The sequence below is a fragment of the Caldibacillus thermoamylovorans genome, assembly GCF_000751775.1.
In the GTDB taxonomy this organism is placed as follows: domain Bacteria; phylum Bacillota; class Bacilli; order Bacillales; family Caldibacillaceae; genus Caldifermentibacillus; species Caldifermentibacillus hisashii.
Map to the genome: position 1 here is coordinate 1 of NZ_CCRF01000068.1, position 57,671 is coordinate 57,671.

At 37.4% G+C, this 57,671-nt stretch carries 48 protein-coding genes, 1 pseudogene and 1 other annotated feature; of the genes and pseudogenes, 6 read left to right on the forward strand and 43 right to left on the reverse strand.

What is annotated here, in order from left to right:
- Positions 1 to 128 precede the first annotated feature (128 nt).
- The 19 genes from thrS to citZ all read right to left on the reverse strand — a co-directional run bounded on the left by thrS (position 129) and on the right by citZ (position 24,025).
- Positions 129 to 2,063 carry a threonine--tRNA ligase gene (gene thrS, locus BT1A1_RS11955; protein ID WP_034771632.1) on the reverse strand — a complete coding sequence of 645 codons (1,935 nt, stop codon included), beginning with the start codon at positions 2,061 to 2,063 and terminating at the stop codon, positions 129 to 131.
- A gap of 173 nt (positions 2,064 to 2,236) precedes the next feature.
- Positions 2,237 to 2,467, reverse strand: a binding site (T-box leader).
- 270 nt (positions 2,468 to 2,737) lie between these two features.
- A complete protein-coding gene (gene ytxC / locus BT1A1_RS11960) occupies positions 2,738 to 3,574 on the reverse strand; it encodes a sporulation protein YtxC (protein WP_051989122.1) in 837 nt (278 codons plus the stop codon).
- Positions 3,575 to 3,748: 174 nt separating this feature from the next.
- Positions 3,749 to 4,681 carry a primosomal protein DnaI gene (dnaI, locus tag BT1A1_RS11965; protein ID WP_034771633.1) on the reverse strand — a complete coding sequence of 311 codons (933 nt, stop codon included), beginning with the start codon at positions 4,679 to 4,681 and terminating at the stop codon, positions 3,749 to 3,751.
- An 85-nt stretch (positions 4,682 to 4,766) separates the two neighbouring features.
- The gene (locus BT1A1_RS11970; RefSeq protein ID WP_034771634.1) at positions 4,767 to 6,131 is read right to left on the reverse strand and encodes a replication initiation and membrane attachment family protein; all 1,365 of its coding nucleotides are present in this window, start codon (positions 6,129 to 6,131) and stop codon (positions 4,767 to 4,769) included.
- Positions 6,132 to 6,214: 83 nt separating this feature from the next.
- Positions 6,215 to 6,679: a transcriptional regulator NrdR gene (gene nrdR, locus BT1A1_RS11975; RefSeq protein WP_034771635.1), complete on the reverse strand. Its 465-nt coding sequence runs from the start codon at positions 6,677 to 6,679 to the stop codon at positions 6,215 to 6,217.
- A 155-nt stretch (positions 6,680 to 6,834) separates the two neighbouring features.
- Positions 6,835 to 7,224: a hypothetical protein gene (locus tag BT1A1_RS11980; RefSeq protein WP_051989123.1), complete on the reverse strand. Its 390-nt coding sequence runs from the start codon at positions 7,222 to 7,224 to the stop codon at positions 6,835 to 6,837.
- Positions 7,225 to 7,376: 152 nt separating this feature from the next.
- Entirely contained in the window at positions 7,377 to 7,757 is a 381-nt protein-coding gene (speD, locus tag BT1A1_RS11985; RefSeq protein ID WP_034771636.1) for an adenosylmethionine decarboxylase, read from the reverse strand.
- Between the two features lie 539 nt (positions 7,758 to 8,296).
- Positions 8,297 to 9,325 (reverse strand): glyceraldehyde-3-phosphate dehydrogenase, encoded by a 1,029-nt coding sequence (locus tag BT1A1_RS11990; protein ID WP_034771637.1) that lies wholly within the window; start codon positions 9,323 to 9,325, stop codon positions 8,297 to 8,299.
- A gap of 369 nt (positions 9,326 to 9,694) precedes the next feature.
- Complete coding sequence (coaE, locus tag BT1A1_RS11995) at positions 9,695 to 10,294, reverse strand: dephospho-CoA kinase (RefSeq protein WP_034771638.1); 600 nt, start codon at positions 10,292 to 10,294, stop codon at positions 9,695 to 9,697.
- 215 nt (positions 10,295 to 10,509) lie between these two features.
- Positions 10,510 to 11,151 carry a sporulation membrane protein YtaF gene (ytaF, locus tag BT1A1_RS12000; protein WP_034771639.1) on the reverse strand — a complete coding sequence of 214 codons (642 nt, stop codon included), beginning with the start codon at positions 11,149 to 11,151 and terminating at the stop codon, positions 10,510 to 10,512.
- A 115-nt stretch (positions 11,152 to 11,266) separates the two neighbouring features.
- Entirely contained in the window at positions 11,267 to 12,100 is an 834-nt protein-coding gene (gene mutM, locus BT1A1_RS12005; protein ID WP_034771640.1) for a DNA-formamidopyrimidine glycosylase, read from the reverse strand.
- A gap of 156 nt (positions 12,101 to 12,256) precedes the next feature.
- A complete protein-coding gene (polA, locus tag BT1A1_RS12010) occupies positions 12,257 to 14,887 on the reverse strand; it encodes a DNA polymerase I (RefSeq protein ID WP_034771641.1) in 2,631 nt (876 codons plus the stop codon).
- 192 nt (positions 14,888 to 15,079) lie between these two features.
- Complete coding sequence (hflC, locus tag BT1A1_RS12015; protein WP_034771642.1) at positions 15,080 to 16,012, reverse strand: protease modulator HflC; 933 nt, start codon at positions 16,010 to 16,012, stop codon at positions 15,080 to 15,082.
- Positions 16,005 to 17,000, reverse strand: coding sequence for an FtsH protease activity modulator HflK (gene hflK / locus BT1A1_RS12020; RefSeq protein ID WP_034771643.1), 996 nt, complete (start codon positions 16,998 to 17,000; stop codon positions 16,005 to 16,007). Before hflK ends, hflC begins: the two co-directional genes overlap by 8 nt.
- A 452-nt stretch (positions 17,001 to 17,452) precedes the next feature.
- Positions 17,453 to 19,225: a two-component system histidine kinase PnpS gene (gene pnpS, locus BT1A1_RS12025; protein ID WP_034771645.1), complete on the reverse strand. Its 1,773-nt coding sequence runs from the start codon at positions 19,223 to 19,225 to the stop codon at positions 17,453 to 17,455.
- On the reverse strand, positions 19,222 to 19,932 hold the full coding sequence (locus tag BT1A1_RS12030; RefSeq protein ID WP_034771647.1) for a response regulator transcription factor: 711 nt from the start codon (positions 19,930 to 19,932) through the stop codon (positions 19,222 to 19,224). Before BT1A1_RS12030 ends, pnpS begins: the two co-directional genes overlap by 4 nt.
- Positions 19,933 to 20,182: 250 nt before the next feature.
- Positions 20,183 to 21,115, reverse strand: coding sequence for a malate dehydrogenase (gene mdh / locus BT1A1_RS12035; RefSeq protein ID WP_034771648.1), 933 nt, complete (start codon positions 21,113 to 21,115; stop codon positions 20,183 to 20,185).
- A 268-nt stretch (positions 21,116 to 21,383) separates the two neighbouring features.
- Positions 21,384 to 22,658: an NADP-dependent isocitrate dehydrogenase gene (icd, locus tag BT1A1_RS12040; protein ID WP_034771649.1), complete on the reverse strand. Its 1,275-nt coding sequence runs from the start codon at positions 22,656 to 22,658 to the stop codon at positions 21,384 to 21,386.
- Between the two features lie 251 nt (positions 22,659 to 22,909).
- Positions 22,910 to 24,025, reverse strand: a complete 1,116-nt coding sequence (gene citZ, locus BT1A1_RS12045) for a citrate synthase (protein WP_034771650.1) — start codon at positions 24,023 to 24,025, stop codon at positions 22,910 to 22,912.
- Positions 24,026 to 24,756: 731 nt separating this feature from the next.
- Between citZ and ytvI the strand changes: the two genes are divergently transcribed.
- A complete protein-coding gene (ytvI, locus tag BT1A1_RS12050) occupies positions 24,757 to 25,869 on the forward strand; it encodes a sporulation integral membrane protein YtvI (RefSeq protein WP_034771652.1) in 1,113 nt (370 codons plus the stop codon).
- Positions 25,870 to 26,020: 151 nt separating this feature from the next.
- Here the strand turns inward: ytvI and BT1A1_RS12055 are convergent, their stop codons facing one another.
- The 8 genes from BT1A1_RS12055 to dnaE all read right to left on the reverse strand — a co-directional run bounded on the left by BT1A1_RS12055 (position 26,021) and on the right by dnaE (position 37,173).
- Positions 26,021 to 26,404, reverse strand: coding sequence for an FxsA family protein (locus tag BT1A1_RS12055; protein WP_034771653.1), 384 nt, complete (start codon positions 26,402 to 26,404; stop codon positions 26,021 to 26,023).
- Between the two features lie 190 nt (positions 26,405 to 26,594).
- Positions 26,595 to 28,355 (reverse strand): pyruvate kinase, encoded by a 1,761-nt coding sequence (gene pyk / locus BT1A1_RS12060; protein WP_034771654.1) that lies wholly within the window; start codon positions 28,353 to 28,355, stop codon positions 26,595 to 26,597.
- 19 nt (positions 28,356 to 28,374) lie between these two features.
- A complete protein-coding gene (gene pfkA / locus BT1A1_RS12065; RefSeq protein ID WP_034771655.1) occupies positions 28,375 to 29,334 on the reverse strand; it encodes a 6-phosphofructokinase in 960 nt (319 codons plus the stop codon).
- A 350-nt stretch (positions 29,335 to 29,684) separates the two neighbouring features.
- Positions 29,685 to 30,641 carry an acetyl-CoA carboxylase carboxyl transferase subunit alpha gene (accA, locus tag BT1A1_RS12070; protein ID WP_034771657.1) on the reverse strand — a complete coding sequence of 319 codons (957 nt, stop codon included), beginning with the start codon at positions 30,639 to 30,641 and terminating at the stop codon, positions 29,685 to 29,687.
- Entirely contained in the window at positions 30,638 to 31,501 is an 864-nt protein-coding gene (gene accD, locus BT1A1_RS12075) for an acetyl-CoA carboxylase, carboxyltransferase subunit beta (protein WP_034771658.1), read from the reverse strand. Before accD ends, accA begins: the two co-directional genes overlap by 4 nt.
- Before the next feature lie 58 nt (positions 31,502 to 31,559).
- On the reverse strand, positions 31,560 to 32,174 hold the full coding sequence (locus BT1A1_RS12080; protein WP_034771660.1) for a FadR/GntR family transcriptional regulator: 615 nt from the start codon (positions 32,172 to 32,174) through the stop codon (positions 31,560 to 31,562).
- 70 nt (positions 32,175 to 32,244) lie between these two features.
- Positions 32,245 to 33,474 (reverse strand): NADP-dependent malic enzyme, encoded by a 1,230-nt coding sequence (locus BT1A1_RS12085; RefSeq protein WP_034771661.1) that lies wholly within the window; start codon positions 33,472 to 33,474, stop codon positions 32,245 to 32,247.
- Positions 33,475 to 33,831: 357 nt separating this feature from the next.
- Positions 33,832 to 37,173 (reverse strand): DNA polymerase III subunit alpha, encoded by a 3,342-nt coding sequence (gene dnaE / locus BT1A1_RS12090; RefSeq protein WP_034771663.1) that lies wholly within the window; start codon positions 37,171 to 37,173, stop codon positions 33,832 to 33,834.
- Positions 37,174 to 37,352: 179 nt separating this feature from the next.
- On the opposite strand from dnaE, the gene BT1A1_RS12095 reads away from it, so the two are divergent.
- Both BT1A1_RS12095 and ytrI read left to right on the forward strand, forming a co-directional pair.
- Positions 37,353 to 37,685: a sporulation membrane protein YtrH gene (locus BT1A1_RS12095; RefSeq protein WP_034771665.1), complete on the forward strand. Its 333-nt coding sequence runs from the start codon at positions 37,353 to 37,355 to the stop codon at positions 37,683 to 37,685.
- On the forward strand, positions 37,682 to 38,185 hold the full coding sequence (gene ytrI / locus BT1A1_RS12100; RefSeq protein ID WP_034771667.1) for a sporulation membrane protein YtrI: 504 nt from the start codon (positions 37,682 to 37,684) through the stop codon (positions 38,183 to 38,185). The genes BT1A1_RS12095 and ytrI overlap by 4 nt, the downstream gene beginning before the upstream one ends.
- A gap of 107 nt (positions 38,186 to 38,292) precedes the next feature.
- Here ytrI and BT1A1_RS12105 read toward each other — a convergent pair whose 3' ends face one another.
- On the reverse strand, positions 38,293 to 39,246 hold the full coding sequence (locus tag BT1A1_RS12105) for a DHH family phosphoesterase (RefSeq protein WP_034771669.1): 954 nt from the start codon (positions 39,244 to 39,246) through the stop codon (positions 38,293 to 38,295).
- A 124-nt stretch (positions 39,247 to 39,370) separates the two neighbouring features.
- On the opposite strand from BT1A1_RS12105, the gene BT1A1_RS12110 reads away from it, so the two are divergent.
- Complete coding sequence (locus BT1A1_RS12110; protein WP_051989124.1) at positions 39,371 to 39,712, forward strand: YtpI family protein; 342 nt, start codon at positions 39,371 to 39,373, stop codon at positions 39,710 to 39,712.
- Here the strand turns inward: BT1A1_RS12110 and BT1A1_RS12115 are convergent.
- The 4 genes and pseudogenes from BT1A1_RS12115 to BT1A1_RS12130 form a co-directional block, all read right to left on the reverse strand.
- A complete protein-coding gene (locus BT1A1_RS12115) occupies positions 39,709 to 41,025 on the reverse strand; it encodes a DRTGG domain-containing protein (protein WP_034771670.1) in 1,317 nt (438 codons plus the stop codon). The genes BT1A1_RS12110 and BT1A1_RS12115 overlap by 4 nt on opposite strands.
- A gap of 157 nt (positions 41,026 to 41,182) precedes the next feature.
- Positions 41,183 to 41,428 carry a hypothetical protein gene (locus tag BT1A1_RS12120; RefSeq protein WP_034771671.1) on the reverse strand — a complete coding sequence of 82 codons (246 nt, stop codon included), beginning with the start codon at positions 41,426 to 41,428 and terminating at the stop codon, positions 41,183 to 41,185.
- 531 nt (positions 41,429 to 41,959) lie between these two features.
- A pseudogene (locus tag BT1A1_RS12125) lies at positions 41,960 to 42,415 on the reverse strand (Rpn family recombination-promoting nuclease/putative transposase); the annotation flags it as partial.
- 398 nt (positions 42,416 to 42,813) lie between these two features.
- Positions 42,814 to 43,494, reverse strand: coding sequence for a metal-dependent hydrolase (locus BT1A1_RS12130; RefSeq protein ID WP_034771673.1), 681 nt, complete (start codon positions 43,492 to 43,494; stop codon positions 42,814 to 42,816).
- 233 nt (positions 43,495 to 43,727) lie between these two features.
- On the opposite strand from BT1A1_RS12130, the gene BT1A1_RS12135 reads away from it, so the two are divergent.
- Positions 43,728 to 44,825: a M24 family metallopeptidase gene (locus BT1A1_RS12135; RefSeq protein ID WP_034771674.1), complete on the forward strand. Its 1,098-nt coding sequence runs from the start codon at positions 43,728 to 43,730 to the stop codon at positions 44,823 to 44,825.
- A 188-nt stretch (positions 44,826 to 45,013) separates the two neighbouring features.
- The gene (locus tag BT1A1_RS12140) at positions 45,014 to 45,457 is read left to right on the forward strand and encodes a universal stress protein (RefSeq protein WP_034771675.1); all 444 of its coding nucleotides are present in this window, start codon (positions 45,014 to 45,016) and stop codon (positions 45,455 to 45,457) included.
- A gap of 438 nt (positions 45,458 to 45,895) precedes the next feature.
- On the opposite strand, the gene BT1A1_RS12145 is transcribed toward BT1A1_RS12140, so the two are convergent.
- The 11 genes from BT1A1_RS12145 to sppA all read right to left on the reverse strand — a co-directional run bounded on the left by BT1A1_RS12145 (position 45,896) and on the right by sppA (position 57,580).
- Positions 45,896 to 46,735 carry an EcsC family protein gene (locus tag BT1A1_RS12145; protein WP_034771677.1) on the reverse strand — a complete coding sequence of 280 codons (840 nt, stop codon included), beginning with the start codon at positions 46,733 to 46,735 and terminating at the stop codon, positions 45,896 to 45,898.
- Between the two features lie 191 nt (positions 46,736 to 46,926).
- Positions 46,927 to 48,258, reverse strand: coding sequence for a 6-phospho-beta-glucosidase (locus BT1A1_RS12150; protein ID WP_034771678.1), 1,332 nt, complete (start codon positions 48,256 to 48,258; stop codon positions 46,927 to 46,929).
- Entirely contained in the window at positions 48,255 to 48,950 is a 696-nt protein-coding gene (locus BT1A1_RS12155) for a PTS transporter subunit EIIC (protein ID WP_081912362.1), read from the reverse strand. The genes BT1A1_RS12150 and BT1A1_RS12155 overlap by 4 nt, the downstream gene beginning before the upstream one ends.
- A gap of 342 nt (positions 48,951 to 49,292) precedes the next feature.
- Complete coding sequence (locus BT1A1_RS12160; protein WP_034771679.1) at positions 49,293 to 50,456, reverse strand: ROK family transcriptional regulator; 1,164 nt, start codon at positions 50,454 to 50,456, stop codon at positions 49,293 to 49,295.
- Between the two features lie 310 nt (positions 50,457 to 50,766).
- Positions 50,767 to 51,975: an acetate kinase gene (locus BT1A1_RS12165; protein ID WP_034771680.1), complete on the reverse strand. Its 1,209-nt coding sequence runs from the start codon at positions 51,973 to 51,975 to the stop codon at positions 50,767 to 50,769.
- 331 nt (positions 51,976 to 52,306) lie between these two features.
- A complete protein-coding gene (locus BT1A1_RS12170) occupies positions 52,307 to 53,296 on the reverse strand; it encodes a class I SAM-dependent methyltransferase (protein ID WP_034771722.1) in 990 nt (329 codons plus the stop codon).
- A 392-nt stretch (positions 53,297 to 53,688) separates the two neighbouring features.
- Entirely contained in the window at positions 53,689 to 54,189 is a 501-nt protein-coding gene (gene tpx, locus BT1A1_RS12175) for a thiol peroxidase (protein WP_034771682.1), read from the reverse strand.
- Positions 54,190 to 54,558: 369 nt separating this feature from the next.
- On the reverse strand, positions 54,559 to 55,002 hold the full coding sequence (gene ytfJ, locus BT1A1_RS12180) for a GerW family sporulation protein (protein WP_034771683.1): 444 nt from the start codon (positions 55,000 to 55,002) through the stop codon (positions 54,559 to 54,561).
- A gap of 15 nt (positions 55,003 to 55,017) precedes the next feature.
- On the reverse strand, positions 55,018 to 55,701 hold the full coding sequence (locus BT1A1_RS12185; RefSeq protein ID WP_051989125.1) for a DUF2953 domain-containing protein: 684 nt from the start codon (positions 55,699 to 55,701) through the stop codon (positions 55,018 to 55,020).
- 233 nt (positions 55,702 to 55,934) lie between these two features.
- Entirely contained in the window at positions 55,935 to 56,432 is a 498-nt protein-coding gene (locus BT1A1_RS12190) for an RDD family protein (RefSeq protein ID WP_034771727.1), read from the reverse strand.
- A gap of 137 nt (positions 56,433 to 56,569) precedes the next feature.
- Positions 56,570 to 57,580, reverse strand: a complete 1,011-nt coding sequence (gene sppA, locus BT1A1_RS12195; RefSeq protein ID WP_034771686.1) for a signal peptide peptidase SppA — start codon at positions 57,578 to 57,580, stop codon at positions 56,570 to 56,572.
- Positions 57,581 to 57,671: the final 91 nt, after the last annotated feature.

Consider the following 57,671-nt stretch of genomic DNA (forward strand, 5'->3'; position numbering starts at 1 on the left):
AAAAAAGTAGGGAATAAGAGCGAAATGTGGGAAATTGTTAAATAATTCACCAGACAAAATATGCGTTCGTTTGATAAAAACACCAACTCTCAAGGAGCTGGTGTCCAACAGTGTCCAACAATATGCGTCTATTTCCTTGCCTCTTGCTTAATTTGCGCTAAGAACGTATCAAATGCCATTGTTTCCGATTTTTGTTCTCCGTATTTTCGGACGTTGACGGCTTTTTCTTCCATTTCTTTATCCCCGACAACAAGCATGTATGGGATTTTTTGAACTTGTGCTTCACGAATTTTATAACCCATTTTTTCATTGCGGGCATCCAATTCAACACGTATACCGGCCTTTTTCAACTCTTCTTGAACGGTTTTTGCATAGTCAAAATGGATTTCAGGGGATACCGGAATCACTTGGACTTGAACCGGTGCCAGCCATGTTGGAAATGCCCCTTTGTATTCTTCAAGTAAATAAGCGACAAACCGTTCCATCGTTGAAACAACACCGCGATGGATAACGACCGGACGATGCGGTTTCCCGTCTTCTCCGACATAAGTTAAATCAAAGCGTTCCGGTAATAAAAAGTCTAATTGGATGGTTGACAAAGTTTCTTCTTTCCCAATCGCCGTTTTCACTTGGACATCAAGTTTCGGACCATAGAATGCTGCTTCACCTTCTGCCTCGAAATAATCAAGACCTAGATCATCCATTGCTGATTTCAACATGCTCTGTGCTTTTTCCCACATTTCATCATCATCAAAATACTTTTTCGTATCTTCCGGATCACGGTAGGATAAACGGAAAGAGAAGTCGGTAATATTGAAGTCTTTATATACTTCCATAATCAACGTAACAACCCGTTTGAACTCGTCCTTAATTTGGTCCGGACGAACGAAAATATGGGCATCATTTAATGTCATACCGCGAACCCGTTGCAGTCCGGATAATGCCCCGCTCATTTCAAAACGATGCATCGTCCCAAGTTCGGCAATCCGAATTGGTAGTTCTCGATAGGAATGCTTGCTGTTTTTATAAATCATCATATGGTGCGGGCAGTTCATCGGCCGGAGTACTAATTCTTCACCGTCACCCATATCCATAGGCGGGTACATATCATCATGATAATGATCCCAGTGACCACTTGTTTTATATAAATCGACATTGGCAAGAACCGGTGTATACACATGGTCGTAGCCAAGACTGATTTCTTTATCAACAATATACCGTTCAATTGTACGGCGAACCGTTGCCCCTTTAGGTAACCATAATGGCAGCCCTTGGCCAACGAGTTGATTGATCGCAAAAATACCTAATTCTTTTCCAAGTTTCCGGTGATCGCGTTCTTTTGCTTCTTCCAACATTTTCAAGTGGGCATCCAATTCCGCTTTGGTAAAAAAGGCAGTTCCGTAAATCCGTTGCAACATTTTATTGTCGCTGTCCCCACGCCAATAGGCACCGGCAATGCTAAGCAACTTGAATTCCTTAATTTTTCCTGTCGACGGAACATGAACACCACGGCAAAGATCGAAAAATTCACCTTGTTCATAGATAGTTACTGTTTCATTTTCAGGAATGGCCTCAATCAGTTCCAACTTATATTCATCGCCAATTTCTTTATACATTTGAATCGCTTCTTCCCGGCTGACAACTTTCCGGACAATTTCAAGATTTTCATTGACGATTTTTTTCATTTCTTTTTCAATTTTAGGAAGGTCTTCCGGGGTGATGGATTCCTCTAAATCAATATCATAGTAAAAGCCGTTTTCAATGACCGGGCCAATACCAAGCTTGACGTTCTTATATAACCGTTTAATTGCTTGAGCCATCAAGTGTGCCGTACTATGGCGCAAAATTTCCAGACTTTCCGGATCCTTATCAGTTAAAATTTGGATTTCGCCGCTTTCCTCAATCGGTGTACGCAAATCGATTAATGATCCGTTTAATTTTCCCGCATAGGCTTTTTTCTTCAATCCCGGACTAATCGATGCAGCAATTTCCTCCATTGTTACACCTTTTGAAAACTCCTTCACTGCTCCATCCGGAAATGTAATTTGAATCCTTTCTGACATGATTACTGCCTCCTCAAGTATTTGAAATTTTACCTAGTTTAGATGAGGAACGACTCGGGACTCCTTTGTCGATCACTCACTTCTAAAGAAAGGTGTATTTCCAACTATGTCGAATGAGAATCCCAGCTGGAAATTATACTTTTTTAATGAAAAATAAAAAACCCGCCCCTAAAAGTAGGGACGAGTTTTAAATACCCGTGGTTCCACCCTGATTCTCGCAAAGTTTAAAAAACCATTGCGACTCAAGAAGCCGATAACGGTCGGTTCCGTCAACCATTACTTGAAAATCTTTCACAGTTGAAGTTTAAAGGGGGTAAGTCCATTATTCGTGTTAGGAAGTTTCCACCGTCCTTCCCTCTCTATAAACCGTAACAACAGACCCTTGTCCTTTGCATCACTTTTTTCTATCCATTTAATTATTGTTTAAAAAGAAACTGAGATGTGCTCCCAACGTCAATTTTTTCTCAGTAAAATTGCTTTATAACAAGTCGACTCAGTCAACGTTTTGAGAAAAATACCTCTTAACTAGTATGTAGGTATTATAAGTTTTTTAAACTAAAAATGCAAGTGATCATTTTTCTTTATAGTCCCCCAAATGGCGTCAGACTACCCCAGAGTGAATGGAAATGATTTTTTCGTGGTAAAGTATATATCCGCTGAATAAATGCACGTGATTATTTTTCTCTTTGGTCATAAGAAAAAGCCTGCAAAGATAAAATAATTAATTTTTCTTCAAAAATGTTTTTTAGCGTTTGAATAATCCCGTTTTCCGGCTGATCCGTATATAAATAGATGATTTCAGGAGCAATTGAAATTAGCGGAGCAATGGTGACTGAATCAACATAAACGGGATGCTCAGACAATAATTTTCGATCTATTCGTTTATCTAAATCCGAACGTTTGATTTTGTTTTTATGTTCATCATAAAATTGAAATCCGTCCTCATTCACCAAATAGATACATTTCATTTGTGCTGACCGCTCAGCCAAAAAATTACGCAAATAGAAAATAAAGGACTGATAATCCTGTTCCATTTTGTACTCGTCAATGGCAATTTCGAGATAAGATGAAAGTTTTTCAATATAAAAGCGAAGTCGGAAAGTTATCAAGGCATCGATGGACAGGATGTGGCTTGAACGAATCACTTCCAGTAAAGCTTGATCAAGCTGTTCCTCTAAAGAAGCATGATCGATCTCGAATGGCAGATCTTTTCTTTTTCCTTCCATGATCGAGTAGACCATTTCAATAATTTGAATTTGTTCATCCGTATCGGTATAGAAAAAATCATTTTCAAGTATTTCCTGACACCACTCCATCCGTTTTTTTTCCATAATAAATTTTTTTAAGTGTTTATATATGTCAGTTAAAAAATCTCCTTTCTTCATACCCGGAAAAATGAAATCCAGTTGTAAGGATTTCCTTTCAATTTGGATATGTTCCGATTTGTTTTTTAAAAATGATTGATAAAAAAAATTTAAATCCTCTTTATTATTAAATTGAATTGAAAACATCTCCGTCCCCCCTGTGAGGCATTCCTGTTTCATATATATGGGGGGCTTGGTTACTTTAGAACTGAACCTCGCTACATGAATTAGCGAGGTTCCTGTTGTACCTTTTCTTATAAGTTTTTTAGATGTTTTGAGTATCCTTATTAATTATTTTTTGTAAGCTGTTAAAGGTCTCGTCTACTTTCTTTTATTCGGTCCATCAATGGGAACCGGCTCGGCCAAAAATTTGATCCGTTCAATGATCCTTGCAGCTTTAAGTTTTTCCTCTTCCCCGCGTTGTGAGTAGGTTAAATGATGTTCTAACTCATTTAAATTAAAGTTTGAAGTAAAAAAAGTCGGCAACCTTTCCAACATACGGAATTGTAATATCGGTCCGAGAACTTCATCCCTTACCCAGCTCGAAACTGCTTCAGCTCCGATATCGTCGAACATAAGAACCGGCGCTTTTTTCAGCATGTCTATTTTTTCATTTAATGTATGGTCACTAATTGCCTGCTTCATCTCTCGAATTAGTTCAGGAACATAAACAATAATAGATGAAATTCCTATTCCGGCTAATTCGTGCGCTACAGCTCCGAGTAAATAGGTTTTCCCCGTTCCAAAAGGCCCATAAAAATAAAAGCCTCTTTGGAAATGTTCACTTCCATAATTAGAGATAAATTGTTCCACCTTATCAACTGCTTGCATACGATTGTCCGTATCGAGAATGACATTTCCTAAAGATGCTTGCAGGATATCTTTTGGCATGTAGAGGCATTGAATTCTGTTTTCCATTTTCTTTTTTTCATCGGCTAACCGTTTTAAGCGGCATGGCACATAGTGGACATCGATCCCATTATTTACTAGCACAAGTTCCGGTTCATAGCCGGGAATGATATTTTTACATTGTTCCAAAGAAGGACATTCCTTACACCCTCTACTTTGCGAGACAAATTCATATAATTTACCAAGACTGCGGTCAATCATTGGTCCCGAAATTTCATCTTGATGTTCCAAAAGAAAAGCACGTACATCAGGATGGGACATAATTTCCTGCCGTATCATCGTAAATCTTTTTTGAAAATCATCCCGATTACTTATCCGATTTAATGTTTCTCTAATATTTTCCATAGCGGGAGCACACCTCCTCATTTTATCTGGAGTACATATCGGTAAAATCGTTTATCATCATGTCAATTCTCTAATTTTACCATTTCTATTTTCTATATTTTTTCAATCGTTCTTCTAAACTTTTTTTCAATTCGATATCAACCTTTTCATTCTGTTTTTCCTGACCGTCATTTCGGTTTTCAAGCCAGTCCGGTACTTTTTCCGTACGAACTGCTTTTCTTTTCGATGTTGGTTTGTTCTTTTTGTTTTGTTGCCATTCGATATACTTACGATGCTCATCTTTTGCCAGTGCCATTGCTTCTTTAACGGTTTTAATTTTTTTCCGTGCCCAGTGCGATGCAATTTTTTCAACAAAAGCTTTCGATAATTTCATGTCGGTTCTAAGCATGCAATATTGAATTAGGACATTGACAACGCCGGAGTTTAATTTTTGATTAATCATGATTTCCTCAATTAACCTTAAATCACTTTCCGCCGGTTCAGAGCCATCCGATAAATCCGTTAAGACTTGTCGCGGACTCACTGTTTCTAAATAACGAACAAGGCGATCCTCCTTTGTTTTCGGTACATCTGTATCCGACTCGTAGATTGGACTTTGGGTACGATCAATTAATTTTGGCAGAGAGTTATAATGCTCAATTTTATACCAATCTCTTGCCCTTTTCCGCAAAGTTTCCATATCTACCTCATTATCGACATTTAAACTGCCCATGACTATATTTTTCATTTGAATGGCGTCAATCCCATATAAAAACGCTAATTTTAAAATTACTTCTTTAACCTTTTTCGTAATGGCGGTTTTTGGGACAACTGCTTCATCAAGTCCTGCCATGAACAAGTCAAAGTCAAAAAAGTCGGGGGCTACTGTCACCGGCTTGGCCTCCATTTTTCCGGGGAGAGCCTTTGCATCATCTTCTGCATTCAATGCTTCATAAGGGAAAGAATGGGTTGAGCCAAATACTTGTTGGAATGGTTGGGTAATCTTTTCAAAACCATCTGTATTTATTGCTTCATCGGCAAAATCATGTTTTAGACGCTGATAGTAATCATGACCAATTTTTTGATAAAGGTAGATGTTCAATAAACCGTCCGTGAAAAATTGGCGTGGTGATAAGGGAGGCTTTAAAATATACAGGAAGGAACGGGAATCGTTATTTTTTTTTACAAACGACTCCAACAGGCCAATTGCCTCCAATTTTTTTCTTGCATTATAAATTTCGGCCAAGTTTAAATCAAGTAAATTCATAATATAATAGTGTGAAGCTGGTTCAGATTGTAGGCGACTCTTCCCAATTTGGTTCAATAATGTCATGTATAAACTGACACATATCGGGCCGATAAGCGGTTGATATAATAAGGTTAGCACCTTTGAATCATCCACATTTAACGGACCCTCAATCCAAACAATATATTGATCTCCCGGTATCAGTTCCTTCCAATGTGGTTCCATGAAAACAACCTCGACCTTTCTTTTATTTTTTTGTATTTATCCCACTCTAAACGGAGAGTCTAACGACCATCTCAACATTCGAGTCATTCTTTATGCTCTTTTTTTAAAAGGTCTTTCAATTCTTCAATAAATACGTTAATATCTTTAAATTGGCGATAGACAGATGCAAATCGAACATAAGCGACTTCATCTATTTTTGCCAATTTATCCATAACCATCTCACCAATCACTTCACTTTTTACTTCTGAAACGCCGAGATTCCGTAATTCCCTTTCCACTTCAGCAGTGATAATTTCAAGCTGATTTAAACTGACCGGACGTTTTTCACATGCCCGAAGTAATCCGCGCAAAATTTTATCCCGGCTGAATTCTTCTCTTGTACCTTCCTTTTTGATAACGATTAATGGATATTCTTCAACCCTTTCAAAGGTTGTGAAGCGGTAGCCGCATTCTTCACATTCACGACGTCTGCGGATAGCCCTGCCTTCATCGACAGGTCTTGAATCAATAACCCTTGTCCCATTATATTTACACGTTGGACATTTCACCTCTTATTCCTCCTTATTCTTTCTTCCTTATTTTGGGATTTTTTTCATGTCTTATGGTTAATAACTTCCATAGCACAGTTCTTATGTTCGAAAAAATTCAGGATGTCCGTTCCGTTAATTTTTAGCTATAGATTTATTGGTGAAATAATTTTTATCTATTTCATATCCGATTTTGGCAACTGCTTGTCCAATTCTTGATAAAAGCGTAAGACAAGTTTCTTCAATGTCGGGTAAAGACCAAATATCGAAAAAATTTCAGAAGATACCATGAAATCAACGGCGGTTTGAAATGGTCGAACTTGAATAACTGTGACAATAATAAACGCTTTTGGCCTACTTGTCATTGAAACAGAAATTTCCCCGCGGTCCTTAGAAACGGCGGTGATTTTCATTGCCGGATCTTTTTTAAACATATCTTCAACCGTTGTTAATACCTTATCAAACGAACTTTTATAATAATGGCTTTTTAAATCTTTGTCAAAATGATCATCAGACGTTTCGCATTTTTTTTGGAATCGTTGAAAAATTGATGGCTTTCTACTCATTCTCTCAAACATCCTTTTCATTCATTTTTCAAAAATTTTTTATGTTGTCCTCATCAAACGTAAATCTATATAGTTTTATCTTACTACATTTTGTATCTATAAAAAAAGATGATGTTTATACTCAACATCATCTTTTGAAATATTTTTTTCAATTAGACATTTTGTACACTTGGACTTTTCACTTCGATAGGACCCATTCCTCTGGGAAACTCTATCGTCTCTCTTGATGTTGCATTCAATTTTTCCGCTATATAATCCGCGGCAATGGTTGGATCCAAATTACCGCACGTATAAACATCAATACTTGCATAACCGTGCTCAGGAAAACTGTGGATGGTTAAATGGGATTCTGAAATGATGACAACCCCACTGACTCCTTGAGGTGCAAATTTATGGAAGGCAACCTCCCGAACTTCAGCACCGGACTTCAACGCAGCATCAACAAATAATCTTTCAATAAAATCCATATCATTCAGTTTGTTATAGTCACAACCCCATAATTCTGAAATAACATGACGACCCAATGTATTCATACGTACGTTCCCCCTTTAATGATTTTTTCCTGTACATACAGGTAAATGAGTGTACACGACAAAAATTGCATAACTACCACGGGGGGAAGTTAGTCCAGAGAGGCCCTAACCCTTTAAGTAGTTATTTTTCCACGCCTATCAGTATACAAGGTTTTCCTATATTAATCAATCAATAAATGCTCTAGGTATCTTAAAAAAACCCTCATATATGAAGCATCCATAACATTATATACATAAGGAATTTGGAAATGTGATTATATTTTGAAACTATGTACATAGACAATCAAAAAATAATCGTTCTTGGTAAATTTACTAAAGAAAACTCGGCGAGAGCAGAGCCGCAAGAGCACTTATGCGTTAGGAAAGTAGAAATTGAAAAATTTATACTTTCCTATTAGCCAAAAGGAAAAACCCAAGAATACAATCTTGGGTCTCCTTCATATTTTTCAATTAAAACAATTTTACACCGCTTGTATGTTATGTGAAAAAAATACGATTCCTCGTAGTCAAACTATATTATCCACGATTAGGTATTCCATTTAGAAACTTGGTTCCATCTCTCTTGCCATTTGGTTCGAGACCATTTTTGCTAAATCGACAACGCGACATGAATAACCCCATTCATTGTCATACCATGCCAATACTTTCACCTTATTTCCTTCTAAAACCATTGTCGAGAGTCCATCTACAATGGAAGAGTGGGAATCTGTATTAAAGTCAACAGATACTAATGGTTCATAAGTTATATCAAGAATACCCCGCAAATCGTTTTTACTTGCATAGACAAATGCATCGTTCACCTCTTCAGCTGTCACTTCTTTTTTCAAATCAACTACTAAGTCAACAAGTGAAACATTCGGTGTCGGTACACGTAAAGCTATGCCATGTAATTTTCCATTTAAATGCGGTAATACTTTGCCAATTGCCTTCGCTGCTCCGGTCGTTGTTGGAATAATAGATTGACCGCATGCACGTGCTCGGCGTAAATCTTTATGCGGATTATCAATATTTTTTTGATCATTCGTATAGGCATGTACCGTTGTCATAAATCCGTTTTCAACACCAAATTGCTCATCTAAAACTTTAATAACAGGCGCCAAGCAATTTGTTGTACAGGATGCATTTGAAATTATTTCATGCTTGTCAATATTTAAAACGGTGTCATTTACACCAACGACAATTGTCACATCCTCATTTTTCCCCGGTGCTGTTAATATTACTTTTTTTGCACCTGCTTTCAAGTGAAATCCGGCTTTTTCACGAGAATTAAATTTACCTGTTGCTTCAATAACAATATCAATATTTAAATCTTTCCAAGGTAATTGTTCAGGATCTCTTTGGTTGACTAAAAGTACCTCTTTGCCGTTAACTACTAGGCTGTTTTCCCCAAATTCCACTTCCCCGTGAAATCTCCCGTGAACTGTATCGTATTTTAATAAGTGAGCAAGCGTTTCTGGAGGATAACTTGCATTAACAGCGACAATATCGAAATCGTTCATCAATATTGCCCTGCGAAATACCATGCGTCCGATTCTTCCAAAACCATTTATTGCTACTTTTTTAACCATGATGGTCCCCCTTGTTATTTATGATACATAATTCAGATAATCATCGTAATTAGTATAACATATTTTATGAAAAGTTCACATATTAATTGCCATTTTTCGAAAAAAGTTTGGGGATCGGGGAATACGGGCTCTCGTTGTCATCGTATGTGGTGAAAAAAGGGGAAATGAATCCGAGAACGGCTCTTGAGACCCATTTCAGCAGTAAATGAAATGAAATAGTCGCGAGGAAAGACTCCGGGTGCCAAATCCAGCAACGAAAAACTGAAAAATGTACGCAAGACGGACCTCTAGAACACAAAAAAAGCTATCTCGGTAAGTACTGCCCCTAAATCATCAGGAAGCCTTTGATTCCTACCAAGAAAGCTCGCTTTATAATATTTTCCAATCTTTTAAGACAGATAGTAATTGAGTTTTTGTTTGTTCAATTGTTCCGCGGTTATCAATAACAGCATCCGCCCGTTCCCTTTTTTGTTCAATGGAAAGCTGTGATGTGATTCTTGCCAGCGCTTCTTCTTTTGTCAAATGGTTCCTGTTCATTAAACGTTCCAGTTGTGTCGGTTGATCAACATAAACAACCAGTACTTTATCAACCATATACGTCAAATTGCTCTCATATAACAAAGGAATGTCAAGAAAAACAACCTTCTCGCCACGACGAAATGCTAATTCCTTTTCTTCATTCATTTTTTTTCGTACTGCCGGATGGACGATAGAGTTTAATAACAGTCGTTTCTTTTCATTTTGAAACACAAGATCCCCTAATTTCTTGCGGTCAATTTCTCCGTTTGCCAGCAGGATTTCTTTACCAAAATGCTCGACTATTTTTTGATAAGCTTCCTCCCCCGGTTCAACTACAACCCTGGCTGCAACATCAGCATCGACAACAGTAAAGCCCAGTTCCTTAATCATTTTTGAAACCGTACTTTTTCCTGTTGCGATGCTTCCGGTAATCCCGATAACCAATAACAACTTCATCCCCTCTTTATTTCCGATTCTAAAAAGTTCATTTACTGACATTTTACCATTTTTATCAAGGGGAACCAACTAGGATCAAATTTGAATTTTTCATATATCAAATAAGTTAAGTTTAAACATGCTTTACGGAAACGCTACTTTGGACATATCACCAATTTAGATACGTTTCAACATACTTTCCGACAATTCACTTTGGACAAATCGTCAATTTAGATTTTCCATATGCCAATTAAGATAAGTAATAAACCGGGAATAAACGAAAAATGCTTAAATAATTGATTGGAACCGAGTGTTGCACCAAATTTAATGCCGGTTGTAGCAAAGATGGCACTCATCAGCCCAACACAAGCGGCAAGTAAAATTGGTGAAAAACCTAACATTGATGCACCAAAACCGGCACCTAAAGCATCGAGAGATAGAGCTGTACCTAACAAGACAGCTTCATATCCGTTAATCGAACCGGACTTATCTAAATCAGCGGTCATCGGCTTTTTCAAAATTTGAATAACAGCACCGATTGATTTCAGTTCAAACTTAACCAAAACTTTTTCATGAACATTTTCAATTGAATCCGTTTTGTCATCCGCTGTACAAAAAAATTGCAATAATGCCCAAGCACCTAAAAGGATAAAGATGCTTCCTCCAATGGTTTCCGTCAAATGCGGGGTAAGGATTTTTCCAAAGTGACTACCGATAATCGATGCGAAATAGAGGGAAAAAGCGGAACAACAAGCAATGATGAAAATGGCATGAAGCGGAATTTTCACTTTTCTCATGCCATAGGTAAATCCGACATTGAAGCTATCAATACTTACAGCCAATGCGAGTAATAAGAGTGGGAATAGATCCAAATGGAACAGCTCCTTTCAACGATTGCTATCCTATCGTATGAAAGGAGCTTGTCCAATGTTCGTGGTTCTTAGGCGAATAACCTGATGATTGGAAGTTCATCAATAGGAAATGGGTTTATATTTTTACTTTTTGGCAGTTTGGGCAAAAATGAGTACCACGCCCGCCGACTTTTATTTTTTCAATAGGGGTGCCACAGTTTTTGCACGGTTTCCCTTCCTGAGCATAGGCATTTAACTCCAATTGGAACATACCTATCTGCCCTTGGGAATTCACATAGGAACGGATGGTACTTCCCCCTTTTTCGACTGCATCTGCTAAAGTGGCAATGATAGCCTCTCTCAATCTTTTAACTTCAGATTTTGATAATGAATTAGCAAGCCGTTCGGGATGTATTTTGGCCCGGTACAAAGCTTCGTCCACATAAATATTGCCGAGTCCTGTAACAATTGTTTGATCAAGGAGAACCGGTTTAATCATTCTCGCCGTTTTTGCTAGTGATTTTGCAAAGTAGGCTGTTGTAAACTCTTTGGCAAACGGTTCCGGTCCCAGTTGACTGAGCGGTAAATGGTTCATTTCTTCACCGATTGGAAAAATATGCATCGTTCCAAACTTTCGAACATCCCGATATCGCAATTCGGTCCCATCGGTAAATGAAAAAATGACATGAGTGTGTTTATCAAAAGGTTCTTCTTTCGGGTAGAGTCCGTATTTTCCTTCCATCCGTAAGTGAGAGACAAGTGCAACATCATTCATGTAAAATATGAGAAACTTTCCCCTTCTTCCCATTGTTTGTATCGTTTGCCCTTTTAATAAAACGATAAATTCTTCAACATCTGGCGGGTTTTTTATTATCTTTGGCCAAAATACTTTTACATCCTTGATTGTTTTCCCGAGGACGATTGCCTCAAGTGTTCGTTTGATTGTTTCAACTTCTGGTAATTCCGGCATAAGTTTTCCTTTCCTTTCATTGTTTAAAACGAAATGCGCAAAATCAAAATTCAGCGGAGTAATACGAAGGTTTAGAAGAGAAATTAGCCATTTTCTAAGGAAAACCAGCCCATTTTTTCCTATGGGCCGGCTTTTTTCTAGTATAAGGCATTCGTTTTACTTCGCATCAAACCATGTCGGACCGTAAGCATAATCAACTTTCAATGGCACTTTAAGTTCAAGCGCATGCTCCATAACGTCCGGAACAATCTCCTTTAATTTATCCACTTCATCTTCCGGCGCTTCAAAGATAAGTTCATCATGAACTTGTAAAAGGAGGCGTGCTTGTAATTTTTCCGTCTTTAATCTCTCGGCCATATCGATCATTGCTTTTTTAATGATATCAGCGGCACTCCCTTGAATCGGTGTATTCATGGCTGTCCGCTCGGCAAAACTGCGCACATTGAAATTCCGGCTCGTGATTTCAGGAATATAACGTCTCCGGTGTAATAATGTGGTGACATATCCATTTTGTTTTGCTTCTTGGACGATATCTTCCATATACTGTTTAACTTGCGGATAACTTTTAAAATAGCGTTCAATAAATTGACCGGCTTCTTTCCTTGTAATCCCTAAGTTTTGCGACAAACCATAATCACTGATGCCGTAAACGATACCGAAATTGACTGCTTTTGCCTGTCTTCGCATATTACTTGTCACTTCATCATGAGCAACATGAAAGACATCCATTGCCGTTTTTGTATGAATATCAAGGCCTTGTTTAAAGGCATCGATCAATCGTTCATCTCCCGAAATATGAGCAAGTACCCGTAACTCAATTTGCGAGTAATCCGCCGAAAACATCACCCAACCTTTTTCCGATGGGACAAATGCTTGCCTGATTTTTCGTCCTTCTTCTAAACGAATCGGGATATTTTGTAAATTCGGATCGGTGGAGCTGAGCCGCCCGGTTTGGGTTAACGCTTGATTAAAACGAGTATGGACTTTTCCGTCTTCCGGATTAACGACTTTCAATAAGCCTTCAATATATGTCGATTGTAATTTACCAAGTTGGCGATATGTTAAAATTTGATCAACAATCTCATGTTCCGTTTGCAATTTTTCCAATACATCCGCTGACGTTGAATAGCCGGTTTTTGTCTTTTTAATGACCGGTAAACCTAGTTTATCAAATAAAATGACACCGAGTTGTTTCGGGGAATTGATATTGAATGGTTCACCGGCCAATTGGTGAATTTTTCCTTCAATCTCATTTAACCGTTTTTTAATTTCTTCTCCCATTTCTTTCAAACGGTTTACATCAACTGCTACTCCGGTGCTTTCCATTTCCGCTAAAATTCTCGACAGCGGCATTTCTAGTTCGATAAATAGCTCGTATTGTTCATTTTTCTTCAGTTCATCAATCAAGCGATCTTTTAAATGGTAAATGGCCAAGGCTTTTCGAACGATGGTTTCAGCCCGTTCTTTATCCGTCAATGATGTCCGTTTCGCCCCTTTCCCATAAACTGTATCATCAGCTAATACTTGGTTGTAATGATGGGCTTTTGCGACATCACTAAAATCTTGGATTGTCTCGGACGGATTTAATAAGTAAGAGGCAATTAGTAAATCAAAGTCAATTCCGTTTACGTCCATACCAAGTTTTTGTAATGAAACAATCGTTCGTTTCGCATCATATACGGCAAGTTTCGTTTTTTCATCTTCAAGCCATGCTTTAAAAACCGAAGAAGATTTTACGACATCAACCGGAAGATAGTAATTTCCTGTATCATTGACCAGCCCCAGCCCGATGATTGGAGCATAATGGTAATTATCTTCAATGATTTCCACATATAGCGCACTATTTTGTTGTAATATTTCCTCGGTAATTTCTTTTACAAATTCGAATTCGACTTCTTCCAATTTCTGATCTTCAATCTGAACAGACGAATCCATTTTTTCAAGAAAAGATTGGAAGCCGAGTTCTTTATATAGTGAAACAAGCTTTTCTGTGTTTGCGCCTTGATAATTAATGTCAGCTAATCCGATATCAATCGGCGCTTCACGAAAAATCGTCGCTAATTGCTTACTCATTAATGCCTGATCTTTGTAAGTCGATAAGTTTTCTTGCAATTTTTTCCCGCTTACTTGGTCAACCGACTCTAATAAATTTTCAACCGAATGATATTGTTTTAACAGTTTGATAGCCGTTTTTTCCCCAATACCCGGAACGCCGGGAATATTGTCGCTTGCATCCCCCATCAAACCTTTCATATCAATAATTTGTTCCGGACTTAAGCCATACTTTTCTTTTATATGGTCAGGTGTATATTTTTCAATATCGGTAACACCTTTACGGGTAACTAAGACCGTTGTTTTTTCAGAAGCCAGCTGGGTTAAGTCTTTATCACCGGAAACGATTCGTACTTCAAAATTGTTTTCTTCAGCTTGTTTTGATAATGTTCCGATAATATCATCGGCTTCATAATTTTCCAGTTCGTATTGAGCAATTCCGTGTGCTTTTAATAATTCACGAAGATATGGAAATTGTTCGGATAATTCAGGGGGTGTTTTTTGCCGACCACCTTTATAATCACTATAAGTTTCATGTCGAAAAGTCGTTTTTCCTGCATCAAAAGCGACTAATATATGTGTTGGTTTTTCTTCCTTTAAAATTTTTTCCAGCATCATGGCAAATCCGTAAACAGCATTTGTATGTATACCTTTATCATTATTCAATAGCGGCAAGGCGAAGAACGCACGGTATGCGACACTATTTCCGTCAATTAAAACTACTTTCTTATTCAAAATATAACCCCCGTTTCTTTTGACACTCGCTAATATTGTAGATTGTATCCGGCTTCTTATCATATGTTCCAAAAGCCAAATATAGATAAACCGAGTGTACGGAATAAAAGAAATAGCCGTTTTCCTTACCTTATTCTAGCATGGAATGAAGGGAAAGGAAAACGACCGCATGATCAATTTACGAAAGTCTACTTATTCGACATATCCTTGTAGTAATCTCGCATATGGAGAGTTGGACGGTAAAATAATGACAGTTTGGTCATTAATTGTCTTTTTATACGACTCCAAAGTTCTAAACAAACGGTAGAATTCCGGGTCTTTCGAAAAAGCTTCATTATAAATTTGTGCAGCTTCCCCTTCCCCTTCTGACCGAATCACCTCGGCATCTGCTTTCGCTTTGGAAATCATTTCTTGGTATTCTCGATCGGTTTCAGCCATAATTTTATTTTTTTCCGCATCCCCTTGAGATAAATAGTCCTGAGCCGTAGATTCCCGCTCACTGATCATTCGGGTATAAACGGATTGTTCGTTTTCAGCAGGCAAATCGGTGCGCTTAATACGGACATCGGATACGACTATCCCATATTGGTCCTTCTTCAAAAGTTCATTTACTTGCTCAGTTACCCGGTCATTCAGGCTTCCGCGAGATGAATTTTCATCATTTATAATTTCATCGTAGTTTAACTGACCAAGTTCAGAACGGACAACGGAATAGACAAACTCCTCCATTCTTGCTTCGGCACTTTCCATCGTTCGTGCATTTATAATTAAGCTTTCAGGATCTTCAATTTTCCAAATCGCATAGTTATCGATAATCATCCGTTTCTTATCTTTCGTATTAATTTCCGACTGCTCGACGTCCAATGTCATTTGATATTTCGGCAATGTTGTGACGGTCTGGATAAACGGTACTTTTATATGAATGCCCGGATCACTGATGACTCGTTTAATTTCTCCAAACTGACGAACGATTTTATACTCCCCTTCTTTTACAATAAAAATATTGGTAAATATCAAGAATAGCAGGAGTAAAGTGATTAAAATAACGATACCGGTTTTAATCCATTTTCGAAATGGAATATCTGTTCTTTTTTTCTCCATATCAATTACTTTACCTTTACTCATTATTTTTTTCACTTCCTTCCTGTTTTGTTCCTGAACTTTGACTCTCGTTCGCGTTATTCTCTTTTCTTTCTAGCGGAGCAATCGGTAAATATTTCAATGTTTCACCATCATCATTCATAATATAAATTTGTGCATTAGGAAGCACTTGTTCTATCGTTTCAATTGTTAACCGTTCACGGGTCACATCCGGACTACTTTTATATTGTTCATACAAACGGTTGAAAACGGATACACTCCCTCTTGCTGCTTCAACACGTGCGGCTTTGTCTCCCTGTGCTCTTGACATAATCGCAGCGACTTCTCCCTCAGCCTCATTCATTTTTTGGTTACGATATTTTTGTGCCTCATTAATTTTTGTGTTCATCGTTTCTCTTGCGTCAGTTACATTGGTAAATGCCGCTCGGACTTCATCATTTGGCAATTCTACATCTTGTAATTTTACTGCCAAAATCGTGATGCCTATATCATATTTCGTGACCAAATCTGATAAAATCTCTCGGACATTCCCTTCAATATCCGCCCTGCCTGATGTTAATGCATCATCAATTTTCGAACTCCCGATAATACTACGTAACGATGCACTTGTCGCATCATACAAGATTTCTTGTGGTGCTTCCGAATTGTACAAATATTTAATCGGGTCTGTGATTTTCCATTGAACAACAAGATCTGCCAAAACGATATTTTCATCACCGGTAATCATTTTTGTATCATTTTGATTCTCTGAAACTACCTTCCCGCCTTTTTCCTTATAGCCAAATTGTAGACTATATGTTTCCTTGGACAGCTTATCTACCGTTTGAATCGGCCAAGGGAATTTAAACTTTAAACCAGGCTCCGTTACTGTATCCTCTGCCTTGCCGAATGTTAAAATAACCGCTTGCTCTGATTCATCAACCGTATACCAAGATGTGAATCCGACTAGTACGAGTAATAAAATCCCGATAACAATCCCCGCAACTGTATAAATCTGTTTCAGATTTACCATATAATCTCCCTCTCTAGATACTGTTTCAAATATATACGGATCAATTAACAGATAGGTTTCAGTAAATTTTCTGGTCCGGCGATTTCACAGCCAGAAAATAAAGAAAACTCGGCGACTGCCGAGTCTTTAGGCGATGGCAAAGCCGTAGTTGCACTTATACTTAAAACTTAAAATTTCCCACTACGTCGAATTTGCTTCTTTGCTGGAAATTTATACTTTCTTAACGTATAAAAAAAGACTGTCCTATACATGGCTTTTGTCTGCTCTGTTCCCGTTTACGAGATGACAGACATTATACCATAGGACAGCCCTCTATCCATCCAGTTCTTGGACGTTGGGGTTTTCATAACCAATATATACTGCCAATTTAAATTCTATATGGAGGTTTTGTTAATTGTTTGTAAATTAAACTGTTTTTCCTGATCGTTTATAACTATTATGACTAGGTCATGTCATCTTATGTCTTTTGGCATGATTTTCCATAACTTCACAATAAATCTTGACCCTTTACCAACTTCACTTTCCACATGAATCTCGCCATGATGTGCTTCCACAGAATGTTTGACAATGGCCAGGCCTAGACCAGTACCACCGGAGTTCCTGCTGCGTGCCCTATCAACCCGGTAAAATCGTTCAAAAATACGCGGAATTTCCTCCTTTTCAATGCCAATTCCCGTATCGGCGATGGAAATAACAACAAATTCATCATCATCTTGAATGTGAACTTCAACTTTACCCGAGGGCAACGTATATGCAATGGCATTTGACAGTAGATTGATGAAAATTTGTTGCAAACGTAATGAATCCCCTTCAACTGTTAAAGGTCGTTCTTCAAATATTTGAATATCAATTTGTTTATCTTCAGCACGTTTTCTCAAAGAATCAACAATATCATGAATCATTTTGTTCATTTCAACTTGATTAATATTTAATTTTAAATCTTCTTGTTCAATTTTCGATAATTCGAGCAGGTCATATACTAAAGATTGAAGTCGATTGCTTTCTTTCAATATAATATTTAAAAAAGACTCCAATGCCTTTTCATCATGAAGCGCCCCGTCTAATAATGTTTCGGTAAATCCTTTAATTGACGTAACCGGTGTTTTTAATTCATGAGAAACGTTTGCGACAAAATCTTTTCTAACTTTCTCTAATTTTTTGATCTCAGTAATATCATGAAAAACAAGGACAATCCCTTTCCATTCATTATTTGAACTAATAATTGGTGCGCCGTACACTTCAAGATTTTTCATCTGGATATGAATTGGAATCGTAATTTGTCTACGGATTTTTTGCTCTGTCATGAAAATATGTTCAATAATTTGTTTTACATCTTCATGTTCGAAAACTTCCAAATAAGTCTTTCCGATTATTTCGGTTTCTTCAACCCGAAACATTTCTTTGTACATTTGATTGGTTAAAATAATACAACCTTTGTCATCAATTAATATAAGTGGTATTCCCATATTTTCAATGACGGCACGCAACCGGTCATTTTGCATTTCCTGTTCCTTGGTAATCCTTTGCAAGTTTCTGGCTAAAATATTTAGTGAAGAGTTTAACTTGCTGAACTCATTATATGTATATTCATATGTCCGGGCTTGATAATTTCCTTTAGCCAACTCAATAGCTGTTTTGGTGGCCGATTCAACCGGTTTTATAAAATTTGTCGTAATTTTTGATCCGATAAATAAAATGACGATAAATGCCAAGCCAAGAATAACAAACAGCAATAGCCATAATTGTTTATGAGCAACCGTTAGTTCATCCAGCTCTGATGTGATAACTAATATACCGTCCACCTTGCCATTGATTTCAATGACATCCCACCAATAAAAAATATCCAATCCACTGCCAATATATTTCCTTCCGTTTTTATTTGTCTGGATACCTTTGACAATATCGGAAAGTACATCATGATGGTCTTTATATTTTTCGGCAGTTTCACCAATATCATAAATCACTTTACCATCTGTTGATAAAATGGTTATATTGGCATTGATCATTTCTTTTGCTTTCTTAATTTGATCGGTTTGAAGGGTAGAAGTCCCTCCTTGGTCTTCTATTTGCTGTATAATCAAATTCCCCTCTTTTTGAAATTCATCGAAGAAAGAGTTGATATAATAGGTTTTAAATAATTGACCTAGCAAAAGTCCTAACCCGATAAATACAGAAATAACTAATACAATTAGCGCAAGAAATAATCGATAGCGCAATTTTTTCATACTTTTGGCTCCTCAAATTTATAGCCAAGTCCACGAATGGTTTTAATATACTGCGGTTTTTTCGAGTTTGCCTCAATTTTATCCCGTAAATGACTAATGTGAACATCAACAATTCTTGTATCACCGGCAAAATCATAATTCCAAACTGCATTTAATAACTGATCACGGGTCAATACACGTCCTTTATTCTTTGTTAAATATAAGAGCAGTTCAAATTCTTTCGGAGTGAACTCCAGCAATTCCCCGCTTAAAAATACTTCATATCGGTCCGGAAATATTTCAAGGTTGCCGATATTAATTTTTATGCTATCCCCTTCCTTTTCTGACTGTTCAGGAAAATTATTTGTTCTCCGTAAAATTGCTTTAATCCGGGCAACAACTTCTCTTGGACTGAACGGTTTTGTCATATAATCATCGGCACCTAATTCCAAACCAAGAACTTTATCGATTTCATCATCCTTTGCTGTCAACATAAGAATAGGGGTATGTATATGTTCTCGCCGCAACTCTTTACATACTTCCATACCATCCATTTTTGGCAACATTAAATCAAGTACAATTAAGTTCGGGGATTCGGTCTTAGCTCTTTGAAATCCCTCTTCACCATCATATGCCGTCAACACATCAAATCCTGCTTGGCGTAAATTATATTCCAATAACGTAACAATGGATTCTTCATCATCGACAATTAGTATTTTTTTATCCATCCACTAAACTCCTCCATCAATTATTGAAGCCCCAACTTCCACTACTGGTATTTATTACAGTTATTTATTTATCGGTTGTTTTAAATATACCTGTACTAGTTGTGTCTTTCAAGATTTTTACCCTTTTATAGAATATTCATGTTCTCCCGGCTGTCAATTAAAATAACAAAAGCCCTCCTAAACGGAAAGGCCTGTTGTTACTGCTTTTTATCCAACCTTAACGGGGCAGTAAAACCCCCATTGATGGACTTCATACTAAAACACCAAGTACATTTTTAACTGATTCTGCTGACTTGTTTAATGCAATTTTTTCTTCTTCTGTTAGTTCAAGCTCAATGACTTTTTCAATTCCATTGCCACCGAGGATCGTCGGAACACCTAAGTAGATTCCATTGAAACCATATTCACCTTCTAAATAGGCAATAGCGGGAAGAATACGACGTTGGTCTTTTATAATAGCTTCCACCATTTGCGTAAGGGAGGCTGCAGGAGCGTAGTATGCACTGCCATTTCCTAACAAGTTAACAATTTCTCCGCCACCGGTTCTTGTTCTGGCAACAATTTCATCAAGACGTTCTTTTGGAAGCAGTTTTTCTAAAGGAATTCCACCAGCATAGGAGTAACGTACTAGTGGTACCATATCATCACCGTGCCCGCCTAAAACAAAACCTGTTACATCTTTAACAGAAATATTTAATTCTTGGGCGATAAATGTCCGAAAGCGAGCGGTATCCAATACACCGGACTGACCAATCACCCGACTTTTAGGAAGTCCGGACTCTTTATAAACCGTGTAGGTCATCGCATCCACCGGGTTTGTCAAAACAATGATGATACAATTAGGAGAATATTTAACAACCTCATGGGTAACAGTTTTCATAATCTTTTGATTTGTTTGCACAAGGTCATCGCGGCTCATTCCCGGTTTACGGGCAATCCCCGCTGTAATAACAACAATGTCTGAATCCTTCGTATCTTCATAATTGGACGTACCGATAATATTGGCATCAAATCCTTGTACAGGACTCGCTTCCAACATGTCTAAAGCTTTTCCTCTTGTCGGATTTTGCAATTGCGGAATATCGACAAGAACGACATCCCCCAGTTCCTTTTGAGCGATAAATAGGGCAGTGGTTGCACCGGTGAATCCAGCCCCAATGACAGAAATTTTACGTCTTGACATTTTAAATATCCCCCTTAGTTTGAATGAAATTTAGTTTAGAACTAAAGATTTCAAAATCTTTCTCCCAAACAAATTCAAAAAACTTATCGTGATAAAACTCCCCATCGACCAAGTCATAAAAAAATCGTTCTTCATAAAAAATACTTTTGTTCAGAGGATAGAAGGAGCTCCCTTCCTCTTTGTTCGCCATGCTTATTTATAACAAAACGGTTTTGCAGAAGAAAAGGAGTCCCCACTCCTATAAACTTCCGCAAAATTTGTTAACAGTTTATTCACCCATATTTTCAATTAATTTTGTCCCAAACTCTGAACATTTCACTTCAGTAGCCCCGTCCATCAGTCTGGCAAAGTCATATGTAACAACCTTTGAGGCAATCGTTTTTTCCATAGATTTAATAATCAAATTTGCTGCTTCTTTCCAGCCTAAATGTTCCAGCATTAACACACCGGACAAGATGACGGAAGAAGGATTAACTTTATCCAATCCGGCGTATTTCGGCGCAGTTCCGTGAGTAGCTTCAAAAATCGCATGACCGGTTTCATAGTTGATATTTGCCCCCGGTGCAATACCAATTCCACCCACCTGAGCAGCCAATGCATCAGAAATATAGTCACCGTTTAGGTTCATTGTAGCAACAACATCAAATTCACGCGGGCGAGTTAAAATTTGTTGTAGGAAAATATCGGCAATGACATCTTTGACAATAATTTTCCCTTGCGCTTCTGCATCCGCTTGAGCTTTGTTTGCAGCCTCTATACCGTCAGTTTCTTTAATGCGGTCGTATTCAGCCCAAGTAAATACTTGATCACCGAATTCTCTTTCCGCCAATTCATAACCCCAGTTTTTAAACGCACCTTCTGTAAATTTCATAATATTACCTTTGTGAACAAGAGTAACGGATTTGCGGCCTTCTCTTATGGCATAGTTAATCGCAGCACGTACTAAACGCTCTGTACCTTCTTTTGAAACAGGTTTTATACCAATTCCGGATGTTTCCGGGAAGCGAATTTTCTTTACACCCATTTCATTTTGTAAAAATTCAATTACTTTTTTCACTTCCGGTGTACCTTCTTTATATTCAATACCGGCATAAATGTCTTCGGTATTTTCGCGGAAAATAACCATATCTGTATCTTGTGGACGTTTTACCGGTGAAGGAACACCTTCAAACCAACGAACCGGACGTAAACATACAAATAGGTCCAACTCTTGACGAAGCGCAACGTTTAAAGAGCGAATCCCTCCACCAATCGGAGTAGTCAACGGACCTTTAATGGCAATTATATTTTCACGAATGACATCCAATGTTTCTTCCGGTAACCATTCACCGGTTTTATTAAAAGCTTTTTCACCGGCATAAACTTCTTTCCACACAATTTTTCTTTGACCGCCATAAGCTTTTTCCACCGCTGCATCAAGAACACGTGATGAAGCAGCCCAGATATCCGGACCGGTCCCGTCTCCTTCAATGAATGGAATGATTGGATTGTTCGGTACATTTAGTACCCCATTCTGAACCGTAATTTTTTCTCCTTTTGTCATGTTAGTTCCCTCCAATTTCATGGTGAAAGGCTAGGAAAGTAAACATCTCCTAACCTTTTTATCTTTTTATTTATAAAGTAAAGCTGCAATCAATGGAAAAAATAATATCCCCACTAATTGTCAGCTGAACAAAACGACTTTATCTGGCTAACCTTTTCCGACCATTCTTCCATTTGGGCTGGCAGGGTTTCTTGGCTTACCGTTAGAGTAGGAGATTCATTCTCCATTATCAAAAAATGGATAAATGATTATTAACGTTTTTCCAAAGGTATATACACTTGTTTCGAAGGTCCGATATATTCTGCACGCGGACGAATTAACCGGTTGTTTTCATATTGTTCGAGAATATGAGCAAGCCATCCGGAAGTACGACTAGTTGCAAAAACTAAAGTAAACAAGTCGTGGTCGATTCCTAAGCTGTCATATACAGAAGCAGAATAAAAATCAACATTAGCGGGCAAATTCTTTTCACTAGTAACAATTTGTTCAATTTTTACAGATATATCGTACCATTTTGATTTTCCGGTTAGTTTTGTTAATTTCTCTGACATTTCTCTTAAATGTTTTGCACGTGGGTCGCCATTCCGATATACGCGATGACCAAATCCCATGATTTTTTCCTTATTGGCAAGTTTCTCTCGAATATACGGTTCAACATTTTCTATAGAACCAATTTCCGTCAACATTTTCATTACTTGTTCATTTGCACCGCCATGTAAAGGACCTTTTAATGCGCCAATTGCTGCTGTAATACCCGAATAAATATCCGACAAAGTGGCCACACAAACGCGGGCAGTAAATGTTGAAGCATTCAATTCATGATCCGCATGAAGAACAAGTGCTTTGTCAAATGCTTCAACAGCTACTTTGTCCGGTTCTTTACCGGATAGCATATATAAGAAATTCGCAGCTAAACCGAGATCTTTACGAGGTGCGATCGGTTCCAATCCTTTTCGAATTCTCGAAAATGCTGTAACGATTGTAGGGATTTTTGCTTGGATGCGGATTGCTTTTCGATAGTTGGCATCACTTGTTTGAACATCTGCCTCCTCGTCAAATAACCCAAGATAAGAAACAGCAGTTCGAAGTGCAGCCATTGGATGGACTTTATCACTTGGGTATGCTTTCAAGTGGTCAATGACTTGACTTGGAACTTCCGCATTATTGGCTAATTGAATTCTTAAATCTTCCAGCTCCACGGCATTTGGCAGGCGCCGATGCCATAGTAAAAAAACTACTTCTTCAAATGTGGCATTTTCAGCTAAATCATCAATATCATAACCAACATATGTCAATGTATCATCAATAATTGAACTAATTGATGAAGTTGCGGCAACTACCCCTTCTAACCCTTTTGTAGCAGTCATCAAAATTTCCCCCTTAATTTGAATTTTAAAAATTATCGTTTTAGTACTATACTAGCAAATAATTATATTTAAAACAATCCTATCCCTTTCATTCGTTAACACCTAAAAACCTAGTAAAAATAATTAGAGATTAAATTCACCCTTTCTATGTATACATCAAAATTATAATGAGAATAATTGTTACAGGATATACCTTTATTTTATTATAAGGTGACCAGATTTGAAAAAGAAAATGCTTACAAAAAAATATTTTTTAAGAAATCAATCCAATTTTCTTATGGTTTTCAGTTTTTCAATCCAATTATAACCGATAAAAATTAATTTGTGAATGGGGTATGAACAAAATGTGAATGTTTTTTTATTTTTTCACAAAAACATTTACGAACTAGTTTTTTCTTAAACTGGAAATTGATTATATTTACCGTTTTATTCATATTTTTTCTATTTTTTGTATCGAATGTGAATAAAGTTCAAAGGGAAAAATTAAATTTCAAATATTTACAATTTTATTTTTTCGTTAATATAAGGTTTGAAGATTTGGTGCATGTAAATTCGATGGGAAAATGCTAAAATATGTGATGGAAGAATGTCTTTTTGCATCTTTTCAAAAATTGTCTTTTATAATGAAGATATTTATTCATATAGAGGAAAAAAACGGAATATTTTAGTACAAGGGTTCTTCCAAAAACGCATGCTATACAAAAATTTTAATAGAGCAGGAGGCATTATTATTGAATTCCGTTTATGTTCAACGCACTATCCGTTTCTTATTGATTCTGGCTGCCATCATCGCATTTATTCTTGCAATTTACTTCCTATCTTCATTGACCTATCCTTTCATCATTGCTTGGGGCATTGCCTTTATGATGAATCCGTTGGTCAATTTTTTGCAAGTAAAAGGAAGAATACCAAGGGCTATCAGTGTTTTAATTGTTCTTATATTAATTTTCGGTGCGTTAGCCGGTTTGTTAACATTATTGATCACACAATTGATTTCGGGAACTGAATATTTGTCCAACACGCTTCCGAATCATATAAATAATATCGTTAAGTATATAGAGAATTGGATTACCGGTACAGTCACCCCCTTTTTTAATAATTTAACAAGTATGTTCAATAATTTAAATGAGGGACAGCAGGAAACAATTATTCAAAACATCAATGATATCGGGGCTAACATTGCTTCTACGCTCGGAAATTTTTTACAATCGATGCTAAAAAAAATTCCTGCATTTATTTCATGGTTTCCAAACGCAGCAACAGTTCTCATTTTTACATTGCTGGCCACCTTCTTTATCAGTAAAGATTGGTACAAGCTAAAAAGAATGGCAGGGAAATTTATTCCGATTCGGTTTCGGCGAGGTAGTATGAAGGTTTATATCGACCTAAGAAAAGCACTATTTGGTTTTATTCGTGCCCAAGTAACATTAATTTCAATCACTGCCATCACAGTTTTAATCGGTCTGGTTATTTTACGTGTTAATTACGCTATTGCCATTGCTTTTATTACCGGAATCATTGATTTGCTACCGTATCTTGGCACCGGTTTAGTATTTGTCCCATGGATTATTTATGAATTTATCGTCAATAATTATTCGTTGGGAATTGGTTTATTAGTTCTTTACATTGTTGTTCTCGTGCAACGGCAAATCATAGAACCAAAAATTGTCTCTACCAATATTGGTATTAGTCCTTTAGCTTCTTTGGTTTCCATTTTTATTGGCTTGCAATTATTTGGATTTGTCGGTTTGATTATCGGACCAATTGTTGCAGTTCTATTGAATACCTTGTATAAGGCCAATGCCTTTCACCGGTTGTGGGATTTTGTTATCGGGCAGAAGTAGTGTAATCATTGCATCAAGATTACAATAGATGTCGCATAAAACTTTATGTATACGAGAAGTAAATATGCGAAGGAAAATAAAAAGACAAAGAAAAGGGAGGCCGTATTCACCTACTAATAATTAGGTAAATACGGGAACCTCCCTAGTTTATTTAATCAATATAAATTGTCCGTTTATCAATCCATCGTTGAAACCACTTAATAAGGAGCGGTTTAATGAGTTTTCTTGTAGGAGGGAGAAGCAAAATTAATCCAAGACAATCAGTAATAAATCCAGGAGAAATTAACAAGCTGCCACCTAAGAAGATACAGATACCGTCTAATAAAACATCACCGGGAGGATAGCCGGCACGAACCGCATCTTGAGCCTTTCGCATGACTTCCAAGCCCTGCCTTTTTGTCAGAAAGGCACCAAGGATTCCTGTGAAAATAATGATCAGTACCGTATTCCACACGCCAATCGTTTTTCCCGATAATAAAAACACACCTATTTCAAGCGCAGGCAGAATAATAAAAACCAGTATGAAAAATCGCATTTCCCCACCGCCTATCTTCGGTTCCCTTCGTTTGATTGAATTTAACCTAAATGTTTACAAAAACATCAAATCTTTATCTATTCCGGAAAACTTCTACCAACTAAAGAAGTGGGCTTTCTCATGCGGAAAATCTGTAAAATTGATGATAAATTTGAAGCAATTGGCAGTGCCCAATTGCTCCAATGTATATCTATAGTACACTATTATGGCCTTCATAAACAAGCCCGGTGTTTGCATCTACCGTTACTACCTGGCCGTCTTTCAAAATCGACAATGCATCTTTTACACCAACGATGACCGGAATCCCCAGATTTAAGCCAACAACAGCTGCATGGCTGGTCAAACCGCCTTCTTCCGTAATCAATGCTTGACATTTTTCAAGTGCAGGCATCATGTCGCGATCCGTTGAAAATGTAACAAGTACTGAATGTTCACTTACTTTTTCCAGTACTTCTTTACTGTTTTTAGCAATGACAACTTTTCCAAATGCATTTTTTCTGCCAATCCCTTGACCTTTTGCCAGCACACTGCCGACCACATGAATTTTCATCATGTTTGTTGTACCGGCTTCACCAACCGGAACTCCTGCCGTAATTACTACATTGTCTCCGTGTTTAACGATACCGCTTTTCAGACTTTCACTTACGGATTTTTCAAGCATTTCATCAATTGATTCTGATCTTTTGCCTAATTGTGGATAAACGCCCCAAACTAATAAAAGTTGTTTCATGACTTTTTCATGACTTGTGACAGCAACAATTGGTGCAGCCGGGCGATATTTTGATACCATTCTTGCCGTATGACCGCTTTCTGTTGGAGTAATGATAGCATCAATATCCAGGTTAATGACAGCATGGGCAACGGATTGACAAATAGCATCCGTAATATTATGTTCAATTTCTTTTGAGCGTAAGGCTAATATTCCTTTATGATTTAATGCACTTTCAGCTCGAACGGCTATATTATGCATCGTTTGTACTGCTTCAACCGGATATTTTCCTGCAGCCGTTTCACCGGAAAGCATAATTGCATCTGTTCCGTCAAAAATCGCATTGGCTACATCACTTGCCTCAGCTCTTGTCGGACGAGGATTTCTTTGCATAGAATCCAACATTTGCGTAGCAGTAATAACCGGTTTGGCCAGTTTATTACATTTTTTTATAAGCAATTTTTGTACCAATGGGACTTCTTCAGCCGGAATTTCTACACCAAGGTCACCGCGCGCAACCATTAAGCCGTCGCTTACTTCTAAAATTTCGTCAATTTTATCGACGCCTTCTTGGTTTTCGATTTTTGGAATAATATGGATATGAGGCGCATTTTGTTGCTCGAGTAGTTCGCGAATTTCTAAAACATCACTGGGACGTCGAACAAAGGAAGCTGCAATAAAATCAATTCCTTGCTCAATCCCAAAAACAATATCACTTGCATCTTTATCAGTAATCCCCGGCAAATTAACAGATACGCCCGGTACATTCACACCTTTTTTATTTTTTAAAACCCCTCCATTTAAAACTTTGGTCACTATTTCTTTTTTATCTTTATGAACATCAATAACTTCAAGGCCAATGAGTCCATCATCCAATAAAATTTTTGCTCCGACTTGAACATCATCAATCAAACCCTCGTATGTAACGGAGAATTTTTCTTGTGTACCGAGAACTTCTTCCATTGAAATTGTTACTGTATTTCCTTCAATCAGTTCGATGGCATCATTTTCCATATTATGAGTACGAATTTCGGGACCTTTCGTATCAAGCAAAAGGGCAACATGTTTCCCGGTAATTTTTTCAGCTTCACGAATATTTTTAATTCTGGCTGCATGTTCTTCGTGGTCACCATGAGAAAAGTTTAATCGTGCTACATTCATGCCTGCTTCAATTAACTGTACTAATTTTTCAACACTTTCACTGGCCGGACCTATTGTACAAACTATTTTTGTTCTTCTCATTTCAATTATCCTCCTGATCTTAAATCGATAATTCTTTTGCCAATCGAATAATTTCATTATCGATCTTATGTGGTTGATTAATAATTTCTGAAATGGCATGATCCACAATCGTATTTTTTACAATTCCTACCGCTCTGCCACCTTTTCCTTCGAGCAGCAATTCTACAGCACGTGCACCTAAGCGGCTTGCCAAAAAGCGATCCGTTGCAGATGGAGAACCACCGCGTTGTATATGCCCCAAGACAGATACACGGACATCAGCATCAATTCTCTCTTTTAATTGTTCAGCTAATTTAACACCGCTCATTACACCTTCTGCAACGACAATAATGCTGTGCCGTTTTCCTCTTTGTTTACCGCGATTTAGACGGTCAATAATGTTATCAATCGTTTCCTTTTCTTCCGGAATCAGAATCGTTTCGGCTCCACCGGCAAGACCGGACCAAAGAGCAATATCACCTGCACCTCTTCCCATCACTTCAATGACGAATGTCCGATCATGTGAAGAAGCGGTATCGCGGATTTTATCGATCGCATCAATAACGGTATTTATCGCCGTATCAAAACCAATGGTAAATTCTGTACCGCTAATATCATTATCAATTGTTCCCGGCACACCGACGCAAGGAAAACCGAGGTTTGTTAAAGCGTTCGCACCACGGTAAGAACCGTCGCCACCAATAACGACCAATCCTTCGATTCCATGTTTATGTAATTGTTCTAAACCTTCTTTTTGTACCTCAGGATTGACAAACTCCGGCAAGCGGGCTGAGCGAAGAATCGTACCGCCGCGGTGAATAATATCACCGACGGAACCTAACTCCAGTTTTTCGATATTCCCATTTACTAGTCCATGAAAACCATGATAAATCCCGTAAACTTCCAGATCATGATAAATTCCTTTACGAACGACTGCACGGATTGCAGCATTCATACCTGGAGAATCGCCACCACTTGTTAAAACAGCAATTTTTTTCATGACAAACACCTCACCTACATAATTATATTGATATTTCTATATTTCTTTGTTCATTATTAAACAAATTTCATATTTACCTTACCACGATACTTTCTTAAACTCAATAAGATATGGAACCCAAATTTAAAAAACAAAACCATTTTTCAAAAGTAATCGCTTTCTTTGGTGATAAAACGTTATCTATTTTACAAATCTGTTAACATTGTAAAGAAAAGTAAGATTCTGCTCCGTCACTTCTTTTATGAAACTAGACAATAAAACTAATCTAAAGTTGATCACTTGTATTTATATACTTTCTTATTCTGTAAAAAAGAACGTGCATTATTCACGTTCCTCAGCTAGTTCTTAAACTATTCTACGGTGTACTGACCGATCTTAGCAAATTTTTGATAACGATCTTGAACAAGTTCATTTTTCGATAACTTGGACAACTCATCCAAAGATTTTTTCAAAACAGTGTCAATTAAATTTGCCTGTTCCTTAATATTATTATGAGCTCCCCCTTTGACTTCGGGGATGATCTCATCGATGACTTCTAATTGCTTTAAGTCTTGGGCTGTAATTTTCATTGATTCTGCCGCTTTTTTTGCAAGGGTTGCATCCTTCCAAAGAATCGAAGCTGCACCTTCAGGGGAAATGACTGAATACGTCGAGTTCTCCAACATATGTATATGATTTCCAACACCTAATGCAAGTGCCCCGCCGCTACCACCTTCACCGATAACGATACAAACAATCGGAACAGTTAACCCTGCCATTTCAAAAAGATTTCTGGCAATGGCCTCACTTTGTCCCCTTTCTTCCGCTGCTTTTCCGGGGTAGGCTCCCTTAGTATCAATAAAGCAAATAATTGGGCGGTTAAATTTTTGAGCTTGGAACATTAGGCGCAATGCTTTTCGATACCCTTCTGGATGCGGCATACCGAAATTACGGCGAATATTTTCCTTCGTATCTTTGCCACGCTGATGTCCAATAACTGTTACCGGCCTTCCTTTGTATTTGGCAATCCCTGCAACAATGGCTTCATCGTCGCCAAAGGTACGATCGCCATGACATTCAAAGAAATCTTCAAATAAATAATTTATATAATCTAGTGTCGTCGGGCGATTCGGATGTCTTGCAATTTGTACTCGATCCCATGGCTCTAAATTTTTATAAATTTCTTCTTCCAAATTGTGAAGTCGTAATTCCAATTTTTCAATTTCATCGGTTAAGTCGACATCGGCATTTTGTGTAATTAATTTTAGCTCGTCCAATTTTTTACGTAAATTAATGAGCGGCTTTTCAAATTCCAGTTCTACCGTCATTCTGTAACACCTCCAATATGATGCAGTTCGAGAATAAGCGATATTTTTTTGCGCATCTCTTTCCGATGGATGACTGCATCTAATTGTCCGTGTTTTAACTGGAATTCTGCGGTTTGAAAATCTTCGGGAAGTTCTTCATGAATGGTTTGTTCGATGACCCGCTTTCCGGCAAAACCGATTAATGCTCCAGGTTCAGCAAGGTTAAAATCTCCTAAAGAAGCGAAACTAGCTGAAACGCCACCGGTTGTCGGATGAGTCATAACAGTAATGATTAGTCCTCCATGATCGCTGAATCGTTTTAAAGCGGCACTTGTTTTAGCCATTTGCATGAGGCTTAAGACTCCTTCTTGCATTCTGGCACCGCCGGAAGCTGTAAAAATGATGAACGGTAAATGTAATTCATCTGCTTTTTCAATGGCACGCGTTATTTTTTCACCGACAACGGACCCCATGCTCCCCATTCGGAAAAATGAATCCATAACGGCAATGACGACCGGTTTTTCCTCAATCTTTCCTGTTCCGGTTACAACTGCTTCATTCATTTTCATTTTCCTGCGATCTTTTTCTACTTTTTCTACATATTCAGGGAAGCCAAGTGGATTAACGGTAACCAATTCTTTATCCATCTCAGCAAAGGAATTTTCATCAAGAATACTTGATAACCGTTCTTTTGCATTCATTGGGAAATGGTAATCACAATGTAAACAGATTTTCATATTTTGCTCGATTTCACGTGTAAACATAATTTTTTTACAGTTCGGGCATTTCGTCATAATACCGACTGGAACATCATCGGTTGCAGACGGTACAGGAATAGTTGCATATGTTTTCTTGTTTTTAGAAAAAATATCTCTTAGCAAGGTATTTCCCCCTTGTCTCTTTCACTAAGCTTGACTGAAATTACAGACCAAGCAATGTTTATTGTATCGGTTTTGCTTGATCAAAATATAGCATGTAGATAGATAAAGCTTGATCCCAATTTCCGCTATTAATTGCTGTCAGCAGTTCAATATAATATTTCTTTTCGATTGGATTGGTAAATTGGAGTAAACGGATAAATTCCGATAAAATATACCATATTTTTAATAATAACTGATTATCCGTTAAAATTAAAATTCTTTCAAAAAATTTTTCACGATCAAAATATTTTTCATTCCATTGAGAAATATCAATATAAGTCCTGTTAAATACGAGTTTATAAATACCGGATGTTTCAATAATTCTTTTTACTTCTAAAATATCATGATCTGCATTCTCTCTTTGAAAAACAAAACTACTTAATAATTCTACCAGTTGATGTTTTCGAAAATCAACGATAAATGTTCCTTCGCCTCTTCTTGTTTCAATTAAACCAAGTAATTCCATGGCTCTTAAAGCCTCACGAACACTCGATCTACCAACATGTAAAAGATCTGTCAACTCTCTTTCAGATGGGAGTCTATCACCAGGCTGCAAATTTCTTTCTTGAATAATTTTTCTTATTTTTTCGAATGTTTCTAAGTATACTTTTTGTTGGTATTGCCTTTGGCCCACTTTTTTCACTCACCATTTTATATAGTTATCCCTTTTTGTTTTTATTCATCATTGCAAAAAATATTAATCTCTATTTAATTGATGCGATTTCTTTCGTTTTCTTGTGAACATTAGATGGGTCAACTTTTCTGCGTGCCACCCCAGTCTCCATTGCCGCTTTTGCTACAGCTCGGGCAACATATGGAGCCACTCTCGGGTCAAACGGATTTGGAATGACATAATCAGGTGACAATTGTTCATCACTAATTAGGCTGGCAATCGCTTCAACAGCTGCTTGCTTCATTTCTTCATTAATAATTGTTGCTCGAACATCTAAGGCACCACGGAAAATCCCCGGAAATGCCAGTACGTTATTGACTTGATTCGGATAATCAGAACGACCTGTTCCGATTACTGCAGCACCTGCTTCTTTCGCGTCCTCCGGCATAATTTCGGGAATCGGGTTGGCCATCGCAAAAATAATCGGATCCGGATTCATGGAGCGAACCATTTCCTTCGATAGGATTCCACCTGCAGACACCCCAATAAATACATCAGTTCCTTGAATGACTTCTTTTAGCGATCCTTTCTTTCCTTCACGATTTGTAATTTTTGCTACTTCTTCCTTAAGCTGATTCATCCCAAATGGTCGGCCTTCATAAATCGCCCCCTTTGTATCACACATGATTATATCACGGACTCCGTAGTGATAAAGTAATTTAATAATGGCAATTCCAGCTGCACCGGCCCCATTTATAACGACCTTAATTTCATGGATCTTCCTTCCTGTCAGCTTTAATGCATTCATTAAACCCGCTATGGTAACAATAGCTGTTCCATGTTGATCATCATGAAAGACAGGGATATTGGTTTCTCTTTTTAATCGTTCTTCAATTTCAAAGCAATTTGGAGATGCGATATCTTCCAGATTAACTCCGCCAAAGGTTGGTTCCAATAATTTGACCGTCTCAACAATCTTGTCAACATCCGTTGTCCCAAGGCAAAGTGGAAATGCATCAACCCCGGCAAAACTTTTAAACAGGACCGCTTTCCCTTCCATTACCGGCAGTGCTGCTTCCGGTCCGATATTGCCTAATCCCAGCACGGCAGTTCCATCTGTAACAACAGCTACAGTATTGCCTTTCATTGTATAATCGTATACCAGTTCCGGATGTTCGTAAATTTCTTTACATGGTTCTGCAACACCCGGTGAATATGCCAAACTTAAATCCTTCGGCGATTGCAATTGAACTTTAGATACCGTTTCAAGTTTCCCCATGTTCATTTGATGTAATTGTAGTGCTTCTTCCCTTAAACTCACCTTCTCCACCCCTCAAAACATTACGAATATTTATTAAATAGTGGTCTGACCACATATTATTACTAATATAAACATAAATAATCAGATTGTAAAGATATCATTAAAAATATTTTTCTCGTAATGTTTCAAACTTTCGGTCAAGGCCCATAAGAAAAACACCAAAAAATTCCAACTACATCGATCGGCATCCTTCCGTCAAAATTCATCATTTCTAAACGAACTTGGAAATATTTTTGACAAGTTTTATCCTTGACAACCAATCCATATCGAAGTGACGGTCCTTCCTTGTGAGCTAGCTCGTATTGTTTATCTCCACCAGAAAAACAACAAAAGCAGAGCATCGACTTTTCGCTTTCTTTACTTTATGGCAACATTATGTTCTCCCAATAATTTTTTTAATTCTGAGATAGCTGCACTGTCCGGATTAATCCAATGTTCTTTTGCCAACTGGACGGTCTGATGGTTTTTTTCATAATAAAGAATGATTGGCATACTCCCTTTATATTTTTTAATCATATTCTTCAATTTCCCTAATAATTCATTCGTTTGATGATTTGCATCAATTTTAATATACACCTTTCTACTTTCTGGTTCTTTTCGCAGTTTTTCAACGGATTGGATGAAATTAACGATAAATTGCTTTTGACCATGTCGAAAATCAAGCGTACCGGTCATAAAAACAATTTCTCCTTTTTTTACTAAGGCTGAAGATGTCCGATAAACATTTGGGAAGACAACTGCTGACATGTCTTGCGATTCATCACTAATTTGTAAAAAAGCCATTGCTTCACCATTTTTTGTTCTTGTTTTCCGTACTTCTTGAATATAAGCGCCGACATGATATTTTGATCCGGCAATTTTCAGTTCATCCAGTAACAGAGCACCTTGACTTTGAAGCAGCTTGCGATACATGCTGACCGGATGTCTTGAAATAAATAAACCTAAAACCTGCTTTTCAAATTGTAATTTTTTATCAATAGGAATCGGTTCAACTTCAACATATTTCGGCTTAATATCCAGTTCTTCTGAAAATAATGAGTCAATTTGATGATCGTCGGGTTTCATTAATTGAGCATGTTCAATCGCCACATCCAAAGTTGCCAACAGGACTGCCCGGTCATGCCCAAATTCGTCAAAACTTCCGGCATGAATCAAGTTTTCCAACACTTTTCGGTTAACGACTTTAAGTGAAACACGTAAACAGAAATCAAATAAATCGGTAAACGGCCGTTCCCCCCTAGCTTGGATAATCTCTTTTAATGCTTGAAAACCGACTCCTTTAATCGCAGCCAAGCTAAAACGAACTCCATCACGCTCAACTTGAAATTGATAATAGCTGTGATTAATGGATGGTGGATAAATAGTAAATCCGAGATGTTTCAGTTCTTTAATGTACTCAGCGGTTTTATTTTCATTTCCTACGACCGAAGTTAATAAACTTGCCATGAAATACAATGGATAATGGGCTTTTAAATATGCGAGTTGATAACTAATCATGCTGTAGGCAACGGCATGACTGCGATTAAAACCATAATCGGCAAAGCGGACAATCAAATCATATATTTCATTTGCCGTTGTTTCCGAATAGCCATTATTTTTGGCACCGGCTACAAAATGTTGCCTTTGTTGATCCAAAACTTCCCGCTTCTTTTTTGAAACCGCCCTTCTAAGTAAATCTGCTTCCCCTAATGTGAAACCTGCCATTTTGGAAGCAATTTGCATAATTTGCTCCTGATATACGATGACTCCATATGTTTTCTTTAAAATATTTTCCAAGTCAGGATGTGGATAACGGACCGGTTCCTTTCCATGTTTTCGATTAATATAGACAGGAATATTTGTCATCGGTCCCGGACGATACAACGCATTGACAGCAACAATATCCTCAAATTCCGTCGGTTTCAGGCGTATTAACACATCTCGCATTCCTTCCGATTCCAATTGAAAAATCCCTGTTGTCTGACCTTTTTGTAACAGTTTAAAAGTTTTTTCATCATCAAAAGGAATATGTTTTAAATCAATTTTTTTCTGTTGTTTCTTGTGGATGGACCGAATGATCGATTCGATAAGTGATAAATTTCGTAATCCAAGGAAATCCATCTTTAATAAACCGATTTCTTCCAAGGTTCCCATCGGGTATTGGGTCAGCAAAACATCATTTGATCCTGTTTGTAAAGGAATCCATTCAACCAGTGGTCTGTCCCCGATAACAACCCCGGCTGCATGTGTTGAAGTATGGCGCGGTAATCCTTCAATTTTTGCGGCAATTTGGAAAATCTGCTGAAAGTTTTCGTTTTTCATTAAATCTTGTAAAGCTTGGGACTCTTTCGTCGCTTCCTTTAAAGTGATTCCTAATTTGTTCGGTATGCTTTTCGATAATTGATCCAATTCCTTATTTGTTCTTCCAAAAACGCGGGCAACATCCCTTACAGCTGCTTTAGCCGCAAATGTACCAAAAGTAATAATTTGAGCCACATGGGTAGATCCATATTTTTTCGCCACATACTGAATAACTTCATCGCGCCTGTGATCAGGAAAGTCGATATCAATATCCGGCATCGACACCCGCTCAGGATTCAAAAACCTTTCAAACAACAGATCAAATTTAATCGGGTCAACATCCGTTATTTCAAGAACATAAGCAACAAGACTTCCGGCTGCCGATCCCCTGCCCGGTCCGACAATAATACCATTTTTTCTGGCAAATTGAACATAATCCCAAACGATTAAAAAATAATCACTAAACTTCATCTTCTTAATAATGTCAAGTTCATATTTCAGTCGTTCTTTATAAATCGGAGTTGGTGAATCGATTCTAATAGATAAATTTTTTTCACACAGTTCACTTAAAAACACATCGCTTGTTTTTTCATCGAGCGGGTATTTAGGCAATAATTGTTGATGAAAGGGAATTTCAACTTGACACTGTTCCGCAATTTTCAAAGTGTTTTCGATTGCTTCCGGGTATTGTTGAAATAAGCTGTTCAGCTCTTCATTTGTACGCAAGTAACCTTCTTTATCCAAAGCATCTTCAGTCAACTCGGAAATATTTATATTCTCTTTGATCGCCTGCAAACATTTCCATGAAAAATAATCTTCTTTATCCAGAAAACAAACTTTATCGACAGCTGCGACGGGTATATTCATCTCCTCACTCATACTATAAATCGCTTTTCTTAACGTTTCATGATCCCGGGATGGTAATGACTGAATTGATAAATAGAAGGATTCTTTCTCAAATAATTGTTGATAGAAGCTGACTTTTTCCTTTGCACGTCCTTCTTGCCCTTGCAGAATATACGTTTCAATTTCTCCTTCAATACCGGGAGAAATGGCGATCAAACCTGAACAATAATGTTTAAGCCATTTGATTGGGATACCTTTTGGAGATTTTGTCTGAATAGCACTCGAAATTTTCATTATGTTTTGGTACCCTTGTAAATTTTTTGCATAAAAAAGCAGCGGATAGGCGGTCGTTTCGTATTCCTCTTCAATTAAAATATCAGCTTCTAGTCCAATGATCGGTTGTATACCATAGGTCCGGCATGCTTTATAAAAAGGGATGACACCGTAAAGAACATTTTGATCCGTAATTGCCAGTGCATGGAATCCTCTTTGTTTTGCTGCCATAACCATTTTTTCAGGTTGGATTGTACTTGATAAAAGTGAATAGGCACTGTACATATGTAAAGGTACCATAGGCAACACATCTTCCTTCCGTTCATCCTATTTCTTCTCATTATAGCACATATGTTCTTATTTTAACACTGAAAGCAAGCAAAGAATTGTAAAATATTCATATTTACTCCATTGTACCAATAAATTATTAATAGGGGCAGTCCGATTTCGGCTGTTTATGTTAACAGGGGGTTGTTTAAATGACAGAAGCATTTGTACCAACGTTTATCCATAGTTATTTTATCGCACTTGGAGTTATTCTCGGCGGCTCCTTGATTGGCGGTTTATCAGCCTTTTTAATCGGTGAACCGCCACTTACAGAAATCTACCGACTATCCAATAGTTTACGGATATGGGCAATTGTTGCCGCTATCGGTGGAACGTTCGATGCCGTATATAATTTTGAACGTGGATTGATGCACGGACAGACCGGCGATCTTGTCAAACAAATTTTTCTCATTTTATCCGCTTTAGGTGGTGCACAAACCGGAGCACTGATTATTAATTGGCTTACCCAGGGGCATTTGTCATGAGAATCCCTCCCTATTTTTATTCAAGAAGCTTCCAACGATTTTTTTCCGGCGTCGTAATCGGTGCGATCATCAGTTGGTTAATTTTTCTGTACATGTTTGGGCGTATGCAGGAAGAGCAGGTAAAAGTAATCCGTCAGCAAGAGGAATTAATTGCCGATTTAGAAAAAGAAAAAAATATTTGGCAGGAAGATTTCAAAAAACTGAACGAGAAAAATAAAGAGTTGCTTACGGTTCAAGATATATCGATTAAAATCACCAATGGTTCTAAATATAAAATTGATGCATTAAGTATTTTCGAAGTGCAAGAGAAGGTAAAAGAAGATATCAGTAATGTACTGGCGAAAGATTTACATGTTGTTTATACAAGTAAAGATTTATTGGAAAAAGTCATTGAAAATAAGCCGGTTGTCATCAATGACCGCCGTTATCAACTGACTGTACGAAAAATGGTGATTTATACCACCTTGAATATCGAATTAGAACTAACATTGGCACAATAGCAAAAATCAGATGGGCTTGTGGTTAACTAGCCCATCATGGCATCTAAATGTTGCTGTTTTCTTCTTAAGTTCCAAGTGCAGGAAACATCCTTATCCCGGATTAGCGACTAGCTTTGATTTTCCAAATAATCTTGAACAACTTTTTTCAGTTCTTCCATAACCCGGTCTACTTCATCCCAAGAGTAAATTGTTGCACCGGCTGCACGTGGATGGCCACCACCAGAGAATTTTTTCGCTACTTCATTGATCGTGGGGCCATTAGAACGGAGACGAACCCGAATCTGATTCGTTTCTTCAACAAAGAACGCCCATGCCTTTATTCCTTGAATATTTCCTAACACGCTAACCGTTTGTGAAGCTTCTTGCGGTCGTAAGTTATATTTGGTCAACAGCCTTTGATCAATAATAACTTTGGCAACACCGTCAAACTCAAATTCAAAGTTTTGTAAAATATAGCCTTGAAATTTAGCGAGATTTTGTGTTGTTTCATACATTTTTTCAAATAAATCGGTTCGCGAAAATGGATATTTTATTAGTTCACTTACATATTGAAATGTTTTTTCTGTGGCACTCGGATACAAAAACCGTCCTGTATCACCCACGATACCGGCAAATAGAAGTCTTGCCCCTTCCGTTGATAATTTCAATCCATCCCCTTTTCCATATAAAAAAAACTCGTAAATTAATTCACTGGTTGAACTGGCATTTGTATCGACCCAAACAATATCACCATATTTATCCTCATTCGGATGATGATCGATTTTAATGAGAAATGCCCCCGTATGATAACGTCCATCAGATATTCGCTCCCGATTGGCCGTATCACAAACGATGACAAGCGCATTCCGGTAACTCTCATCAGGTATTTGATCCATGGTATTTAAATATTTCAATGTTTTCTCATCTTCACCAACGACATACACACGCTTCTCAGGAAATGAAGTTTGAATGATTTCTGCCAAGCCGCCTTGAGATCCATAAGCATCAGGGTCGGGCCGGATATGTCTATGAATAATAATCGTATCAAACTCTTTTATTTTTTGTAAAATTTGTTCTTTCATATTTAATAGCTCCTTCTCACTTTTTCCATCAAAATTCACTGTAAACGATATCGTCCTTTTTTATGGCATTTTTTTAAATTAGCAGGTAAAATAATATCAAAACAGAAAAGGGAGAGACGGATATATGCCTGTATTTGTTGTGATCATCGTTTTTTCAGTTATCTTTTATTTATATTACAAAGTAAAATCTTTTCAGGCAAAAACTCCGATAGAGAAAAAATGGTGGAATGCCAAATCTTCTATTGCACTCGGCTTGTTTGTCGCTGTCTTTGGATTCAATCGTTTATTCATCACCCAAACCACTGTATCCATTATCATCGGCATACTTTTTATCATCGTTGGAACCATCTCTATCTGGACAAACTTTAAAGCATATAAATATTATTCACCCTATGTTGAACAAAAAAAGAGAATATGGAAAAAGGTATGTAAAAAACCAATTGATAGTACAATGTATAAAAATTAACGATCTAAAAATTGAACCATAATCAAAGCTTTTGCAGCAATCATTCCCTTTGAAACTACTTCCACATCTACCTTACCGAACTTTCTCCCAATTTCAAGAATATTCGGCCGGATCGTTATATCATAGTCGATTTGAACCGGCTTTAAATAATATACAGACATGCTTTCAACGACAATCTCACCTTTTTTCTGTGCGCGAAATAATCGATGAACCGATTCGATAATGGTAGAAGTAAGGACACCATAAGAAATTGTACCATGTTGATTTGTCATTTGAGGTGTCACATCAAATTCATAACTAACATCGACACCATCTGTCGTTTCTTTTTTATGTAGGTGGTTAAAAATTAAGTTTTCTATTGTTTCACCCACATGTGGCTGCCTTTGAATAGTTTGGAGTGATTTCAACACATCTTGACGACTGATAATTCCTAAAAGCCGATTTTGGTCATCAACCACCGGCAAAAGTTCGATGCCTTCCCAAATCATAATATGGGAAGCAGATGCTACACTTGTTTTTAATGTGACGGTAATTGGTTGTTTTGTCATTACTTTTTCAAGCGGTCGCGCGCGATCTTCACTGATTACGTCTTTTGAGGTGACCATGCCCTCTACTTTCAGATCGTCGGTAACTACCGGAAACCGGGTATGTCTGTATTTCTCGTTCAATTCATACCACTTTTGAATCGGTTCATTGACTTTTAAATAATACGTTTGTTCGATAGGAATCAAAATATCCTCAACAAGCAATATTTCCTTTTTGATGAGTTGATCGAAAATAGCACGGTTGATTAATGTCGCCACTGTAAACGTATCATAGCTAGTAGAAATAATCGGCAGTTCCAGTTCATCAGCCAATTTTTTAACATCGTCACCGGTATCAAATCCCCCGGTTATTAGGACGGCTGCCCCTCTTTGCAATGCAGACTTTTGCGCTTTCATCCGATTCCCGACAATGAGCAGGTTTCCAGCTTCTGTATAGCGCATCATTGCTTCAACTTCCATTGCACCAATGACAAATTTATTCAAGGTTTTGTGTAAGCCGCTTTTACCACCTAAAACTTGTCCATCAACAATATTGACAATTTCCGCAAACGTAAGTCGTTCAATATTTTCCTTTCGTTTTTGCTCTATGCGGATCGTACCTACCCGCTCAATGGTACTGACAAACCCTTTATTTTCCGCATCTTTTATCGCTCGGTATGCTGTTCCTTCACTCACCCCTAATTCTTTTGCGATCTGTCTGACAGAGATTTTATCACCAATTGGTAAATTCTGTATGTATTGTAATATTTGTTCATGTTTCGTTGTCATTGTTTCACCTTCAGTCAACATATTTTCATGGATCGTCTCATATGTGCATTATACCAGTTTTTTCAATATCTTTTAAATGATTTCCACGAAAATTAGAAGTTGCCTGTTTCATGATCAACGTAAAATAGTTGGCTGGTTATTTTGGTAGAGAAAAATATTAACCACGTTGATAATACTTGACTTTTCCCCTAGATTTCTGATTGATTTTATGAGGAACTTGCTTGCTTTTTTTCGGTGAAAATAAAACGGCTGCCAGATTACCGGCGAATGCCATAATGAGAAGACTTAGCCATGTCCAAGAAAAATAAACAGATAAAGAATTTCCGTGCAATTGTAACTCAGGGAGTGCATAGTACAGAAGGAAACAACAAATCAATAAAGATAAAATACAACGATTTTTCATTCTTTTCTCCTGCCTTCTATAAGTCTTTTGTTTTCAATATATGCAAATCTCATAAATAAATGAACCGGAAATAGTTTATAAAGTGAAACTTCCATCCGTGGGGGCTTTATCCCCACGGATGGTTAGTTGAACTAATCGGGCACTTACGGACACTTATCTTCCTCCTTTTACATCTTTGATTTCCCTTAAGCTACAGGAGGAAGATTTAGTGACCGTTTGTGCGGGATAAAGTGAAACTTCCATCCGTGGGGGCTTCATCTCCACTGATGGTTAGTTGAACCAATCGGACACTACGGACACTTATCTTCCTCCTTTACATCTTTGATTTCCCTTAAGCCACAGCAGGAAGATTTGTGCAGGATATATTGAAATTTTTCCAATTAATGGTCGCTGATTGTTTTTGTAAAAATGTGTGAGTAATCCTTTTTCTGTAACTAGCCCACTATCTTCTGTTACTATCCTGTTAAAAAAGACGAGTAGACAGATAGACATTACTACCCGCTTACTCGTCCAGAATTCCCTTTATAATTATCAATTCATCTCATCCTTTAATTCCAAAACCTCAGATTCCGTTAACTCTGTCATCTTAACGATAAAGTTAATATCTGCACCTTCCATTAACATCTTTTTTGCAATTTCCCGTTTGCCTTCTTTTATGCCTTTTTCTATGCCTTCTCTTATGCCTTCTTTTCTTCCTTTTTCTATGCCTTTTTTTATGCCCTCTTCTATGCCTTCCCCACGAATGGTATTTATATCCTTTAATGCTTTTTCACGGGCTTCCGCCAACATCCGGGCTTCCCTGTCCATACTTACTGTGCGCAACATATCTACCGCATTTTCTATTATTGGGTCTTGATTTGCCATCTCTTCCCACCTCGCATCATCTTCATTTGTTAAAAAGCGTATCCATTTTGCCATCCGGTCATTCGGATGAATCAGATTTTCTTTGTCCTGCCTGACAAACTTCGGCATTTCAATAATACGTAACTTAACTCGTTCCTTTCATTTTTATTATACAAAATTTTGGCTTCAATGAATATATCGGAATTTTCGGTCACTTTGAAAAAAATTAGGATGCTTAGTACAGTAAAAAACGATGAAGGAAGGAAAATCTTTGGGGAATTTTAAGTTTATCTTATTCGACAAAAAGACAAAAAATCCTTCAAATTTTTCAAAAAAACTATATAAAAATTTAAGGAAAAATCCCTACTCATTAAATCAATTAAGTAGGGATTAAGCGTTTATAAAGACATGTTTGTATAAAATTGTTACTTTTTGATTAAAAGTAGTCTTTATAAAAGGTGGATGGTTCGTTAACGGGCTTTTGTCTGCTTCCGGCCTTAAGAATGTAACCGTAGCAGCAAACGAAAAACAACTTTTATAAATTAAAGTTCAATTGTTTCTCCCGGTTGTAGCACTTTTCCATTGCCGTCTTCAAGCAAATTAATAAATCGACCGGGATCTTGTTTTATCACCGGAAAGGTATTGTAATGAATCGGGACAACGGTTTTTGCATGAAGCAATTTGGCTGCATAGGCCGCATCTTCCGGACCCATTGTAAAGTTATCTCCAATCGGTAAAAAGGCCAAATCGATCGGATGTCTTTCTCCAATTAATTTCATATCGGAAAATAGAGATGTGTCCCCTGCATGATATATCGTTTTTCCTTCAATGGTTATAAGAAGACCGGCCGGCATACCTGTATAAATAATCGTTTGTTCCTCCGTTTCTACACCGGTACTATGGAAGGCTTGAGTAAATTTCACTTTTCCAAATTCAAATTCATAAGAACCTCCGATATTCATTCCATGGGTTTTTACACCTTGCCAGCTTAAATAATTTGCCAATTCTACCATTGCTATAACAAGAGCATCTTTCTTTTTTGCCAGTTGAACAGTGTCACCTACATGATCCCCGTGTCCATGGGTTAATAAAATAAAATCCGGACTTTCATTTTCAACTTTTAGATCCGTATTCCCATTTCCGGTGATGAAGGGATCGATAAGAATTTCCTTTCCATCTGTTACTATTTTTACAACTGAATGACCGTGATAGGATACTTTCATTTATAAATACTCCTTTCCAATTATTGAGGGTTATTAAATTACTTCTATATCAGACGGTTGAAATCCTGCTATTTTTCCTTATATTTACTTTTTACTGCATAAGTGCTAACTTAAACTTGTAGTGATTTTGCTAATGATACCAATACATATTCAAATGATTCGGATAATAATAAACTGAACAAAATATTGGTAGTCACACAAACAATTTTTATTTTAATACGAGGTGAAAAGAAATGAAAAAAAGAATTGAACGATTTGCCAAGTGGCTCGAACAAGAAACGATCGATGCGGCCATTTTGACTTCCACGGAAAACGTCTTTTATTTTAGTGAATTTTATAGTGACCCTCATGAACGTCTGTTAGCCATCGTCCTTTTTCCCCATGCTGAACCATTCCTTGTTTGTCCGCAAATGGAGGAAGAAACCGCAAAAGTAGCCGGTTTTGAACAAATGATTATCGGTTACAAAGATACAGATGATCCTTGGGAAAAAGTTTTTGCTGAAATGAAGAAACGAGCTTCAGGTTCAGTTGCTAAGATTGCCATTGAAAAAAGCCATATGAATGTAGAAAGATATGAAATTTTACGAAAAGCTTTTCCATCTGTACGGTTTATCCAAGCGGAGGAAAAGTTAAACGAGCTTCGAGCCGTTAAAGATCCGGTAGAGCTTGAAAAATTGAGGAAAGCATGTGAGCTTGCCGATTTCGCAATTGACGTCGGTATACACGCAATTAAAGATGGTGCTAGTGAATTAGCCATTGTAGCGGAGATCGAATATGAATTAAAGAAAAAAGGTGTCGAACAAATGTCTTTCGCAACCACCGTCCTTTCCGGTCCAAAGGCGGCCTCTCCGCACGGTAGTCCCGATTTGACAAAAGTACAAAAAGGGCAACTTGTTCTATTCGACCTTGGTGTCATTTATGAAGGTTATTGCTCAGATATTACTAGGACAGTCGCTTTTGGTGAGATTGATGATGAAGCGGTTCGCATATATGAAACGGTCCGAAAAGCTCAGGAAGCTGCTGTTTTAGCCACAAAGCCGGGGAAGACGTGTGCAAATCTTGACTTAACTGCTAGAAAAATTATTCAAGATGCCGGTTATGGTGAATACTTTACCCATCGTTTAGGGCACGGTCTCGGTATTAGCATCCACGAATTTCCGTCAGTTACCGAAACAAATCCGCTTGTCCTTGCTGAAGGGATGGTTTTTACAATTGAACCCGGAATTTATATTCCAAATCGGGTTGGTGTTCGGATTGAAGATAGTGTTGCCGTTACTGCAACAGGTGTGGAAGTCTTGACAAAATATCCGAAAGAGCTGCAGTTCGTGTAAACAGAGCAAATAGAAATTTTTTAAAATGGGGAAGTGTAGGCTTCCCCATTTCTCTTTATTGGCATATATTATCGTATATTACCTTATCCCAAAACCAAGGAATCGTTTTCTTTTTTCATATAATTGTAAAATTTTTGCTTTCAAATTCTCTCATTAATAGTATAATAATAGGTAAAGGAGGGGGTTTTATGTCAAATTATAAAAAAATTATTGTTGCAATTGATGGTTCAAAAGAGGCAGAGTATGCGTTTAAAGAAGCGATAAAAATTGCCAAAAAAAACGATAGTACCTTGCTTCTCGTCCATGTCATCGATTTACGCACCTTTGCGACAATTAATGCATACGATCAATCGATTGTAGAGCGAGCTGATTCATATGCGCAAGAATTATTGGAAACCTATAAAGAAGAGGCGATCAATGCCGGAATTGAAAATGTTAGTATTATTATCGAATACGGTTCGCCTAAAGTGAAAATTTCTAAAGATATTGCGCAAAAATATGAAGCGGATTTAATTTTGTGTGGTGCGACAGGACTAAATGCAGTCGAACGTTTTCTAATCGGAAGCGTTTCTGAATATATCGTCCGTCATGCAAAATGTGATGTCCTCGTTGTGAGAACAAATAAACAATAGTTAAAGATCGAATAGCCGCTTAAAAAGATTTTATTATTATTAAGGGTTTCCAAATTTAAAGATTGGAAAGCTATTAAGCAAATGGGACTTATTATTGGCTGAAAAACATTCGCTTTTTTCGATTTATGCGTCTTGTGCATTTATGGGCTGAAAAAATACTAGCAAAAAAGGGTTCTGACCAACTGTTTGGGTAAGTGGTCGGAACCCTTTAATGATCTGATTTCCCGAGATTTCCGAAACCATCCAATATCTAGTAGTTCAGATTGGTCAAAATCTATCTGGTAACACTCAAAAAGGGTTTATGAAAAATATTTCACTGGATAAGGTCTTGGCTAATCCGATACAACTTATATGGGATAGTCGTATCCGATGTCCGTTTCTTGTCCCCCACCAGCAAGCAATGGTAAATGAAAGATTTCGAAAAAAATAATTGGTTTGTTAATGATTATCTAGTTTCTCTTGCAATAATCGATATTGATAAAACCTTTTTGCAAATGACACCACTTTTTTTGTAATCGCATAGTTGACACCGGCACTGAATACAATACTGAACAGCGAATTACTCGTTTCTTTCTTTTTATTAAACAGGTAGATAAACCATCCCTTCAATATTTGCGACAATGGTCGTGTCAGCCAGGAAGCGTCTGTAATTTTTTCATTTCCTTCATATAAAAACGGAATACTTGCATCAGTCACCTCTTCCATTAATTCCTGCCAGAACATTTTTTGAAATCTCTTTGGTAATGTTGCACAATAAAAAACTTTTAAAGCAATCATCATTTCAAACGGATATCTCATATCGTAACCATAAGTCGAGCCAATTAACTGTACGGCACGTAAATTAATGGTTAACATTAACGGCAAATCTGCCCCTAATAATAAGGTATGGCCGGATCCGGACATCCCTCCTTGAAAAAGCGAAAGCAGTTGATGATTGGAAATTTGTTGATTGGCAAAATGATTCAACTGTTCAATTGGTAATAATTTTAAATCGGCGACGGTTTGAATTTGATTGTTATGTATTTGGGCTTGTGTCAATATAAGTTCTATTTTTTCATTTACATTTTGCGACTGTTGGATCGCATTTTGCACATAAAACAACCATTGATCTAAATTATTGAAAAATCTTTCTCGGAGCTCATCAGGTATCAATTCTATCGACTCTTCCAACCAATAATCATACATCCGCTCAAAATCATTGGTTTCTTCCACAAAAAACGTTTCTTCCCAATTCTGCAATTCACGATACAATTTCAACTCATAATCAGATAACCCCATGCGATTGCCACCTCCAAATGAAAGGTTTTTGCCTATTATATCATAAGCCCAATGGCAAATACTATTAATGGAAAAAGGCTATCCTGATGGATAACCGATAAATTTTTTAGATATAATGATTAACATCCCGAAAGGCTATTCAAATTCCAATATTTTGTGTCATACCAAATCTGGTTTAATATATTTTTGTGCTATTTCGTAATAAAATTCCCAAAGAACTGCGGCAAATACTTTTTATGAGCTTCCAACATATCATCCACAATTTGTTTTGCTAACGTGTCTGATGCAACGAGTGGGTTAATCGTTAAAGCTAATACTGCTAAATTCCGGTCACCGGTGACAGCTGCTTCTGCTGCTACTCGTTCAAAGGATTTTATTTGTTGAACAAGTCCCCGAACAGGAACAGGCAAGTCTCCTACAGCAATCGGTTTCGGTCCGTCTTTGGTAATAACACAACTGATTTCAACCGCTGATTCATCCGGTATACTGGCAATGGCCCCGTTGTTTCTTGTATTCACAGGCTGAATATCTCTTTTATCATTGTAGATACTGGAGATTAAGCGTACAGCCGCATCGGAATAATAGGCACCACCCCGCTTTTCCAATTGCGGTGGTTTGATATCTAAATTCGGGTCTTTATATAACTCAAATAATTCCTTCTCAAGTTTTTGGACAACTTCTGCACGTGTCCCTTCCGCCTCTGCCTCTTGTTTCACCTTCTCAAACATTTCCCTCGATTTATAATAATAGTTATGGTAAGGACAAGGAATCACATTGATTGCCTTTAAAAATTCCGGTTCCCAGCCAAAACCGTGGATATTTTTAACAAAGCTGTTATCATCAAGCGCTGTAACCATTTTAATCACTTGATCTTTCACACTCACCCCGTCTAAATATACATCCAAGCCATAGACCATATGGTTCAGTCCGGCAAAGTCGATTCTGATTCGAGAGTGATCGACTTCCAATAATTCGGCAACGGCCATTTCCATACCGATCGGTACATTACATAATCCGACAACCTTATCAATATTGGCATATCTGAGTACAGCCTCAGTGACCATTCCGGCCGGATTTGTAAAATTAATCAGCCAAGCATCCGGACAAAGTTCCTCCATATCTTTACAAATATCCAAAATAACCGGGATTGTCCGTAAACCTTTAAACAATCCGCCGGGTCCATTTGTCTCTTGTCCTAACACACCGTATTTTAGCGGTATTCGTTCATCTTTAGCCCGAGCATCCAACAACCCGACACGAAATTGCGTTGTTACAAAATCTGCATCTTTTAATGCCGCTGCCCGATCCAGTGTCAAATGAATATCGATGGGCAATCCGGCTTTCGCAATCATCCGTTTGGCCAGATTACCAACAATATTTAATTTTTCCTGTCCTTCTTCAATATCGACCAGCCAAATTTCGGAAACAGGTAATTCATCATAACGTTTAATGAACCCCTCGATTAATTCGGGTGTATAACTGGAGCCGCCGCCAATTGTTGCAATTTTAAGACCCTTATTCAAAATAACCTCTCCTCATATAAAGCGGCCGTAGCCGGAATAATTGATGCAAAAGCTTTAGAAATAGCAGGTGGAACAGAGTCCGGTAATTTGATCGTAATATCTTTTAACATTAATTTTACATATATCATGGTTGCAATAAAACCGATAATCATTGCAGTAAAAAAGAAATTTGCATCTAAGTTATTGAGCGGGAGCCAGCCCCAACCGGTTGCGGTGATTTCTTTCGGTGTAGCTGCCAAACCGGCTTTATTAATAGCTTCTATAGTAGCTGGATCCAAATTTAATCCTTTAAGTTTAATTCCACCGGTGAAAGAGAACGTAATGCCGGCAATTGAAGCTGCCGTTGACACAATCCCACCTGATAGTTCGTTTACCCCATAGGCTTTAGCAATATTGTAACCCCATGAGAATACGAAAATCAATCCGGCGATCGCAAGTGTACCATTCCAAACATATCCGTTAATCATAATAATTTGTTTAATGACCGGAATAGTCGTTCCATCATATCCATCAATAAATTGTGGTGGAAGATCTCGCAAAATCGCATTAAGCATAACAGCCACCGAACCGGCCATCGTTGCGGGCAGTGTTCCTATAAATGCATCCCTTAAAGCAATGAGATGCTTTTGCCCACCGATTTTACTTGCAAGAGGAAGGAAAAACTTTTCCAGCCATGCAACTAAAGCATTCATGAAAGTACCTCCTTTAAAAAATTTTGCGTGTGAGTATAATTTTTAAAACTTGTTCAAAACAGACCGAAGTTACAAAAGGTTGTACTCGTCTTTCCTCAAACGCATCCCCTCTTTCAATATTCGGAAAATTCATTAGAATCAGAAACTAGGAAACGCCTTCAAAATATTAAATGAAACATTCATTTATATAGAGACATGAAAGAATATCTATAAAACTTATATTTTAGTTATCTAAAAATTTAGCTTCAAAGCCTATGTGTCACACAATATACGGTGCATGAATACAGGCAGGGAATGATCCGGAAAATCTTTTTCTTTAGCTCATCGTATTTTCATAGCGAATCAATAGAATAAATCATTAAGCCACAAAGCTGCTGCTCCCAGTACGGTAATGTCATCACCCAGTTTACTTACTTCAATGATCGTTTCCTCTCTGAGTTTATCGATAAGGACTCGCTCATGAATTGTTTTTTTAATGATCGGAAATATAATTTCTTTACTCTTCATCACCCCTCCACTTAAAATGATTTTATCGGGATTAACTGTATGGATGAAATTGACAATCCCAATTCCAATCAAACGACCGGTTTCTTCTAATATATGAATGTATTGTTTTTCACCTTGTTTTGCTAAACGATAGACTTCCTCTGCCGTCAAGTTTTCCGGTGCGGTCGGTATCATTCTTTTTGCTCTGCGGACAATCGCATCGCCGGTAACAAACGTTTCAAAACAACCGATATTACCGCAACTGCATCGTTCACCCTCCAGCGAAATCGTCGTATGTCCAATTTCCCCCGTAACACCTTGTGCACCATGAATTAACTTATTGTCTACAATCAATCCGGACCCGACACCACGACCAATATTGATGACCGCAAAACGTTTGACAGCGTTTTCATTGCCAAACCAAAACTCTCCTAAAGCCATGGCCCGTGAATTATTTTCCACTTTAACCGGTAAACCAAATTTATTTTCCAGCGTTTGTTTAATAGGTACGTTGATTAAACCGGAATTGACGGAAGAAAGAGAGGTACCGGTTTCGATGTCAATTACTCCGTGCATGGCGACTCCAATGCCTAAAACTTTTCCCGTATCGTGCTGATCTTTCGTTAGTAATTGTTCAACGACTGTTACCAAGCAATCCAAAAATTTTTCTTTTGTTATATTGGGCCAAATTTCCGCTTCGGCACGGCTATGGATTTGACCTACTAAATCACAGACAATGCCTTTTATAATTTTCGACCCTGCATCGATACCGATTACATAATAGCCATCTTCTTTTAATTGTAGAAGTGTTGGTTTCCTGCCACCTGTTGATCGACCAATATGACTTTCTTTTACTAAATTTTCATCAATCAATTCTTTGACAATACTGCTTACGGTAGGCGGTGTAATTCCTGTCTCTTTTGCAATATCTGCTCGGGAAATAGAACCAGACAAGCGAATTTTATTTAAAATTGTTGTTTTATTAACTGATTTCATCCATTCAAAAGTTCCTCGTTGCATCTCTCTCGCCTTTCTGGAAATGAATAATTATTTTGGAAGAGATTACTTAATTAATTTAATTAAGTAAGTACAATTAAATTATATAATCTCTTAACATATTTGTACACACTTTTTTTAAAAAATTCCAGCAATGGGGAAATTTTGTATATGGTAGCGCATACGTAGCAACAGAAAGGTTTTACAGTTAGCAACACAGACGCTTTCGAAAAATTGATTATTCGGTTAGAGCCAACATGTTCTGTTAAGCAATGATTTTTTCATATTAAAATGACCTTCTACCCTGTAAAAGTCGAGTAGAAGGTCAATTACTTTATTTGCTCAAATTATTTAATTTCTTTGCCAATCGTATAACGTCACGTGCAATCATGACTTCTTCGTTAGTTGGGATGACTAAAACTTTTACTGGTGAAAATGGATAGCTGATAAATCTTTCTCCTCCACCTTCTCGATTCAAATCTTTATCCCAATATACTCCCATAAATTCAAGACCACGTAAGACACGTTCACGTACAGCCGCACTATTTTCACCAATACCTGCAGTGAAGATTATGGCATCCACACCGTTCATTCGTGCAACGTAGGAACCAATATATTTATGAATATGGTTGGCAAAAATAGTTAAGGCAAGTTCCGCACGTTCATTACCTACATTTGCAGCCTCTTCAATATCGCGTAAGTCGCTGGAAAAGCCGGTAATGCCTAACAAACCGCTTTTCTTGTTTAACACATTAATAACTTCTTCTGCAGATTGACCGGTTTTTTTCATAATAAATGGAATAAGTGCCGGGTCAATACTTCCTGAACGTGTACCCATTGTAATCCCTTCAAGTGGTGTAAATCCCATGGATGTATCGATGGATTTACCGCCATGTACAGCTGCAATACTTGCTCCATTTCCTAAATGACAGGAAATCAGGCGTAATTCTTCAATCGGCTTCCCTAACATTTCTGCAGCTTTCAAGGTTACATACTTATGACTTGTACCATGGAAACCGTATTTACGAATACCATATTTTTCATAGTATTCATACGGAAGACTATATAAATATGAGCTTTTTGGCATTGTTTGATGAAAGGCTGTATCAAATACTGCAACTTGTGGAACATTAGGTAGAATTTTTCGAAATACCTTGATCCCAGAAATATTTGGTGGCATATGCAAAGGTCCAAGATCTACTAATTTTTCTATTTCTGCTAATACTTCATCAGTAATAATGGCAGAATCTGAAAAAATTTCACCACCATGTAGAACGCGATGACCGACACCATCAATTTCATTAAAGGATTTAATAATCCCTGTGGAGATTAATTGGTCTAATAATAAATGAACAGCAACTTCATGGTTTGGAATATCCTGAACCTTTTTATTTTTTTCCCCGTTTACCGAAATAGTAAAAACTCCATCATTCAAACCGATTCGTTCAACAAGTCCTTTGGTAATTACTTCTTCCTCAGGCATTTCAATTAATTGAAATTTAAGAGATGAACTCCCGGCATTAATTGCTAAAATTTTTGACATGCTTTTCGCTCCTCATTATAAAATCTTTATATCATTATTATGTGCGTTTCTTGAAGAAAGATTTAAGTGTGAATGAATATACAAATGATACCATCCTTCATTTAACCACGATAAAAATAATTATTCAATCATTTTGGGCATTTTTTACCTAGATATTCACAAAGTAATTTAATTGTGATATTTTTAACAAAAACTAGTATTGAATGAATTCTGAATCGCTAAGAAAAATTTATAATTACTGTAAAAAAACGCTTGGAACCTCCAAGCGTTTTTTTAACCAGATGAGCGATTATCTAACTCATGGCGCCATGTGCTTTCTTGTAACACGCATTTAACGAGCTTTATTTTCTCGAAACCAAATATCGATTTTCGCCATAATTGTTTCCATTTGCAATTTATTACTTAGGGAAGGCAGATTAACCAGCAAAACCTCTTTCGGGGGTTTTACTCCTTCCTTTTGTTTTTGTAAAACTAAAATACTTTTTGCGGCCTGTTTGTTTTTGAACATTGATTCCGGCAACTGCAACAAAGCTTGAATATGCATATGCTTTTTCATATATGTATGGAGTTTCATTGCCTCCGGACTTTCAAATAACCCATTTGGAATAACAAAAAATAAATAACCGCCGTCAACCGTATGCAAACAGCTCTTTTCAATAAAAAGATGATGGGCATAGGAGTGACCGGAAGCAGCCTTTAATTCATATTCTGCAGCCCTTATATCATTCGGATAATACCCAACCGGTAAATCACAAACAACGACGTCCACCGGGTCAATAAACAACGGTTCAAGGCTATCCTGACAATCCAGTTGCAACGGATGTTCTTGTAAATTTGCACTGACATAAGCAAGTCTGATTAATACATCATCGACATCCACACCATAAGCATCGATTGTATGGTTAGGCAAATAATTCATAATGGTTGTTACAAGATTTCCGGTACCGATCGCCGGATCAAGCAGTGTAAATGTTTTTTTGGCACCAATGAATTTGTTAATTAAATAGCTGAGGAAAATTCCGATTGAATCCGGAGTCATTTGGTGGTTAGGTTGGACATTTTCCCGCATCCCTTTTAAACAAGCTAGTTGGAACGCTTTTCGAATATCTTCGGCCGAATAGTTCATTTTTACTAAATCACGATAATACTTCTCTAACCGCTTCTTCGTCATTTCACTAATGTTCTCTTGCCTTATATCATCTTGAAATATATTCTCACCCGTCTCCGCCAACGCCTCAAGATAGGTACATTCCAACTCATTGACAAGCAGCCGCGTGGTTTCATTGAATGTTTGAAATAATACTTCTACCGGTGTTTGTATCAAATTTGAAGCCTCCTTACTTCCATTTACATATTCCAATTTATTTTAATAAATTTGGCATAAAATAACAAAGGAATTTTTGCATAAAGAAAACTCGCTGGTGGGCGAGTATTAGGATGAGTATGACCACTGTTCATCGAAAAACAGTACTCGATATAAGTAGATAAAATGGCCACTAATTCTCTTTAAAAAGCCTTTAATCAATGAAATATTCGATTCACCTCATTTAATAAAAGCGGGAAACTCTCTCTTTAAAAAAAGCCTTCAATAAATGAAACCCCGATTAAGATCGGGATTACTCGTTTTTATATGGTATATGCTTAACACTGGTGGTCATGTACCGGATTTTTTCTATAGTTCACTTGGATCGTAAAATAAACAAGAAACAACTCCTATTTGGCTTGTTTCGCTGCTTCAATTGCTGCTGTATAATTTGGATGGTTCGTAACTTCATTAACAATTTCTTTATATGTAATCTTTCCTGTTGAATCAACAACAAAAATGGAGCGAGCTAATAATCTTAACTCTTTCATAACAACCCCGAACGCTTCACCAAAGGAAAGATCGCGATGGTCGGACAGCACTTGTACATTTTCAATACCTGCTGCAGCACACCAACGTGCTTGTGCAAACGGTAAATCACAGCTGATTGTCAAAATTTTAACCCCCGGAAGGCTGGCCGCTTCTTCATTAAAACGACGAGTCTGTGCATCACATACACCTGTATCAATCGACGGAACTACACTAATTAATCGAACATGTCCTTCACTATCGTTTAAAGTCACTTCAGATAAATCATTGGCCAATACGGTAAAATTTGGAGCCGTGTCCCCCACCTTTACTTCATTTCCTACTAAAGTGACCGGGCTACCTTTAAATGTAACTGATGTCATTTTTTCCAACCTCCAATTTTAAAAGATCCTTCAATATTTATCATAATCAAATTCAATTCTTCTTTCAAATTATTACCATCGTAGTAACAGTAATTTGGAATATAACCAACAGTTTGAGCAGATTTTATGAGGTTCCCTTCCAAATTCACACCTGCTTTTAGGGTATCTGTTAATCCTTCATGAAAAAGAGGGTGCCCAGTCTATCGGAGCAACCTCTGCTTATTTTTACCGCAATTTTCGCTAAAATACTTTAGTTGAAAGCTTTATAACCAGAAGTCAGATTTATGCAAATGGCGATTTGCCATTGCCCGATTCTGATCGTCTCTTTGTTTCAAAAAAGAGCAACAAATTTTAAATATTGAAATCCGCTTATTGTGATGAATTTCCGGAATTATTCGATTGCTGGTCACTTTTTTGGTTTCCATCTTGTTTTGTTTGATTTTTTGACAACATTTGTTGAACTTTTTCAACTGCACTAGGAGCAAGATCTAAGATTTTTTCAACAAGATGAGTACTTTCATCAATATGTAACATTTTTACTCCCTGACTGTTAACAATTAAAAATGCTATTGGGGTTATTGACACACCGCCACCACTACCGCCGCCAAATGGAAGCTCATTTTCTTTGCTTGACCCGTCAACGGAAAACTGTGAGCCGCCAGCTGCAAATCCAAAACCAACTTTTGAAACAGTTAAAATTACACTGCCATCCGGAGTTTCAACCGGGTCACCTATGATTGTATTTACATCAATCATATCTTTTAAATTTTCCATCGCCGTTGTCATTAGACCCTTAATTGGATGATCAGACATTTTAATCCCTCCTGATTATATTGATTGATCCTCTCTTTTTGATTCAGTTTGCATAGTCTTATAATCGGCATACGCTTCTGAAACCTGCCGCCAATATTTTAATAATTTCATTCCTGCTAAAATAGCATGCCCTATCCTTATCTGAATCATACATCTTAAATATGTTTGAGAAGCAATATGATTAAATACGGGAGTGATTTGCATGTCCGGGTACACTTTTAACGTAAAATAGTGGCTGATTACACCGATTACATTACCTTTTAATGCCCACCCCGCCCCGCAAGCGATGGCAGACGAAGCGGCATCCCCTGTGCCGATAGCTGATTTCCATTCAAACTGAATAATTTGTAACTTTTTTAAAAACGATTTCAAAATTTTGTACAGTTCTTGTAAATGGGGAAGAAGTTGTTTAATCGGCGCCAGTGATGATAATCCGTCTTCATTATCGGTCTCTTGAACCATTCCATTCATTTCTTTATCCTCGTGATCCGCTTGCAGTTTTTGCCGGTTTATTTTTTCAGAAGGAATTTTGATTCTGTATCGGAAAAGACCAAACAATGCTTTAATCTGAATCGTTGCCCACTGTTCTTTAGGCTCAAATTTATATGTGCAATCAATTTTTAGTTTGGTAAAAATGAGAATCATAAGTAAGAACACAAGTATGACAATCATGATTCCAATAATTTTTAGTATAATCACATTCCACACAACCCTTCAGCCTATTAGTATCGTCAGACTGAACGGAAAATAAACACTTGTATGGAAATAATTTGAATTGCAGAACAAATCAATGAATCTTGGTGGGGATGGAGTAAGCTGGAAACATTTTATGGTCTTTCGCTTAATGGGTCTTGAAATGTCACATTTGATCTTCGCCTGACTAATTACCGTATAAAAAAGGCCAAGGGAAACCCTGGCCAGCGCCAAACTTATTAAGAAACAGCTGCATTTTTTCTTGTTATATTTTTTCTTACGTAATTTTCATGGATCACGGTTGTATCTGCAAAATAATCATGCAATCCTTGTTTTTTCGGTAAAAAAGCTACTAATGCATATAGAATAAAAATACTTGCTGATATGTACCTGCCGATCCACTCCCGAAATAGGACCGTTTGCCATGACAATCGTTTTTCCTTTAAAGGGATAACTTTTATTCCAAAAATCATTTTCCCTAATGTTTGACCAAAATATTTAGTCAGCAAAACAAAGTATAAATAAAATACGACGGCCGATAAAATATTTGGTAAAGAAAAGATTCCATCAGCAGATTCCTGATCCAGAAAACCAAGAATGGGGCTTACGATTAATTGTCTCAATCCTGCAATAACAATAAGATCGACCAAATACGCCCAAAACCTCATCCAAAATCCGGCATAGGCATACAAATCAGCCGATTCTTCATTATCATTAACTAATTTGGTGCTGTTCATTTTGATGCCATCCGAATCATCCACAAAATCTTGATTATTCGTATCAAGTAGTTCCTCGTTCTTGCTCTCTTCATTGGTTCCGGTAACTATTTCATTTTCTTCTAACCGATCATCGCCATTATTCATGAAGTTACCCCCTATTCCGAATAAAGATACATTAATCGCGGTGAATTTCGATGGGACAATAACTGGATAAGGGAAGCCGTCTCAGCATCTTTTCCAAACCACTTGCCAACATTCATACCGAGGAATGAACCTAATCCCCAGTAATCATCGACATAGCGAACCACTTGTGCATCATTTAGCTTTTGTTCCTTTTTCATTGCAGCAATGGTGTCATCTAAATAACCAAATTCATCAATCAAATTAATTTCCTTGGCTTGTCGTCCATCATAAATCCGTCCATCTGCAATTTGTCTCACCTGTTCTTCAGGCATACCGCGCCCGTTAGCAATTACCTTAACAAAATCACCGTAAGCATTATCTATCATTTTTTGTAAAATCGCCCGCTCTTCATCGGTCATTTCTCTAGTAGAACTCATTATATCTTTATATGGACCGCTTTTTATTGTCACTGAATCAATACCTAGTTTATTTGCAAGTTCGGTCACGTTATAACTTTCCATAATAACACCAATTGAACCTGTCATCGTGTCTTTACTGGCAAATATTTTTGTGGCAGGTGCGGATATGTAATAACCCCCGGAAGCGGCCATTGAACCCATTGAAACATACACCGGTTTCTTTCGTTTTTGTGTTATTTCAACTAATTTATCATAGATTTCTGCACTTTCAACAACCCCACCACCCGGGGAATTAACACGTAAGACAATGCCTCGAACTGTGCTGTCTTCTTCAATCGCATCCAGTTTTTCCATAAATGAATGATGATTATAAGTTTCAGTGCTCACCAACGAACCTGCTTCACCCGTATCTTGAATAACTCCTTCTACGTTCAAAACAACTATTTTTTTCATCGGGTTTCCTTCTTCAATTACTTCTTCGGTGTATTCCGTTTCAGGAAAAATTAATTTTGATAATGCTTGTTCTCGTTCACTGGAAACAACGGATTGAACAATGGATACACCCGTTGAAATGATTAAAATGACGGCCGCAATCCCCAATGCAGCCCAGCGTTTACCGTTCACTATAAAACCTCCTAATACAAATTGAATCTTCCCTTTTCATAAAAACTTCCCGAACTATCATTATACACGAATTTTTTTTATAATTGTAGAA

Bases quoted from the DNA above. Each gene is read 5' to 3' on its own strand.
- ytxC (WP_051989122.1), bottom strand. From the start codon at position 3,574: ATGTTTTCAATTCAATTTAATAATAAAGAGGATTTAAATTTTTTTTAT.
- BT1A1_RS11970 (WP_034771634.1), bottom strand. From the start codon at position 6,131: ATGGAACCACATTGGAAGGAACTGATACCGGGAGATCAATATATTGTT.
- BT1A1_RS11980 (WP_051989123.1), bottom strand. From the start codon at position 7,224: ATGAGTAGAAAGCCATCAATTTTTCAACGATTCCAAAAAAAATGCGAA.
- BT1A1_RS12055 (WP_034771653.1), bottom strand. From the start codon at position 26,404: ATGCGATTTTTCATACTGGTTTTTATTATTCTGCCTGCGCTTGAAATA.
- icd (WP_034771649.1), bottom strand. From the start codon at position 22,658: ATGACAAAAGGAGAAAAAATTACGGTTCAGAATGGGGTACTAAATGTA.
- pfkA (WP_034771655.1), bottom strand. From the start codon at position 29,334: ATGAAAAAAATTGCTGTTTTAACAAGTGGTGGCGATTCTCCAGGTATG.
- pyk (WP_034771654.1), bottom strand. From the start codon at position 28,355: ATGAGAAGAACAAAAATAGTTTGTACAATAGGTCCGGCCAGTGAAAGT.
- BT1A1_RS12160 (WP_034771679.1), bottom strand. From the start codon at position 50,456: ATGCAACGAGGAACTTTTGAATGGATGAAATCAGTTAATAAAACAACA.
- BT1A1_RS12105 (WP_034771669.1), bottom strand. From the start codon at position 39,246: ATGAAAGAACAAATTTTACAAAAAATAAAAGAGTTTGATACGATTATT.
- BT1A1_RS12155 (WP_081912362.1), bottom strand. From the start codon at position 48,950: ATGAATGCTTTAGTTGCATGGCTGGAAAAGTTTTTCCTTCCTCTTGCA.
- citZ (WP_034771650.1), bottom strand. From the start codon at position 24,025: ATGACTGCTACAAAAGGGTTAGAAGGGGTAGTTGCCGCAACTTCATCA.
- pnpS (WP_034771645.1), bottom strand. From the start codon at position 19,225: ATGAAAAAATTGCGCTATCGATTATTTCTTGCGCTAATTGTATTAGTT.
- BT1A1_RS12130 (WP_034771673.1), bottom strand. From the start codon at position 43,494: ATGAAAGTATCCTATCACGGTCATTCAGTTGTAAAAATAGTAACAGAT.
- thrS (WP_034771632.1), bottom strand. From the start codon at position 2,063: ATGTCAGAAAGGATTCAAATTACATTTCCGGATGGAGCAGTGAAGGAG.
- hflC (WP_034771642.1), bottom strand. From the start codon at position 16,012: ATGAGTAAAGGTAAAGTAATTGATATGGAGAAAAAAAGAACAGATATT.
- BT1A1_RS12110 (WP_051989124.1), top strand. From the start codon at position 39,371: ATGCCTGTATTTGTTGTGATCATCGTTTTTTCAGTTATCTTTTATTTA.
- tpx (WP_034771682.1), bottom strand. From the start codon at position 54,189: ATGACATCAGTTACATTTAAAGGTAGCCCGGTCACTTTAGTAGGAAAT.
- speD (WP_034771636.1), bottom strand. From the start codon at position 7,757: ATGAATACATTGGGTCGTCATGTTATTTCAGAATTATGGGGTTGTGAC.
- mutM (WP_034771640.1), bottom strand. From the start codon at position 12,100: ATGCCGGAATTACCAGAAGTTGAAACAATCAAACGAACACTTGAGGCA.
- hflK (WP_034771643.1), bottom strand. From the start codon at position 17,000: ATGGTAAATCTGAAACAGATTTATACAGTTGCGGGGATTGTTATCGGG.
- accA (WP_034771657.1), bottom strand. From the start codon at position 30,641: ATGACGGTAGAACTGGAATTTGAAAAGCCGCTCATTAATTTACGTAAA.
- ytrI (WP_034771667.1), top strand. From the start codon at position 37,682: ATGAGAATCCCTCCCTATTTTTATTCAAGAAGCTTCCAACGATTTTTT.
- dnaI (WP_034771633.1), bottom strand. From the start codon at position 4,681: ATGGAAAATATTAGAGAAACATTAAATCGGATAAGTAATCGGGATGAT.
- BT1A1_RS11990 (WP_034771637.1), bottom strand. From the start codon at position 9,325: ATGGTTAAAAAAGTAGCAATAAATGGTTTTGGAAGAATCGGACGCATG.
- BT1A1_RS12120 (WP_034771671.1), bottom strand. From the start codon at position 41,428: ATGAAAAATCGTTGTATTTTATCTTTATTGATTTGTTGTTTCCTTCTG.
- mdh (WP_034771648.1), bottom strand. From the start codon at position 21,115: ATGTCAAGACGTAAAATTTCTGTCATTGGGGCTGGATTCACCGGTGCA.
- BT1A1_RS12165 (WP_034771680.1), bottom strand. From the start codon at position 51,975: ATGTCAAAAATTTTAGCAATTAATGCCGGGAGTTCATCTCTTAAATTT.
- BT1A1_RS12115 (WP_034771670.1), bottom strand. From the start codon at position 41,025: ATGACAACGAAACATGAACAAATATTACAATACATACAGAATTTACCA.
- BT1A1_RS12135 (WP_034771674.1), top strand. From the start codon at position 43,728: ATGAAAAAAAGAATTGAACGATTTGCCAAGTGGCTCGAACAAGAAACG.
- BT1A1_RS12190 (WP_034771727.1), bottom strand. From the start codon at position 56,432: ATGAACAGCACCAAATTAGTTAATGATAATGAAGAATCGGCTGATTTG.
- dnaE (WP_034771663.1), bottom strand. From the start codon at position 37,173: ATGGTACCTTTACATATGTACAGTGCCTATTCACTTTTATCAAGTACA.
- BT1A1_RS12145 (WP_034771677.1), bottom strand. From the start codon at position 46,735: ATGGGGTTATCTGATTATGAGTTGAAATTGTATCGTGAATTGCAGAAT.
- BT1A1_RS12095 (WP_034771665.1), top strand. From the start codon at position 37,353: ATGACAGAAGCATTTGTACCAACGTTTATCCATAGTTATTTTATCGCA.
- BT1A1_RS12140 (WP_034771675.1), top strand. From the start codon at position 45,014: ATGTCAAATTATAAAAAAATTATTGTTGCAATTGATGGTTCAAAAGAG.
- ytfJ (WP_034771683.1), bottom strand. From the start codon at position 55,002: ATGTCTGATCATCCAATTAAGGGTCTAATGACAACGGCGATGGAAAAT.
- BT1A1_RS12030 (WP_034771647.1), bottom strand. From the start codon at position 19,932: ATGGATAAAAAAATACTAATTGTCGATGATGAAGAATCCATTGTTACG.